Origin of the sequence: Collimonas humicola (assembly GCF_018304945.1) — a bacterium.
Classification (GTDB): Bacteria; Pseudomonadota; Gammaproteobacteria; order Burkholderiales; family Burkholderiaceae_D; genus Collimonas; species Collimonas humicola.
The window spans coordinates 1-57,435 of the sequence record NZ_JAGQEE010000009.1; the positions used below are offsets into that span (position 1 = coordinate 1).

Genomic DNA, 57,435 nt, shown 5'->3' on the forward strand with positions numbered 1-57,435 from the left:
AGCGAGTTGGTACCACCCCTTCCCATCCCGAACAGGACCGTGAAACGACTTTGCGCCGATGATAGTGCTGCAACCAGTGTGAAAGTAGGTCATCGTCAGGCTTTTATTAAAAAACCCTCTAAGCTTAGCGCTTAGAGGGTTTTTGCTTTGCGCAAAAATCCTGTGCTTCCCCTCATCTTCTGCAATTTCGGCATTCCCGCAAGAAAACTACTGTGTTTTTAACCAGTTGTCCTGTATGATTCATTGATTCACATTAAGGCCATACTGCGATGATAGGTCGTCTTTCAGGCATTCTGCTCGAGAAAAATCCACCCCAACTGCTGATCGACTGCAACGGCGTCGGTTACGAGGTCGGGGTGCCGATGAGCACTTTCTACAATCTGCCGGGACTCGGCGAAAAAATCGCTTTGCTGACGCATTTGGCAATACGCGAAGATGCTCACGTGCTGTACGGTTTTGGCACAGCCGAAGAACGGAATGTCTTCAAGCAGTTGATCAAGATCAGCGGCGTCGGTGCCCGTACAGCGCTTTCGATCTTGTCCGGCATGTCAGTGCAGGATCTTGCCCAGGCCGTCACCTTGCAGGAAGCCGGACGGCTGACCAAAGTGCCAGGTATCGGCAAGAAAACCGCGGAACGCCTGCTGCTGGAGTTGAAAGGCAAGCTGGGCGCGGATCTGGGGCCGGTTGGCAGCCCTCATGGCAGCGATGCCAGCGGCGATATTCTTAATGCCCTGATCGCGCTCGGCTATTCGGACAAGGAAGCCATGCTGGCGCTCAAGCAGCTGCCGCCTGATGCGACCGTGTCGGAAGGTATCAAACTGGCACTGAAAGCGCTCTCCAAGCTGTAGGGGGGCGGCACAATGCAGGATGATTTGTCTTTTATTGGCGTAGCGTGGTTTTTTTATATATTTAATCGCCGCACACTGGCTACAATCCGAACATGAGTATCCAAACCGACGATTTCACCGAACAGCGCATCATTTCCGCCACGCCGGCATCGCCGAACGAAGAGGCGATCGAACGCGCCTTGCGGCCGAAGCAGCTGGACGAGTACGTCGGCCAGGAAAAAATACGCGATCAGCTGCAGATATTCATCACCGCCGCGCGCCAAAGGCGCGAGGCGCTCGATCACACTTTGTTGTTTGGTCCTCCGGGTCTGGGCAAGACTACGCTGGCGCACATCATCGCGCGTGAAATGGGCGTCAATCTGCGCCAGACTTCCGGTCCGGTGCTGGAGCGCGCCGGCGACCTGGCGGCGCTGCTGACCAACCTGGAAGCCAATGACGTCTTGTTCATCGATGAGATTCATCGCTTGTCGCCGGTGGTGGAAGAAATCCTGTATCCGGCGCTGGAAGATTATCAGATAGATATCATGATCGGCGAAGGTCCCGCCGCACGCTCGGTACGCCTCGACCTGCAGCCTTTCACCCTGGTAGGCGCGACCACGCGGGCCGGGATGCTGACCAATCCCTTGCGCGACCGTTTCGGGATCGTCGCCCGTCTCGAATTCTATACGCCGCAGCAACTGGGCAAGATCGTTACCCGCAGCGCCTCTCTGCTGGGCGCGCCCATCATGGATGACGGCGCTTTCGAGATCGCCAAGCGCAGCCGCGGTACGCCGCGCATCGCCAACCGCCTGCTGCGCCGCGTGCGCGATTACGCGGAAGTCAAAGGCAACGGTGAAATCACCAAGGCGATGGCCGACGCCGCACTGGTGATGCTGGATGTCGATCCCGTCGGTTTCGATGTCATGGACAGGAAACTGCTGGAGGCAGTGCTGTTCAAATTCGGCGGCGGCCCGGTCGGCCTGGACAACCTGGCGGCGGCGATAGGCGAGGAACGCGACACGATTGAAGACGTGCTGGAACCGTATCTGATCCAGCAGGGTTATCTGCAACGGACGCCGCGCGGCCGCATTGCGACACCCGCGGCTTATGCGCATTTTGGCGTCAGCGCGCCGAGAACCGGGCCGAACGGCGAGCTGTGGGGGCAAAATTAACGTCTCCTCAGTCACCGATGGAGCAACGCCGGCGCCCGCCGCCATGCAGATCTGGGTTGACGGCGATGCTTGTCCGAACGTTATCAAGGAAATCCTGTATCGGGCAGCTGAGCGCCTGCAGATTACAGTGACGCTGGTGGCCAACAAATTATTGCGCGTGCCGCCTTCGCGCTTCATCAAGGCCGTGCAGGTGCCTGCCGGCTTTGATGTCGCCGACAATGAAATTGTTCGATTATTGCAGGCCGGAGACCTGGTCATCACTGCGGATATTCCGCTGGCCGCCGATGTCCTGGCAAAAGGCGGCAAAGCGCTGAATCCACGGGGCGAGTTTTACACCAAGGACAACATCCAGCAGCACCTGACGATGCGTAATTTCATGGAGGAGTTACGCGGCAGCGGCGTCGAAACCGGCGGTCCGACGACCTTCAGTCAAGGCGACCGCCATTTGTTCGCATCACAGCTTGATCAGTTTTTGCAGAAATCGCAAATTCGATGATCGCTGCTAATCGCGGCTGATAGCCGCATATGCGCGGGCATCGTGCCGTCCCGCGATGCAGGTGTCGAAATGCCAATATTTCGCTGCTTGTGTAAAAATTAAACGTCACAGACAATACGATAGTCTTCACTAATAGTGTGCAAGTCAACCATGCTTATGTCTACCAAAGCTAACCGTTATGCCCATCAGCTTTTGGACGCGCGAGCGCAAGCCAAACTGGTGCCCCTGTTGTCCCAAGCCGACGCCCTGTCAGTGATGGATGGCTATGAGATCGGCAAGCGGATCCTCGATGCCAGCATCGGCCAGGGTTCCAATCCGGTCGGACGCAAGCTCGGATTCTGCAACCGCAATATCTGGCAGAAATACGGCATTGCCGAATCGATCAGCGCACCGATCTGGGCGCATATATTCGACACCACGGTGCGCTACGCTGAAGACAATCGCGGCATCCAGAGCCTGGAAGGGGCGGTGCAGCCGCGCATTGAGCCGGAAGTGGTTTTCAGCCTCGGCAGGACGCCGGCGCCCGACGCCAGCCTGGAAGAAATTGCCGATTGCATCGAGTGGATGGCGCACGCCTTCGAAATCGTCGTCTGCCCATTCCCTGACTGGAAGTTTGAAGCGGTCGATGCCATTGCGGCATTCGGCCTGCATGGCACTCTGATCGTCGGCGAACCGCATGTATTGTCGAGCGCGACCCGGCGCAACCTGGCCAGCATGCTGGCCAACGCCAGCGTTTCGCTTTCTTGCTGTACGGAGGATTCGGTCACCCTGTGCGGCGCCGGGTTCGGCAGCGATGTGCTGGACAGCCCGGTGCACGCCTTGTGGCATCTGCACCAGGTGCTTAACGCCCATCCTGAATTCACGCCTTTGCATGCCGGCGAGATCATCACCACCGGCACCTGGACCGATGCTTATCCGGTACAGGCGGGCCAGACCTGGGTCACGGCGTTTTCCGGCATCGCCTTGCCGGGACTGACGGTGTCGTTCGTGTAGGCGACGCCGTCTGGATATTTGCATTGGCAGCGCTATCAGCCTGTCGACCTGTCAATATCCGTCAACGCCAGCAAATAAAAAATGCCGTTCAGCGTAAAGCTGGAACGGCATTTTTTTCAGCGTCGCGGGACGCAAAATGATGCGAACAGAACTTATTCCTGACGCAGCCAGGTTTGCGTACGGCCCAGCATCGGCACGCCGATATAGCCGCGTACGTCCAGTTTCGCGCCATTGTCCTGCAGCGTCATCTTGCTCTTGTAGACCTTGCCGTTGTCCGGATCGAGAATCTTGCCGCCGTTGTATTCGCCGCCATCCTTTTGCATGCCGGTGATGATGGTCATCCCGAGGATAGGTTGATCCTTCAGCTCGCCTTCGCATTTGACGCACTTCGGATTCTGGTCCTGGTCTGGATCGCGCAGCAGTTTTTCGATCTTCCCGCTGAGGACGCCGTTGGATTCGGTGATGCGTATCAGTGCCTTTGGCTTGCCGGTGTGGTCATCGATGTTCTTCCACAGGCCCACCGCCGAACTGGCGCCCTGGGCAAAGGCGCCTCCGGCCAGCAAGGCGCTGCCGGCGATTGCAGTCATTACAAGGCGCATCAAAAGTTTGTTCATGCATCGTCTCCTGGTATCTGTTGTCTGCGGCGCCGGCCGCAGTAGCGCCAGCCGGCGTCATCCTATTTTTAAGAAATCAAGATACTTTTAATTTTGCAAACTGTTCGCGCAATTTTTCGAGGGTCCCCGAAAAATTTACCAAGCGTTCCCGCATCTGTGCAACCACCTGTGCCGGTGCTCTTGCCACAAAGCTTTCATTGCCCAGCTGAGTCTCGGCTTTCGCCATCTCACCCTCGATACGAGTGATTTCCTTACCCAAACGTTCCCGTTCAGCTGCAACATCAATTTCTACTTTGAGCAGCAGCTTAGCATCGCCGACTATCGAGACCGGCGCGGGCGATTCGGGTAGAGTCTCTACTACTTGCACTTCTGATAATTTTGCCAGCGCCTGCAGATACGGTGCAAACGACAGCAAGGTTGCCTGCTGTTCAGCGGAGCCTGCAATGATCAGCGGCACTCGCAGCGCAGGAGACAATTGCATTTCGCCGCGCAGGTTGCGGCATGCGTCGGTCAGCGACTTCAGCTGGGTCATCCAGGCTTCCGCGCTTTCATCGATTTTTTCCAGGTTCGCTTCCGGATAAGGCTGGCGCATGATGGAATCGCCGGCCGGATCCAGCGTCTTGCCGGTCAGCGGCGCCACGCTTTGCCACAATGCCTCGGTGACGAACGGGATGATCGGATGCGCCAGGCGCAGCACTACTTCCAGCACGCGCAGCAAGGTGCGGCGGGTAGCGCGCTGCTGTGCTTCGTTGCCTTGCTGGATCTGCACCTTGGCCACTTCCAGGTACCAGTCGCAGTATTCATCCCAGACGAATTTATAGATGGCCGAAGCGATATTGTCGAAACGGTAGTCGGCAAAACCTTTGGCGACTTCGGCTTCGGTGCGCTGCAGGAGCGAAACGATCCAGCGGTCGGCTTGCGAGAATTGCAGGTTTTCCTTGTCGCACACGCCTGGCGTATGGCCTTCGAAACCGCAGTCCTTGCCCTCGGTATTCATCAGCACGAAGCGGGTGGCGTTCCATAGCTTGTTGCAGAAGTTGCGGTAGCCGTCGCAGCGGCCGAGATCGAAGTTGATGTTGCGGCCGAGCGTCGCCAGCGAAGCGAAGGTGAAGCGCAGCGCATCGGTGCCGAAGGCTGGAATGCCGTCTGCGAATTCCTTGCGGGTCGCCTTGGCGATGCTGTCCGCCTGCTTGGGATTCATCAGGCCGACGGTACGCTTGGCGACCAGGTCTTCGAGCGCGATGCCGTCGATCAGGTCGATAGGGTCGAGCGTATTGCCCTTGGACTTGGACATTTTCTGGCCGTTGCCGTCGCGCACGAGGCCGTGCACATAGACGGTCTTGAACGGCACCTTGCCGGTGAAGTGGGTGGTCATGATCACCATCCGCGCCACCCAGAAGAAAATGATGTCGAAACCCGTGACCAGCACCGACGACGGCAGGAACATCTTGTAGTCCGGCGTTTCCTCCGGCCAGCCCAGGGTCGAGAACGGCACCAGCGCCGATGAGAACCAGGTATCGAGCACGTCGTCGTCGCGCCTCAGCGCGCCGGTATAACCGGCAGCGGCGGCCTTGGCCTGCGCTTCCGCTTCATTGCGGGCGACATAGATCTTGCCGTCGTCGGCATACCAGGCCGGGATCTGATGGCCCCACCACAGCTGGCGCGAAATGCACCAGTCCTGAATATTGTTGAGCCACTGGTTGTAAGTGTTGTTCCAGTTCTCCGGAATCATCTGGATTTCGCCGTTGGCGACTTTTTCCAGCGCCACTTCGGTAATCGATTTGCCCGGGAAGTGCGTGCCTTCCGGCGCCGGCTTGCTCATCGCCACGAACCACTGGTCGGTCAGCATCGGTTCGATCACCACGCCGGTGCGATCGCCGCGCGGCACCATCAGCTTGTGCGGCTTGACCGATTCCAGCAAACCTTGGGCATCCAGGTCGGCAACCATCTGTTTGCGCGCCACGAAGCGATCCATGCCCTGGTATTGGACTGGCGCGTTTTCATTGATCTTGGCATCCAGCGACAGGATGGAGATTTGCGGCAGCTGGTGCCGCTGTCCCACCGCATAGTCGTTGAAGTCGTGCGCCGGCGTGATTTTTACGCAACCAGTGCCGAATTCCTTGTCGACATAGCTGTCGGCGATGACCGGAATTTCGCGGTCGGTCAGCGGCAGCTTGAGCATCTTGCCGACCAGGTGGATATAACGCTCGTCAGTCGGATCGACCGCCACGGCAACGTCGCCCAGCATGGTTTCCGGACGCGTGGTGGCAACCGTCAGATGGCCGCTGCCGTCGGCGAACGGATAACGGATGTGCCACATCGAACCGTCTTCTTCTTCCTGCGCCACTTCCAGTTCCGAAATGGCGGTGCCCAGCACCGGATCCCAGTTGACCAGGCGTTTGCCGCGATAGATCAGGCCTTGCTCGAACAGGCGCACAAACACTTCCACCACGGTGCCGGACAGCTTGTCGTCCATCGTGAAGTATTCGCGGCTCCAGTCGGTGGAAGCGCCCATGCGGCGCATCTGGCCGGTAATGGTGGAGCCGGATTTTTCCTTCCATTCCCAGACCTTTTCGACGAATTTCTCGCGGCCGAGGTCGTGGCGCGATACCTTCTGCGCATCGAGTTGTCGTTCGACCACGATTTGCGTGGCGATGCCGGCGTGATCGGTGCCGGGAATCCATGCCGTGTTATAGCCGCGCATCCGATGATAACGGGTCAGGCCATCCATGATGGTCTGGTTGAAGGCGTGCCCCATGTGTAGCGTGCCGGTCACGTTGGGCGGCGGCAACTGAATACTGAAGGATGGCTTGTCGGCGTCGGTGGTGGCGGTGTAGTACCCGCGCTTTTCCCATTCCGTACGCCAGAATTGTTCAATCTCGGCAGGGTCGAAAGACTTGGCTAATTCCATGATTTATTGGGGTTCTTTGCTAAAGCGATCTAAAACGATGATTATAAAGTACGCAGCCGGATGGCTCCTAACATTGACGGCCGGGAGGCATGGTTTTTTGACGTAGAGACAATTGTGTGGACGGATTTGCCACGGAAGCCGGTCCCTATACTTGATCCGGGATAGGGAAACCTGGATTTTCGATATACCGCGAGCCGCTTGCGGGTGTAAAATCCTTTCCGCTGTCCTTGGAATCAAACGCCGGGGCGGCACAACGCTAGGGGTCCTGATTGCTGAAATATCAATGCAATCGGGTGAGAAATACCCTCGAACCTGATCTGGGTAATGCCAGCGAAGGGAAGCTGTCGAGAATGTTGTCGGCCGATTTACCGCTTTTTGCTGTGATCCCACCGTCAGGCTCGAAAACTCCTTTGCTGGCTCCAAGCCATGAAATACAAGCAAAGGAGCCAATATGAACGCCAACCCAAAATTCCTGTCCGCCACTGCTACGGTGGATGAAGCTGCCATCCATCCTCTGCCGAATTCGCGCAAGATCTATATCACCGGCTCGCGTCCCGACATTCGCGTGCCGATGCGCCAGATCAGCCAGTCCGATACGCCGGCTTCATTCGGCGCAGAAAAGAATCCGCCGATCTACGTCTATGACACCTCGGGACCGTACAGCGATCCTGACGTCAAGATCGATATCCGCTCCGGCCTGGCGACTCCGCGGCTGCCATGGATCATGGAACGCGACGACACCGAAGAATTGCCGGGCCCTAGCTCGGAATACGGCATCGAACGCCTGAACGATCCGAAGCTGGCGGAACTGCGCTTCAACCTGCACCGCAAGCCGCGCCGCGCCAAGGCCGGCAAGAACGTCTCGCAGATGCATTATGCGCGCCAAGGCATCGTCACGCCGGAAATGGAATTCGTCGCGATCCGCGAAAACATGCGCCGCAAGGAATACCTGGAAGAGCTGAAAGCCTCCGGTCCGATGGGCAACAAGCTGGCCGACCTGATGGGACGCCAGCATCCGGGGCAGTCGTTCGGCGCCTCGCTGCCGGCGGAGATCACGCCGGAATTCGTGCGCGATGAAATCGCCCGCGGCCGCGCCATCATTCCCGCCAACATCAACCACCCGGAAATCGAACCGATGATCATCGGCCGCAATTTCCTGGTCAAGATCAACGCCAATATCGGCAATTCCGCGGTGACCTCGTCGATCGGCGAAGAAGTCGAAAAGATGACCTGGGCGATCCGCTGGGGCGGCGACAACGTCATGGACCTGTCGACCGGCAAGCACATCCACGAAACGCGCGAATGGATCATCCGCAATTCGCCGGTGCCGATCGGCACCGTGCCGATCTACCAGGCACTGGAAAAGGTCAACGGCAAGGCCGAAGACCTGACCTGGGAAATCTTCCGCGATACCTTGATTGAGCAAGCCGAGCAGGGCGTCGACTATTTCACCATCCACGCCGGCGTGCGCCTGCAATACGTGCCGATGACCGCCAAGCGCCTGACCGGCATCGTCAGCCGCGGCGGTTCCATCATGGCCAAATGGTGCCTGGCGCATCACCGTGAATCGTTCCTGTATGACCACTTCGAAGACATCTGCGAAATCATGAAAGCCTACGACGTCAGCTTCAGCCTCGGCGACGGCTTGCGTCCGGGTTCGATCTATGACGCCAACGACGAAGCGCAGCTGGGCGAACTGAAGACCCTGGGCGAACTGACCCAGATCGCCTGGAAGCACGATGTGCAAGTGATGATCGAAGGTCCGGGCCACGTGCCCATGCACCTGATCAAGGAAAACATGGACCTGCAGCTGGAACAGTGCCACGAAGCGCCGTTCTACACGCTCGGACCGCTGACCACCGACATCGCGCCGGGCTACGACCACATTACTTCCGGCATCGGCGCCGCTACCATCGGCTGGTACGGCACGGCCATGCTGTGCTACGTCACGCCAAAGGAGCATCTGGGCTTGCCGAACAAGGTCGATGTCAAGGACGGCATCATCACCTACAAGATCGCGGCGCACGCAGCCGATCTGGCCAAGGGGCATCCGGGTGCGCAGATCCGCGACAATGCATTGTCGAAAGCGCGCTTTGAATTCCGCTGGGAAGACCAGTTCAACATCGGTCTCGATCCGGACAAGGCGCGTGAATTCCATGACGAAACCTTGCCCAAGGATTCGGCCAAGGTGGCGCATTTCTGCTCGATGTGCGGCCCGCATTTCTGCTCGATGAAGATCACCCAGGAAGTGCGCGAATACGCTGCCGCGCAGGGCATTTCCGAGATCGCCGCGCTCAAGCAGGGGATGGAAGTGAAAGCCATCGAGTTCGTCAAGAACGGCGCGGAAATCTATAGCAAGCAGTGAGGCTGTGATGGAAATCGTACTCAACGGTGCGCCGCATCCGCTGACTGAGGGCGAGAGCCTGCAGCAGCTGATCGTGGCGCTGGAGCTGGCCGGCAAGGCGGTGGCGGTGGCGGTCAACCGGCAGGTGGTGCCGGCCCGCCTGTGGCCGCAGCGCATCTTGCAGCCTGAAGACAAGGTTGACGTCGTACGCGCTATCGGCGGAGGGTAATCCACCTCCATAAACCTGCTGCGCGACTCAATCTCTGGACTGCGAAGATCACCGTACTTTCGTACGGCTGCGCTTCTCGCCCAGACCTTGACCTGTCAGCGCAGCTGAGGCTACGGTTTCTGGAGGCGGCACAAAGCCATTTGGACGCGCACTTGAAATCATAGGAAATCTTTTAAAGGATTTGTCATGAATCTGAATTCTTCCCTCGAAACGGGACAAGCAGACACCGGCCTGACTATTGCCGGCAAGACCTACAGCTCGCGGCTGCTGGTCGGCAGCGGCAAGTACCGCGACCTGGAACAGACCCGCGCCGCCACCGAAGCCAGCGGCGCGGAAATCATCACGGTGGCGATCCGCCGCGTCAATATCGGACAGGATCCCAACGCGCCGAATTTACTGGATGTTGTGCCGCCGTCGCGCTACACGATATTGCCCAATACAGCGGGTTGCTATACGGCGGCTGACGCGGTTTATACGCTGCAGCTCGGGCGTGAACTGCTGAACGGTCACAAGCTGGCCAAGCTGGAAGTGCTGGGCGACGAGCGCACGCTGTTTCCGAACATGCCGGAAACGCTGAAAGCGGCGGAAGCGCTGGTCAAGGATGGTTTCGACGTCATGGTGTATTGTAGCGACGATCCGATCCAGGCCCGCATCCTGGAAGAGATCGGCTGTGTCGCGGTGATGCCGCTGGCGTCGCTGATCGGTTCCGGCATGGGCATCCTGAACCCCTGGAATCTGTCGCTGATCATCGAGCAAGCCAAGGTGCCGGTGCTGGTCGATGCCGGCGTCGGCACTGCATCGGATGCAGCGATTGCGATGGAACTGGGCTGCGACGGCGTGCTGATGAATACCGCGATTGCCGGCGCCCAGGATCCGATCCGTATGGCGCGCGCCATGCGGCTGGCGATCGAAGCCGGACGCGAAGCCTTCCTGGCAGGCAGGATTCCGAAGCGCTTCGCCGCCTCGCCGTCTTCACCAATGGCCGGACGAGTCAAGTGACTGTCGCTGGCGACATGGGCAGCGGCGCTGTGGCGCCGCCTTGCGTGCTGGTGTTTTCCGGCTCGGATCCGAGCGGCGGCGCCGGCATGCAAGCGGACATTACCGCGATCGCTGCGCTTGGCGCCCATCCGCTGTCGGTCGTCACGGTGCTGACGGTGCAGGACAATGAGCGCGTCTTCGGCGTTTATCCTGTCGCGGCGGAACTGGTGCGGCAGCAGGCGCAGGCGCTGGTCGAGCGCATCGATATTTCCGCGGTCAAGCTGGGCATTGTCGGCAATCGCGCCAATGCGGAAGCGATTGCCGCCATCATCCGCCTGCTGCGTGATCGGCAGCCGGACTTGCCGGTGGTGTTCGATCCGGTGCTGGCGAATGGCCATGGCGACAGCCTGGCCAGCGAGGATCCGATCGCCGCCGTTGCGCCCTTGTTTGAATTGGCCACGGTCATCACGCCGAACCGGCTTGAGGCCGACCGCTTGTGCGGCAGCGAAACCGATCCTGAGCAACAGGCGCGTCTGCTGCTGGAACGCGGCTGCCGGAACGTATTGCTGAAAGGCGGCCACGGTCCGGAGCAGGACCAGGTCTTGAACCGCTGGACCAGCCGGGATCAATCGCGCAGCTGGCGCTGGCCGCGCCTGCCTGGCGAATTCCACGGCAGCGGCTGCACCCTGGCGGCGGCGCTCTCAGCGCTGCTGGCGCAAGGACTCGGGATGGAAGCGGCGATCGCTGCCGCGCAAACCTATTGCCAGCGGACCCTGGCAGCATCGTATTCCATCGCCGCCGGCCAGCGCATACCGAGTCGTACGCTGCCGTTTCTGAACAGATAAAAGGATGAAGCCATGAAAGGTTTGTACATCGTCACGCCCGACTGGGATGACACCGCAAGGTTGCTGGAAGTCAGCGAGCAAGCCTTGCAAGGCGGCGCTGCCTTGCTGCAGTACCGCCACAAGACCGCCGATGCCGCATTGCGCCAGGAGCAGGCAGAAGCCCTGCTGGTGCTGTGCCGGCGCTACCAGCGTCCTTTCATCGTCAACGACTATGTCGAGCTGTGCCTGGCGCTGGATGCCGACGGCATCCACGTCGGCGGCACCGACGCCAGCGTGGCGGAAGTGCGGGCGCGGGTTGGCGCGGACAAGATCGTCGGCGCTTCCTGCTACGGCGATCTGCAACTGGCGCACGCAGCGCAGCGCGCCGGCGCCAGCTACGTCGCCTTCGGCGGCTTTTATCCCTCGCGCGTAAAGAAATATCCGGTGACCACGCCGGTCGACATCATCACCCGCTCGAATGCGGAAATCGCCTTGCCGAATGTGGTGATCGGCGGCATGACGCAAGAGAACGCGGTACCGCTGATCGCTGCCGGGGCCGACATGGTGGCGGCCATCAGCAGCGTTTATCTGGCTGCAGATCCGGTCGCCGCGGCGCGCAGTTTCGCGGCCTTGTTCAACCGCCGATAAGCCGTTTCAGGTTTCCAACAGGCTGCGCAGCATCCAGGCATTCTTTTCATGCAGTTGCATGCGTTGCGTCAGCAAGTCCGCGGTCGGTTCGTCGGCCGCGGCGTCTACCACCGGGAAGATCGACCGGGCCGTGCGCGTCACGGACTCTTGTCCTTGCACCAGCTGCTGGATCATGGCGGCCGCATTCGGCACGCCTTCTTCTTCCGAAATCGAGGTCAGCTTGGCGAACGCCTTGTAGGTGGCCGGCGCCGGATAGCCGAGGGCGCGTATCCGTTCCGCGATCTGGTCCACCGCCAGCCACAGTTCGTTGTACTGGGCCTCGAACATCAGGTGCAGCGTATTGAACATCGGCCCGGTCACGTTCCAGTGGAAATTATGGGTCTTCAGGTACAGGGTGTAGGTGTCGGCCAGCAGTTTGCTGAGGCCGTCGGCGATCTTCTTGCGATCCTTGTCGCTGATGCCGATATCGATGACTGCGACGTTCTTCTTTACCATGGTGCGGCTCCTTCTGACGATGACAGTTGAACGAGAAACTTGCGCCACGATTTTATGTCAATTCGACGCCGGCCAAGAAATCCGAGGATTTTCCGGCGCGGCAGTCTCATTCCCTAACGGGGCCTTAGCTGGCGGCGGCCTGTAAGCGGCGATACATGCCGACGGTCAGCGTGACCGCTGCGAGCGACGCTACGGCGGCAAACAGGAACACGTCGGGATAGCCGAATTTACTCACGATCAAGCCTGCCAGCGGTCCGGTGACGCCCAGCGCCAGGTCCAGGAACACCGAGTAGGCGCCGAGCGCGCTGCCGCGATTGTTGGCCGGCACCAGGTTCACCGCTTCGACGCCGAGCGCAGGAAATATCAGGGCGAAGCCGAAGCCGGTCAGGGCCGCGCCGGCCAGTGCAAAAAATGGCGAACCGGCTTGCCACAGCAGCAGCAGTCCGATCGCTTCTATCGAGAAGCAGACGATCGACACGCGAAAGCCGCCGAAGCGCGAGATGGTATGGGCAAACAGCAGCCGCGCGCCGACGAAGAAGGTGCCGAACAAGGTCAGCGCAAAAGCCGCGTTGGGCCATTGATGGCTGGCATAGAACAAGGTGATGAAGGTAGCGATGGAACCGAAGCCAATCGAACCGAGGGCCAGCCCCATGCCGTGCGGGAAAACCTTGCGCAATACGCGTCCGAACGGCAAATGCTCGCCGCGCACTACCGCCGTCGCCGTTTTCAGGCGCGCCAGCAGGAAGCCGGCGACCGACAGCACTGTCACCGTGGCGCCCACTGCCGCCAGGCCCCAGGCGTGAGAGATCAGCACGCCGAGCGGTGCGCCGATGGCCAGCGCGCCGTAGGTAGCGATACCATTCCAGGAAATCATGCGGGCCGTGTGCTGTGCGCCGACCCGTCCTATGCCCCAGGTAATGGCGCCGGTGCCGACCATGCTCTCGCCGCAGCCCAGCACGAGGCGGCCGGTCAGCAGTATCGCCAGGCTCAGCGCCGGCAGATGGGTGAAGAACGCCGCGATCAGCAGGAACGCGCCGCTGATGCTGCAGCCGATCAGGCCGCGCAGGACCGCGGTCTTGGGGCCGACCGAGTCGGCCATGCGGCCTGCCAGCGGCCGGCTCAGCAAGGTAGCCAGGTACTGCATGCTGATCGCCAGGCCCGCCAGCACCGAGCTGTAACCGAGATCGACGTGGACATAGCCGGGCAGCACCGCCAGCGGAATGCCTATTGCCAGGTAGCAAATAAATGTAAAGAAAGCTGTGGAGACAATGTGGAATGTTACTGCGCTCTCGGACAGCGGCAGGCTGGCGCGGCCGAGACGGACTTCTTCTGACATGATGGGACTTGGTTGGGGTGAGATGGGTACAGAGGCGTTGCTGATGATGCAATGCGGTATTTTACCCTTCCAGCCCGGATGCTGCTGGCACGGGCAATCCGGCCTAAGTTTCAGCCGATATCGCGAGCGATCCTCAGGCAGCCGCGCCCGCAGCTTATAATGTCGGGATGCAAAATCTTCTTCATAACCTCAATCCAGAACAGCTCGCGGCGGTCACCTTGCCTGCGCAGTCCGCACTCATCCTGGCCGGCGCCGGTTCCGGCAAGACGCGGGTGCTGACCACCCGCATCGCCTGGCTGATCCAGACCGGCCAGGTATCGCCGTCCGGCGTGCTGGCGGTGACCTTCACCAATAAAGCCTCGAAGGAAATGATGACGCGCCTGTCGGCGATGCTGCCGATCAATACGCGCGGCATGTGGATAGGGACTTTCCATGGCCTGTGCAACCGCCTGCTGCGCGCGCATTACCGCGACGCCGCCCTGCCGCAGACCTTCCAGATCCTGGATTCGCAAGACCAGCTGTCGGCCATCAAGCGCCTGCTGAAGGCGATGAATGTCGACGATGAGAAATATCCGCCGCGCAACCTGATGTACTTCATCAACGGCGCCAAGGACCAGGGTTTGCGCGCCAATGAAGTCGAAGCCAATGACGATTACAACCGCAAGTTCGTCGAGCTATACGACTTGTACGACCAGCAATGCCAGCGCGAAGGCGTGGTCGATTTTGCCGAGCTGCTGCTGCGCACCTATGAACTGCTGAGCCGCAACCAGCCGCTGCGCGAGCATTACCAGTCGCGTTTCCAGCACATCCTGGTCGACGAGTTCCAGGATACCAACGACTTGCAGTACAAATGGCTGAAGCTGATGGCCGGCCAGCGCGGCGCGGTATTCGCGGTGGGCGACGACGACCAGAGCATCTATGCTTTCCGCGGCGCCAATGTCGGCAACATGACCGCCTTCGAACACGAATTCCGGGTCGAGAACCTGATCAAGCTGGAGCAGAATTACCGTTCGCACGGCCACATCCTGGACAGCGCCAACACCCTGATCGCCAACAACAGCAAGCGTCTCGGCAAGAACCTGCGCACCGATGCCGGCCATGGCGAGCCGGTGCGCATCTACGAAGCCACCAGCGACCTGCAGGAAGCGCAGTGGATCATCGAAGAAACCAAGAGCCTGATCAACGACGGCGCCAGCCGCAGCGAAATCGCCGTGCTGTACCGCTCGAATGCGCAGTCGCGCGTGATCGAACATGCCTTGGTGGCGTCCGGCATCCCGTATCGGGTGTACGGCGGCCAGCGCTATTTCGAACGGGCCGAAGTCAAGCACGCGATCGCCTACCTGCAGCTGATGGATAATCCGCACAACGATTCGGCTTTCCTGCGCGTGGTGAATTTCCCGGCGCGCGGCATCGGCGCGCGCTCGCTGGAACAGTTGCAGGATGCGGCGAAACAATATGGCATTTCCTTGTACGCGGCTGTGCCGTATGTGGCCGGCAAGGCCGGCGCCACGCTCGGTTCCTTCCTCAAGCTGATCGAAGGCGGACGCTTTGAAACCCAGCACCTGCCGTTGCCGGAAATGGTGCAGGTAGTGCTCGACCTGAGCGGCCTGATGCAGCATTACCAGAATGAAAAAGAAGGCGCCGACCGCATCGAGAATCTGGAGCAGCTGGTGAACGCCGCGACCTTGTTTGTCTCGGAAGAAGGATTCGGCATCGATGCGCCGGCCTTGCTCGGCCCCAAGGCGCAAGCGGTATCGGGTGCGTCCATCACGACCGCCGACGGCATCGAGGTATTCGATGCCGATGCGCCGCTGGCCGCGGTGATGTCGCCCTTGTCGGCCTTCCTCTCGCACGCGTCGCTGGAGGCCGGCAACAACCAGGCCCAGGCCGGCGAGGAAGCCTTGCAGCTGATGACGGTGCACTCGGCCAAGGGCCTGGAGTTCGATGCGGTGTTCATCACCGGCCTGGAGGAGGGTTTGTTCCCGCACGAGAATTCGCAGAAGGAAGATGCCGGCGTGGAAGAAGAGCGGCGCTTGATGTATGTCGCTATCACGCGCGCCAAGAAGCGCCTGTACATGAGCTTTTCGCAGACCCGCATGCTGCACGGCCAGACCCGCTACAACATGCGTTCGCGCTTCTTTGACGAGTTGCCGGAAGACGCGCTGAAGTGGCTGTCGCCAAAGGTGCAGCAGCACAGCTGGTTCGCCAATACCAAGTCAGCCTGGGATGAAGCGCCCGAGAAAGCTGCCAACAATATCTCGAAGAATTTCGGCCGGCGCGATATCGGCTGGCGCATCGGCGAGAACGTCGCTCACCTGAAGTTTGGCGAAGGCGTGATCGTCAATATCGAAGGCAGCGGCGGCAATGCGCGCGCCCACATCAACTTCGGCAAGCATGGCATGAAACTGCTGGATTTGAGCGTGGCGAAGCTGGAGAAGGTGGCCTAGGGAAAATCGGGCGGGCTGCTTGCCCGCCCGCTGCTTACTCTTTGACTTCAGCGTCCTGAGGCGGCAAATCTTCTACCGGTTTGCCGAAGACATGGGTATAGGTCGGGTAGAAAGAGCAGTACATCACTACCGTCAGCACTATCGATAGCGGTAACAGGATCATGATTGTCACCGATTGATTGCCAACCACTGCCGCAATCAGTACGCTAACGATGGCAGGCAGCACCACGCCGATGGCGGCCCATGCCAGCCCATATGCGGCGAATGCCTTCATTTCCCGCGAAACCGCAAAGAAGCTGTAGAAAATAGCTTTCATCACCCCCATTCTTTGCCACATGATCAACGGCGCTGCATACCAGAACGCCATCGCCGCCGGAATGTAGACGGCTGCGGCAAACATCATCGCCAGCGATATGTTGGAATCTTGTATTTCCTTCGGCTCGAGCGTGCCCTGGCCGGTGACAGCTTGCCAGAACAGGCCGCCATCCACCAAGCTCGATGCGGCGATGGCGATGATCGCCGCTATCACGTAAAGCACGCCCAGTAACAGCAGGTTCTTCAGGGCCGGCGAGCGGAAGCCGACCAGCAGCAGGTTAGGGTAGACGCGCTTGCCTTGCTCGATATTCACGCAAGCCTGCATGAAAGCCATGGCGAACACCGGCACCAGGACTACCGGCAATATTTGGCCCAGCACCGGGATCTGGAGCAGGTTCAACGCCAGCATCAAGAACATATAGGCCAGGAATAAGGTGGAGAGCTCGGCCGGCTGCTTGCGGAACAGCGCAAACCCCTCCTTGATCCATATCCATCCGGTTTTGGCAGGCAGTTTTTCCATTATTTATTTAATCAGTACAGGTTCGGTGCCGGGTGGGCGACGCGCTGCCGCAGGATCCGCTCGAAGTGGCCGGGATCGTGCGGCGTGAGCATTTCCGCAGCACGCGGCAAGTAAAAGTCATACAGCCGCGACAGCCAGAAGCGCAAGGCGCCGGCGCGCAGCATCGGCTGCCAGGCAGCTTGCTCCGCCGCGCTGAAGGGCCGCACTGCATGGTATGCATCCAGCATGGCGCGTACTCTGGCAATGTCAAGCTGTCCGGTCGCCAGGTCGATGCACCAGTCGTTGACGGTGACGGCCAGGTCGAACAGCCAGGTGTCGCAGCCGGCAAAGTAGAAGTCGAAAAATCCGCTCAGCTGGTCGCCGTTGAACATCACATTGTTGCGGAACAGGTCGGCATGCACCGGGCCGTTGGGCAGCTGGCGATAGGTTTCCGAGGCGGCAAACGCCTCCTGGAACGCCATTTCGTCGCGCAGCAGCTGTTGTCCGTCCGGCGGCAGGTAGGGCAGCACCACCGGCGCGGTTTCGCGCCACCATGGCAGGCCGCGCAGATTCGGTTGCCGGATTGGAAAGTCTTGCGCCGCCAGATGCATTTTCGCCAGCATCGCGCCTACCGCTGCGCAATGGACTGGCGCCGGGGCCATCTGGCAAGCGCCTTCCAGCTTGGTGACGATCGCCGCCGGCTTGCCGTGCAGCGGATTGATGATCTGGTCCTGCTGATTGGCGATCGGCGCCGGCACCAGCACTCCGCGGCGCGCCAGGTGGCGCATCAGTTCCAGGTAAAACGGCAGCTGTTCAAAACTGAGATTCTCGAAGATCGTCAGCACATATTCGCCGCGCTCGGTGTCGATGAAGAAGTTACTGTTTTCGATACCGGATGAAATACCCCTGATGGCGAGTGCCTTGCCTAAGGAAAACGGGGGGATCCACTGGGTGAGATCGTCTAGCGTGACGGGGGTAAATACTGCCATGAGAAAAAACCGGGGAAGACAATGTTCGTCGGAATAAATATGCGGCTAATACACGGCGGTTCCGCGCATTGGCCGCATGGCTGCTTAAGGGAGTGCCGGACTAGTTCTTGGTCGCGGGCAGCGCCGGTGGCGGCAATCCTGCATCGCTGTCGGACTGCACTGCTTCACCCGGCTTGCGGGCTTTCTGGCCCAGGTCGAACTCCTTGACCTGCCATTGCGCGCCACGCGGCGGCGCATCGGTCGGCCCCAAAGTACCGGCCTGCGATGGCGTCTTCACGTAGTAGGTACTGCCGCCGCTCGTGACCTTGACTTCATCAACCCGGCCCTGCTTGCGCGTTTGCGTGATGTTGCCGTTATCTTCACCCGGTTTGCGGATGGTGACAGGCGGCGCTTCGCCTTCTTCCAGTTTTTGCAGCTCCGGCGGCGGCGGGGCAGTGGTCTTGGCGGGCGGCGTCGCTTGCTGGGCGCTTGCCAACAAGGGTGTTGCGAGAGAGGCAAGACAAATTGCCAGCAATGGCCAGACTTTGGATTTATTCATGTGAATTTGGCTACCTTGAGTGGGACAAGACTATGCCTGCATTGTAACAAACCGCTCGGAGCCTGTTGGACTTAAGGGGGGTGAAGCGAAAAAAAAGCTGAGCGAGGACAGATTTTGCCGGCTTCTTGGTCAATAGCGAGCTATTGACCAAGAAGCCGGTGAAATATGACCCGGTCCGGAGGGACCGCTCAGCTATTTTTGCAGCCGATCCCCTTAAGTCTGACAGGCTCCGAGCCCCCATAGGCGATAAGGGGCCGGCAAGCGCGGTGTTTACAGCAAAACGCCGGTATGGCGGTCGGACTCGGCCATGACGGTTTCGCCGGTCTCGTAGAATTCCACCACGGCGGCAAGAATCTCGGCTGGATCGTCCAGCACCTGGATCAGGTCCATGTCCTTGGCGGCAATCATGCCGTCGCCCACCAGCTGGGTGCGGAACCAGTCCAGTAAACCGCTCCAGAATTTGCTGCCGACCAGGATGATCGGGATATGGCGGCATTTGCCGGTCTGGATCAGGGTCAGGACCTCGGTCAGCTCGTCCATGGTGCCGAAACCGCCCGGCAGCACGATGTAAGCGTCGGCATAGCGCACGAAAGCGACCTTGCGGGCAAAGAAATGGCGGAAGCTGAGGGAAATATCCTGCCATTTGTTACCGCTTTGTTCATGCGGCAATTCAATGTTCAGGCCGACCGAAGGCGACTTGCCTTCGAAAGCGCCCTTGTTGGCGGCTTCCATCAAGCCCGGTCCGCCGCCTGAAATCACGGCAAAACCTTCATCGGAAAAGCGCCGTGCAATGTCCTTGCAAAGGGGATAATACGGATTGTCTTCCTTGATCCGCGCCGAGCCGAAGATCGATACCGCTGGATGCAACTCGGAAAGGCGTTCGGTCGACTCGATAAATTCTGCCATAATCGTGAACATATGCCACGATTCGCGCGCCTTTTTCGATGTTGCGCGTTCGATATCCGTCACTTGCCGCAAACGCGGCACATTTTTTCCGTTCAATTCCATATGCAAAAAACCCTGCTGTTAGTTGATGGTTCGAGTTATCTGTATCGCGCCTTCCATGCCTTGCCCGATATGCGCAACGCCGCCAATGAGCCGACCGGCGCCTTGTACGGCATCATCAATATGCTGCGTCGTTTACGCATTGATTACCCCGCAGCTTACCTTGCCTGTGTGTTCGATGCAAAAGGTAAAACTTTCCGCGACGATATGTACGCCGACTACAAGGCCACCCGCGCCTCCATGCCGGAGGACCTGGTTAAACAGATTACGCCTATTCACGCCGCCGTGCGCGCCATGGGCTGGCCGATCCTGATGGTGGAGGGCGTGGAGGCCGACGACGTGATCGGCACGCTGACCGTGCAGGCGGTGCAGCACGGCATGCAGGCAGTGGTCTCGACCGGCGACAAGGACCTGGCGCAGCTGGTCAACGACGACGTCACGCTGATCAACACCATGAACAACGAGACCCTCGACCGCGCCGGCGTGATCGCCAAATTCGGCGTGCCGCCGGAGCGCATCGTCGACTACCTGACCCTGATCGGCGACACCGTCGACAACATCCCCGGCGTCTCCAAGGTCGGCCCTAAAACCGCGGTCAAATGGCTGGCGCAGTACGACACGGTCGACAACGTGATCGCCAACGCCGCCAGCATCGGCGGCGCGGTCGGCGAGAACCTGCGGCAGGTGCTGGACTGGCTGCCGAAGGCCAAGGAGCTGGTGACGGTGAAGACCGATTGCGACCTCAGCGCGCATATGGTGTCGATCCCGGAATCGCTGATTGCGCCGGAGCAGGACAAGGACACGCTGATCGAACTGTTCACGCGCTACAACTTCAAGACCTGGCTGCGCGAATTGAGCGCGCCTGCCGCTGCTGCCGGTTCCGCCGCGGCTTCCCCTGACGGCGCGACCGCGGCTGTTGCCGGCGCAGGCCCGGCGGCGGAGGCTCCGGCGCAAAGCAGCCTGTTCGACGCCGTCGAGCGGCACTATGAAACCGTGCTGACGGAAGCCCAGCTCGATGCCTGGTTGCAGCGTATCGACAAGGCGGTCCTGACCGCGGTCGATACCGAAACCACCTCGCTGGAGCCGATGACCGCGCAGCTGGTGGGCATCTCGCTGTGCTGCGAAGTCGGCACGGCGGCTTATATTCCGGTAGCCCATCGCTACCAGGACGCGCCGGCGCAGCTGCCGCGCGAACTGGTGCTGCAAAAGATGAAGCCGTGGCTGGAAGACGACAGCAAGCCGAAGGTCGGCCAGAACCTCAAATACGATAGCCACATTTTCGCCAACCAGGGCGTGGACCTGCGCGGCATTGTCCACGACACCTTGCTGGAGTCGTATGTGTTCGAATCGCACCGCAGCCATGACATGGACAGCCTGGCGCTGCGCCATCTGAACCATCAGACCATCACCTTCCAGGAAGTGTGCGGCAAGGGCGCATCGCAGATCGGCTTCGATGAAGTCGAGATCGGCCGCGCCACCGAATATGCGGCGGAAGATGCCGACATCACCTTGCAGCTGCACCTGACCATGTGGCCGCATATCGTCGACGACGCCAAGCTGCGTTTCATCTACGAAAAAATCGAAGTGCCGACCTCGGTGGTGCTGCAAAAGATCGAACGCAACGGCGTGCTGATCGACGCCAGCCTGCTGGCGACGCAATCGAACGAGCTGGGCAAGCGCATGCTGGAAATCGAGCAGCAAGCCTATGACCTGGCCGGCCAGCCGTTCAACCTGAGTTCGCCCAAGCAGCTGGGCGAGATCCTGTTTGAAAAACTCAAGCTGCCGGTGGTCAAGAAGACCCCGTCCGGCTCGCCTTCCACCGACGAAGAAGTGCTGCAGAAGCTGGCGGAAGACTATCCCTTGCCGAAGGTGCTGCTCGACTACCGCAGCCTGTCCAAGCTGAAATCCACCTACACTGACAAGCTGCCGAAGATGGTCAATGCGGACACCGGCCGCGTACACACCAATTATGCGCAGGCGGTGGCGGTCACCGGCCGCCTGGCGTCGAACGATCCGAACCTGCAGAACATCCCGATCCGCACCGCCGAAGGCCGCCGTATCCGCGAAGCATTCGTGGCGCCGGCCGGCAGCGTGATCGTCTCGGCCGACTATTCGCAAATCGAATTGCGCATCATGGCCCACATCTCGGGCGATGAAAACATGCTGCGCGCGTTTGCCGAAGGCGTCGACATCCACCGCGCCACCGCCGCTGAAATCTTCGGCGCCGCCGCGGCGGAAGTCACCAGCGAGCAGCGCCGCTACGCCAAGGTCATCAACTTCGGCCTGATCTACGGCATGAGCGCATTCGGCCTGGCCGGCAACCTCGGCATCGAGCGCGCCGCGGCGCAAATGTATATCGAAAAATATTTCATGCGCTTCGCCGGCGTCAAGCAGTTCATGGACATGACCCGGGTGCAGGCCAAGTCGCAAGGCTACGTCGAGACGGTGTTCGGACGCCGTTTGTGGCTGCCGGAAATCAATTCACCCAACGGCCAGCGCCGCCAGGGCGCCGAGCGGGCGGCGATCAATGCGCCTATGCAAGGCACGGCTGCCGACCTGATCAAGCTGTCGATGATCGCTGTGCAAAACTGGATTGAAACAGAACAGTTAAAATCCAAGATGGTCATGCAGGTGCACGATGAACTGGTGCTGGAAGTGCCGCAGGACGAGCTGGCCCTGGTGCGGGAAAAGCTGCCGCAGCTGATGGCTGGAGTGGCTGAACTGAAGGTGCCGCTGATTGCCGAAGTCGGCGTCGGCAACAACTGGGACGAGGCGCATTGATGAACTGATGCGCGATGGCAGATGGTTAACGATAAAGGAGAGTCTTGATGGCGAATTTGAAAGAGGATTTCGATAGCCTGGTGGCAAAAACCAGTTTGTCCGACAATGTCGACCGCCGTACTTTTTTGAAGACCACGCTGGGCACCGGTTTCGCCGCGGCAGTGCTGCCGGTATGCGCGCAGACCGTGATCAAGACCGATGCCGCCGGCCTCACCGCCGGCGCCCTGGAAATCCAGATCAACGGCTTGAGCGTGCCGATTTACCGCGCTCAGCCTGAGGGCAAGACCAATCTGCCGGTGGTGCTGGTGATCTCGGAAATTTTCGGCGTGCATGAGCACATCGCCGACATCGCGCGCCGCTTCGCCAAGCTGGGCTACCTGGCGATCGCGCCGGATCTGTTCAAGCGCCAGGGCGACCCGGCTGCCTTCGCCACCATTCCAGAGCTGTACAAGAACGTGATTTCCAAAGTGCCGGACGACCAGGTGCTGGGCGATGTCGATGCCTGCGTGGCCTGGGCCAAGGAAAACAACGGCAATATCGACAAGCTGGCGATCACCGGCTTCTGCTGGGGCGGCCGCGTCACCTGGCTGTATGCCGCCCATAATCCCAAGGTAAAGGCCGCTGCCGCCTGGTATGGCAGCCTGGTCGGCGAAAAGAACGAATTGATGCCGAAGCAGCCGGTGGATATCGCGCCGACCCTGAAAGTGCCGGTGCTGGGTTTGTACGGCGCCAAGGACCAGGGCATTACGCAGGATCATGTGGCGCAGATGAAGGCGGCGCTGGCCAAGGGCGGCAGCAGGTCGGAAATCGTGGTCTACCCGAATTCCGGCCACGCCTTCAATGCCGACTATCGTCCCAGCTATGTCGAGGCCGACGCCAAGGACGGCTGGAAGCGCACCCTGGCGTGGTTCAAGGAGCATGGCGTGAGCTGAACCGGGCCATGTATCTTTGCCGTTTGTATCCGGATGCGGCCATCCGGATACAAAATTCCCACCCCTCAAACGGGATAAATGACAGTTAAATTTGCCGAAATGCAGCAGCTGTGCTTTAATTTGCAACATTGTTGCATTTAACGTTTGTTAGCTGGGGCCAAAAATTAATTCCACTCTCGTTTCAATTCTCCTGGCGACTACTATCGCCGGCGTTTTCAGCATTACTGCCGCTGCCATTTTTTCCTTCGCGCTGCTGTCCAAGATGGTCGAGCGCATGGTCAGCCTGTCAGTCGGCATCATGCTGGCCACGTCCTTGCTGCACGCGCTGCCGGAAGCTTTCGAATCGCAGGCCGACAGCCATACGCTGTTCGCCGTCCTGCTGGGCGGCTTGCTGGCCTTTTTCGTCCTGGAAAAATTTGCCATCCTGCGTCACTCGCACCATCACGAGGATGACGGTCACGGCCATCATCATGGCCATGATAAGAAAGAGGCGGGCAAGGCCGGCTGGATGATCCTGGTCGGCGACGGCTTGCACAACTTTACCGACGGCATCCTGATTGCCGCCGCCTTCCTGGCCGATCCGCACCTTGGCCTGATCACCGGCCTGGCCATCATCGTGCATGAGATTCCGCAGGAAATCGGCGATTTCATCGTGCTGCTCAATGCCGGTTTTTCGCGCACCCGCGCCTATGTGTATAACCTGATCTGCAGCCTGATGGCGGTCCTGGGGGGCTTGCTCGGCTACTTCACGCTGGAGCGCGGCATGGAATGGATTCCTTACGTGCTGGTGTTTGCCTCGTCCGGATTCATCTATATCGCCGTCAGCGACCTGATGCCGCAGATGCAGCGCCGCGCCACCTTGCGCGAAACCATTCCGCAGATCCTGCTGATCGGCGCCGGCGTCGCCATTGTCTTGTTCCTGACGCGGCACGCTCATCAGCACTAAGGAAAGATCGGATAGAAAAAACGGGGGAGTGCGCAGCAGCGCAGCTCCCCCGTTTCGATTCCTGGGCGGCGGGTTCCTTATGCGCCCCTGGCTACCGGCCGCGAGGCGTCGGCGCACCATTCGCTCCACGATCCCGGATACAGCGCGGCGCCATGCAGGCCGGCGATTTCCAGCGCCAGCAGGTTATGGCAGGCGGTCACGCCGGATCCGCACTGCATGACAGCGGTTTGCGGTTCGCTGATCAGCGCGCCGAACTCTTCGTGCAGCTGATGGCCCGGCTTGAAGCGGCCGTCGGCTTGCAGGTTGTCCTTGAAGAAGCGGTTCTTGGCGCCGGGAATATGGCCGCCGACCGGGTCGATGGTTTCATTTTCGCCGCGGAAGCGATCCGGCGCGCGCGCATCGACGATGGTGCGGCGCAGGTTGGTCAGGTTGCTCAGGATGTCATGCGCATTGACGCTGGCGGTCAGCGGCGGCTTGGCGCTGATGCTGCCGGGCGCCGGCGCCGGTTCTGCCGTCGTCAATCCTTGTCCAGCCGCCTGCCAGGCCGCCAGGCCGCCATCCAGCACCGCCACCGAGGCGTGGCCGATCGAGCGCAGCAGCCACCACAGGCGCGCGGCATACATGCCGCCCTGGGCGTCGTAGGCAACTACCTGGGTGTCGTCGCTGATGCCCCAGCGGCGCAATGTGGCGATCAGCGCATCCTGCGCCGGCAGCGGATGACGGCCCTTGAAACTGCCGTCCGCCGCCTGCTTGGCGCCGGACAGGTCTTGATCCAGGTTGGCGAAGCGTGCCCCGGCGATATGGCCGGCGTCGTAAGCGCTTCTTCCCGCCGCCGGGTCCATCAGGTCATGGCGGCAGTCGATGATGACCCAGCCCGGGTTTTGCGCATTCTGCTGCAGGTTCGCCGCAGAAATCAGCGTGGTGTAGGGATGTGCTTGAGACATGGCATTCCTTCTGGGTAAGTTGATCAGGACACTACAGGAAACGATTTCAGGCAGTGTCGTCAGCCAGCGATTTTTCTATCTGCAGCGCTGTCAGCGGACGCGCCTTTCTTTGATTATAAAACGTTGCCAGCAAACCGCCGATAAGGATGACCGTTGTCCCCAGCCAGCCGCGCCAGCCGAGCTGGTCTTGCCAGATCAGAATGCCGAGGATGCTGGAAAAGACGATGCCGGTGTATTGCAGGTTGGCGGTAAGCAACGGATTGCCGAGGCGGTAGGCGCGGGTCATCGCGATCTGGCCGATGGTCGCCGTGATGCTGAGCGCAATCAGCAAACCGAATCCCGTCAGATTGTGGCTGTGCATGAAAGGAATGCCGCCGCCCGGCAAGCCCAGGCAGCCGGCCAGGCCGGCAAGGGCGCTGATGGCGGAAAAATAAAACACCACCCGGTATTCCGGCTCGCCCAGCTGGCCCAGGCGTCGCACCTGCAGGTAGGCGATGGCGGAAATCAGCCCGGAGCCGAGGGCGATCAGCGCCGCCGTGGTCTGTTCAGGCGCGAACGACGGCCGCAACAGCAGCATGACGCCGGCGAAGCTGAGCAGGATGGTGGCTGCCATGCCCCATTCAAAGCGCGCATTGCTGCGCCACCATGCCACGCCGAACAGGATGGCCGCCAGCCATATCGATGAGGTGTAGTTGAGGGTAGTGGCGGTGGCTACCGGCAGCAGGCTGAACGAATAGAACCACATGGCCAGGGAAATTACGCCGATCACGCCGCGCCGCATGTGCTCGCGCGGCAACGGGGTTTTCAGCGTGCCGCCCTTGAGGACGACCAGGGCGACGATGAACAGCATGCCGATCACACCGCGGCTGAACAGGATTTCAGAAGTTGAGTAGTGTTCTGAAGCAAGCTTGACGCAGACCCCCATGAGGGAAAACATGAGGCTGGCAAAGAGCATCCAGAGTGATTGCATGGGAAAAATCCAGCAAGGAGCGACGTTGCAGTCATTTTGACTGATTCCGGCGCCGTTACGCGTGTCCGCAAAAAATAAAGGGCCGGAGCTGATCCGCTGCCAGCAGCGAACCGGCTCCGGCCCGGATAGGATTTGGCGGGACCTAGGCCAGACCGGCCTGGCTGCGGTACCACTCATGGAAATGCTGCATGCCATCCTCCATCGGCGACTGGTAAGGTCCGACTTCGCTGACGCCGCGCTCCATCAGGATGCGCCGGCCGGCATCCATGCGCAGGGCGATTTCATCGTCCTCGACGCAGGTTTCCATATAGGCGGCGCGTTCCGCTTCGACCATTTCGCGCTCAAACAGGGCGATTTCTTCCGGATAGTAGAATTCCACCACGTTGGTGGTCTTCTGCGGGCCGCGCGGCCACAGCGTCGACACCACCAGCACATGCGGATACCACTCCACCATGATGTTCGGGTACAGCGTCAGCCAGATCGCGCCGAACTTGGGCGCCTGGCCGTTGTTGAACTTGAGGACCTGTTCCTGCCACTTCTTGTAGGCCGGCGAACCGGATTTCGCCAGGCCGTGGTTGACGCCCACGGTCTGTACGCTGTAATCCTTGCCAAATTGCCATTCCAGGTCGTCGCAGCTGACAAAGCTGCCGAGGCCGGGATGGAAGGGCTCGACGTGGTAATCCTCCAGGTAAACCTCGATGAAGGTTTTCCAGTTGTAGTCGCATTCGTGCACTTCGACGTGATCGAACAGGTAGCCGCTGAAATCGAGATCCTTGGCCACGCCCAGCTGCGCCAGCTTTTCGCCCACGTGGAAAGCATTCTGCTCGAACAGCAGGCCGTTCCAGTTTTGCAAAGGCGTCTTGGACAGGTTCATGCAAGGCGTCTCGCCGAAATGCGGCGCGCCTATCAGTTCGCCCTTGAGATCGTAAGTCCAGCGGTGCAGCGGACAGACGATATTGCGGGCATTGCCGCGGCCGTCGAACATCTTCGCCTGGCGATGGCGGCAGACGTTGGAAATGAGCTCGACGCCCTGCGGATTGCGCACCAGCATGCGGCCCTCGTTTTCAGAAGCCAGCGTGGCGTAATCGCCGACGTTGGGCACCATCAGCTCATGGCCGACGTAGCGCGGGCCATTCTGAAAGAGTTGCTGGATTTCGCGCTTTAACAGCGCTTCGTCAAAGTAGACGTTGACCGGAAGTTGCGCATCGGAGCGCGCGAGCTTGGTAATAGAAGCCAGATCGGACATCCCTCCACCCCCAAATGTGTTGTATCAACCTAAGAGAGAAAGAATCCGCAAAAACCTGTGTTCAAATAATATGAAACGGAAATTTTGGACAGAACCAAGGATTATCCCACAAAAATGCCGGATTTGGCGTCGTTTCAAGCATTTTATCGAGCCAAAGCTTCAAAACTGCTGTCTAAATTCAACGGCTTACAGAGGTTTGCTCTAAAATAGCGGTCTAATCACATTACACCTACTATGCCAAAGAATCCGATTTCCGCCAGCAGCCCGGCCTCGTTTGAACAAGCCATGGCCGAACTGGAGCAACTGGTAGCCCAAATGGAAGCCGGCGAATTGCCGCTGGAAGCATCGGTTGCCGCCTATAAGCGAGGATCCGAGCTGGTCAAATTTTGCGCCGCGCAACTGGAAAAGGTCGATAGCCAGGTCAAGGTGCTGGAAGGCGATATGCTCAAGCCCTTCGCCGGCGAAGCCTTGAACGATCACAGCGGAGCCGGCGAATGACGGCAGCCGCTCAGTTAGCAGCCGCGACGCCAGCTGCAGAACAGTCGTTCGGCGAATGGATGCGCCAGGTGCAGTCCGAGATGGAGGCTGCGCTTGGTAAATTCCTGCCGTCAGAAAATCTTATACCGGCCAGGCTGCATCAGGCCATGCGCTACGCGGTGCTGGACGGCGGCAAGCGGGTGCGGCCCTTGCTGGCATTTGCTGCCGGAGAACTATTTTCCGCGCCGGTGCCGGTTGTGCAGCGGGCGGCGGCGGCAGTCGAAATGATCCACGCCTATTCGCTGGTGCACGACGACATGCCCTGCATGGACGACGACGCCTTGCGCCGCGGCAAGCCTACCGTGCACGTGCAGTATGATGAAGCCACCGCCTTGCTGGTCGGCGACGCCTTGCAGGCGCAGGCTTTCGTGGTGCTGGCCGAGACCGATGCCGCTGGCTTCGATGCGGCGCGGCAGATTGTCATGCTGCGTTTGCTGGCCCAGGCTTCCGGTTCGCTCGGCATGTGCGGCGGCCAGGCCATCGACCTGGCCAGCGTCGGCCTGAGCCTGTCGCTGGCCGAGCTGGAACAGATGCATAAGCTGAAGACCGGCGCCTTGCTGCGCGCTTCGGTGTTGCTGGGCGCATGGGGCGGCAAAGCCCTGGCGCAGGACGAGATCGATGCGCTGGAAGCGTACGGGACGGCGATCGGGCTGGCGTTCCAGGTGGTCGACGATATCCTCGACGCCACCGCCGATTCCGCCACGCTGGGCAAGACAGCGGGAAAGGACGCCGCCGACAACAAGCCGACCTACGTCTCGATTCTGGGTTTGCCGGAATCGCAGGCGCTGGCAGAAAAATTACGCAACGATGCCCACCGGGCGCTTGCGATGTTTGGGAATAAGGCACGTCGCCTGCGCGAGCTGGCGGATTTGATCGTGCAACGGAAAGCTTAGGGTTCAGGGCATATGGAAATACTCAACACAATCGACAGCCCGGCAGACCTGCGCAAGTTGTCGCGGGCGCAACTCAAACCGCTGGCTGACGAGCTGCGCGAATTTGTCATCGAATCGGTGTCGCAGACAGGCGGCCATCTGTCGTCCAACCTGGGCACGGTGGAATTGACGATTGCCTTGCATTATGTCTTCAATACGCCAGAGGACCGCGTGGTGTGGGACGTCGGCCATCAAACCTATCCGCACAAGATCCTCACCGGCCGGCGCGAGCGCATGAACACGCTGCGCCAGCTGAACGGCATCTCGGGTTTCCCGCGCCGCTGCGAAAGCGAGTACGACACCTTCGGCACCGCGCATTCCTCGACGTCGATTTCCGCCGCGCTGGGCATGGCGCTGGCCGCCAAGACCAAGGGCGAGACCGAGCGCCACGCGATTGCCGTGATCGGCGACGGCGCCATGACCGCCGGCATGGTGTTCGAGGCCATGAACAACGCCGGCGTGTACGACGACATCAACATGCTGGTGATCCTCAACGACAACGACATGTCGATCTCGCCGCCGGTAGGCGCCTTGAATCGCTACCTGGCGCGCCTGATGTCGGGCCAGTTCTATGCCCAGGCCAAGAATGTCGGCAAGTCGATCCTGCCGGCGCCGATGCGGCAGCTGGCCAAGCGCTTTGAAGAACATGCCAAGGGCATGGTGGTGCCGGCCACCATGTTCGAGGAATTCGGTTTCAACTATATAGGCCCGATCGACGGCCATGACCTGGAATCGCTGATCCCGACCTTGCAGAACCTGAAGAACCTGAAGGGTCCGCAGTTCCTGCACGTAGTGACCAAGAAGGGCCAGGGTTACAAGCTGGCGGAAGCCGATCCGGTGCTGTACCACGGCCCGGGCAAGTTCAATCCGGCCGAAGGCATCAAGCCGGCTGCGGTCAGCAAGATGACCTACACCCAGGTGTTCGGCGACTGGCTGTGCGACACCGCGGCGCAAGACGACAAGCTGATCGGCATCACGCCGGCGATGTCAGGCGGCTCTGGCCTGGATACCTTCGCCAAGCGCTTTCCGCAGCGCTTCTATGACGTCGGCATCGCCGAGCAGCATGCCGTCACTTTCGCCGCCGGCATGGCGTGCGAAGGCTTGAAGCCGGTGGTGGCGATCTATTCGACTTTCCTGCAGCGCGCCTACGACCAGCTGATCCATGACGTCGCCCTGCAAAACCTCGACGTCACTTTCGCGCTGGACCGCTCCGGCCTGGTCGGCGCCGATGGCGCCACGCACGCCGGCAACTACGATATGGCCTACCTGCGCTGCATTCCGAACATGGTGGTGATGGCGGCCTCCGACGAAAACGAATGCCGCCAGATGCTGACCACCGCTTATCAATACAACGGTCCGGCCGCGGTGCGCTATCCGCGTGGCGCCGGCACCGGTGCTGCTATCGATCCGGCGCTGACGGTTCTGCCGCTGGGTAAAGGCGAGATCAAGCGCAAAGGCCATAATGTCGCGATCCTGGCCTTCGGCTCATTGCTGGCGCCTAGCGTCGCCGCCGGCGAATTGCTGGACGCCACGGTGGTCAACATGCGCTTCATCAAGCCGCTGGACGTGGAGCTGGTGCTGGAATTGGCCAATACCCACGACGCGCTGGTCACGGTGGAAGAGGGCTGCATCATGGGCGGCGCCGGCGCCGCGGTGGCGGAGGCGCTGGCTGCTGCAGGATGCGTCAAGCCGCTCCTGAATCTGGGCTTGCCGGACCGATTTATCGATCATGGCGACGCCACCCAGCTGCTGGCGCAGTGCGGCCTGAATGCCGAAGGCATCGCCGCTTCGATACGCCAGCGCTTTGGCAAGGATCAGCCGCGCCTGGTCGTCAATCAAAACTAACAGAGCAGGGCGGGCATGCCATGCCCGCGCAAGGGCCGCGCAGTCCGCATCCGCGCGGGCACGCTGTGCCCGCTCTACGTTCATTCGTTCATTCAAAGGTAAGCAGCTATGAATACCCGTGACAACAACCTGACTATTCCAGACGTGCAAAGCAGCGTCGACACTCGCCGCCTGGCGATCCAGCGCGTCGGCGTCAAAGGCGTGCGTTATCCGCTGACCGTGCGTACCGCGGCGACGGCGCAAGCCACGGTCGGCAGCTGGAATATGTATGTGCACCTGCCGGAACAGCAGAAGGGCACCCACATGTCGCGTTTCATCGCCTTGCTGGAAGGCCTGGATGGGCCGCTGGATGTGGCTTCCTTCGGCGCGCTGATGCGCAAGATGGTGACCCTGCTGGACGCCGAGCGCGGCCGCATCGAACTGAGCTTCCCCTATTTCATCAACAAGACCGCGCCGGTTTCCGGCGTCCAGAGCCTGATGGATTATGAGGTCGGCCTGACCGGCGAGATCAATCGCGGCGAACTGGAAATCACCCTGAAAGTCATGGTGCCGGTGACCAGCCTGTGCCCATGCTCGAAGCAGATTTCAGCCTACGGCGCGCATAACCAGCGCTCGCACATCACCGTCAATGCGGTGCTGGACGGCGAGCTCCAGGTGGATGAGTTGATCGCCCGCATCGAAGCCCAGGCTTCCTGCGAACTGTTCGGCCTGCTCAAGCGTCCGGATGAAAAATACGTGACCGAGCGCGCCTACGAGAATCCGAAATTTGTCGAAGACCTGGTGCGCGACGTGGCGGTAGCCCTGAACCAGGAGCCGCGCGTGCTGGCCTATGTGCTGGAAGCGGAGAACTTCGAATCCATCCACAACCACTCGGCGTATGCCTTGATCGAGCACGACAAGCGCAGCAAGTAAGATTGCAGCTTTACCGAAAAAAGGGCGTGGCGCCGAAAGCGCCGCGCCCCTTTTTCATGTGTCGCGCACTCGGTCCTTCTGCCACAGCACGTCGCTGCCGCCATCCATGCGGTTGAGCACCCGCGACAGTACGAACAGCAGGTCCGACAGGCGGTTCACATACTGCCGCACCGGCTCGCTGACCGCCTCGCTCTTGCCCAGGCTGACGATACTGCGTTCGGCGCGCCGGCACACCGTGCGGCAAACGTGCGCCAGTGCCGCGGCGTGGCTGCCGCCGGGCAGGATGAAATCCTTCAAGGGCGGCAGGCCGGCATTGTATTTTTCCAGCAGTTCGTCAAGCCGCGCTACCTGGGCATCGCTGACCAGCGTGTAACCGGGAATGCACAGTTCGCCGCCTAGGTCGAACAGGTCGTGCTGTATCGACAGCAAGACCTCGCGCAGCGCCGGATCCAATGGATCGCATAGCAACAAGCCGAGCTGCGAGTTCAGTTCGTCGACGTCGCCGATGGCTTGTATGCGCAGGCTGTCTTTGTCGACCCGGCTGCCGTCGCCGAGGCCGGTGCTGCCTTTGTCGCCGGTGCGCGTGGCGATCTTGGAAAGTCGGTTGCCCATGGGATTGAATATGCTCAAGGTGGAATGGCGATGCTGCTACTGTACACCAGCGCATAGCGCTACGTATCGGCACGACTGCCTGCCGCAGAGTAAAATCCAGGGAAAAGGAGAGCTTCCCATGAATCACATCACCGATCTCGCGGCATTGAAGAAAGCGCTGCCGGAAATCCTGCTGGCGTCTCTCAAAACCTTGTTTGGCGAGCGTTTCTCGACTACCCAGGCGATGCGCGAACAGCATGGCCGCGATGAATCCTCTTACGATCCGATGCCGCCTGACGCCGTTGTCTTCGCTGAAAGCACCGAAGAAGTCGCGGCGCTGGTCAAGCTGTGCAATGAACACCAGATACCGCTGATCCCTTTCGGCAGCGGCACCTCGCTGGAGGGCCATGTGCTGGCGCTGCAAGGCGGGATTTCGGTCGATCTGTCGCGCATGAACCGCTTGCTGGCGATCCATGCCGAAGATCTGACGGCGACGGTGCAGGCCGGCGTCACCCGCAAGCAGCTGAATCATGAGATCAAGGATAGCGGCCTGTTTTTCCCGATCGACCCCGGCGCCGATGCGTCGATCGGCGGCATGGCGGCCACCCGCGCCTCCGGCACCAATGCGGTGCGCTACGGCAGCATGCGCGAGAATACGCTGGCCCTGACCGTGGTGACGGCCGACGGCCGCATCATCAAGACCGGCACCCGCGCCAGGAAATCGGCGGCCGGCTACGATCTCACCAGGATTTTTGTCGGCAGCGAAGGCACGCTTGGCGTGATCACCGAAATCACGGTCAAGCTCTATCCGCAGCCGGAAGCGATTTCCGCCGCGGTATGTTCGTTTGAAAATATCGCCGACGCCGTCAATGCCGTGATCCAGACCATACAACTGGGCGTGCCGGTCGCGCGGGTCGAGCTGCTGGATGAAAACGGCGTGCGCGCCATCAACGCGCACGCGAAACTGGCGTTGCCGGAGCAGCCGCTGCTGCTGTTTGAATTCCATGGCAGCGAGAACGGCGTCAAGGAACAGGCCGAAGTAGTGCAGGCGCTGGTGGCCGACCATCATGCCACCGGCTTCGAATGGGCGACGCGGCCGGAAGACCGTTCACGTCTGTGGGCCGCGCGCCACAACGCCTATTTTGCCTTGCTGCAGCTGCGTCCAGGCAGCCGGGCGATTTCCACCGATTGCTGCGTGCCGATCTCTCGCCTGGCGGAATGCATACTCGACACCAAGGCCGACTGCGAAGCCAATGGCCTGGTGTATTCGATCATCGGCCATGTCGGCGACGGCAATTTTCATACGCAGATGCTGGTCGACCCTGGCAATGCCGCCGACATCGCACGCGCCGAAGGCGTCAATGCGCGCATGGTCAGCCGCGCCATCGCCATGGACGGCACCTGCACCGGCGAGCATGGCGTCGGCCTGCACAAGATGAATTTCCTGATCGAAGAACATGGCGTCGAAGCGATTGCCACCATGCGCGCGTTGAAGCATGCTTTTGATCCTCGCAACATCATGAATCCCGGCAAGATCATCCGGTGGTGAATTGCGCAACCATTCATGGACAGAGTCATCTGGGGTCGGAGTCGACTTTCGCGGCGCTTTATCGCGAAAGTCGACTCTGACCCCACATGACGGATGCGGAGAAAGACAGAACGTGCTACGTGATTTTTTCAGCGGCGCAGCATGTACTCCGTAGTCCGCTAAGTGGGGTCAGAGTGAATTTTCTGCAAAAGGCGCGCAGAAAGTTCACTCCGACCCCAGTTAGCTAAGCATGTTGAACGCGACGAAAAAATCGGTTTCCGGTTTTATCGTGTTTAATAAAATTCTTAATAAGTCAGCCATGTCGAATAAAGCCCCCCTGGTCAATCGCCTGCCGCCGGTGCATGCCTTGTCCGCATTTGAAGCCGCGGCGCGCCACCATTCCTTCGCCATGGCGGCGGAAGAGCTGTGCATCACGCCGTCGGCGCTGTCGCACCGCATCCGCCTGCTGGAAGATTTTGTCGGCGAGCGCCTGTTCTCGCGCGAAGGCCGTACCGTGGCCCTGTCGGAGTTCGGCCACCGCTACCTGGAAGTGGTGCGCAGCGCCTTGCGCACCTTGACCGAATTCCCGCTGCCGCAGCGCCACGCCCAGGTGCAGCCGCGCGTCAAGATCACCGCGCCGCCGACGTTTGCGCGGCAATTGCTGATCCCGCATCTGCAGGATTTTGTCAGCCGGCATCCCGAGATCGTGGTGGAAATATTCCTGTCGGTGCCGCTGTACGACCTGAGCCTGACCGAGAGCGACCTGGAAGTCCGTTTCGGCGCCGGCAAGTATCCCAACACTACTACCGAGAAGCTGTTCGAGGAGCCTACCTTTGCCGTCGCCAGCCCGGAATACCTGAAGAAAATCGGCCCGCTCAACAAGCCGGCCGACCTGCGCAAGGCGAGCCTGCTGCGTTCGGCGCTGGAGCCGTGGCAACCCTGGTTCCAGGCGGCCGGCCTTGACTGGCCTGAACCTTCCTCGGGTTTGCGCGCCGACGACCTGGGCTTGCTGCTGGAACTGGTGCGGCACGGCCATGGCGTCGGCTTGACCCGCAAGCATTTTGCGCGCGAGCTGATCGAGCAAGGCAAGCTGGTGCAGCTGTTCGATATCAGCCTGACCTCGCCGCCGCATGCCTACTATCTGGTGTACCAGCAAAAGCCGCAGGAGCGGCCGGAAGTGATCACCTTCATCGATTGGATGAAAGCCACCTTCAGCAGCATCTGAGGAAGTCGGCCGGCCTGTGCGGCCTACGCGGCCCGGCCCGACCTGCGCGGCCCGACCCGACCTGAAAACATTTCATCGCCGGCGTGCAAGCTTTTCAGCAGGAATTGGCAGGAAAGCATTTTGCCGGCCCGGCAATGGCCTTATACTCGGTGAAACACTTGTTAATCTCCGAACCACAGCCGGAAAGCCAGCATGACGTTTTCAGACCCAGTGCCAGCCACGGCGCCAGTCACAGGCGCCGCTGAATCGACCTTTAACCCAGCCCGCCAGCAGCAAGTGGTGGCAGCGCTGCGCGCATTGTTGCCGGCGCATGCCTTGCTGTTCAGCGACGAAGATACCCGCCCCTACGAATGCGATGGCCTGGCGGCTTACCGCCAGAGTCCGATGGTGGTGGCCTTGCCGGAAAGCGAGGCGCAGGTGGTGGCCATACTCAAGACCTGCCGCGACTTGAAAGTCCCCATCGTGCCGCGCGGCGCCGGTACCGGCCTGTCCGGCGGCGCCTTGCCGATCGCTGACGGCGTGGTGCTGTCCACCGCCAAATTCACCCGCATCGTCAAGCTCGATCCCTATGCGCGGACGGCGGTGGTGCAGCCCGGGGTGCGCAACCTGGCGATTTCCGAGGCGGCGGCGCCGCACAACTTGTATTACGCACCGGATCCGTCTTCGCAGATCGCCTGCACCATAGGCGGCAACGTTGCCGAAAATTCCGGCGGCGTCCATTGCCTCAAATACGGCCTGACGGTGCATAACGTATTGCGGGTGCGGATGGTGACCATCGACGGCGAGATCGTCGAACTCGGCGGCGGTGCGCTGGATGCGCCTGGCCTTGATCTGCTGGCGGTCTTCATCGGCTCGGAAGGCATGCTTGGCGTGGTGACCGAGGTCACGGTCAAGCTGATCCCGAAGCCGCAGGCCGCGCGCGTCATCATGGCCTCCTTCGACGATGTGGTTACCAGCGGCAATGCGGTCGCCAACGTGATCGCCGCCGGCATCATCCCGGCCGGGCTGGAAATGATGGACCGCACCAGCTCGCGCATGGTGGAGCCCTTCGTCAAGGCAGGCTACGACACCGATGCCGCCGCCATCCTGCTGTGCGAATCGGACGGCACCACCGAGGAAGTGGAAGAAGAAATCGAGCGCATGAGCGCGGTGCTGAGCGCCAGCGGCGCCACCCGCATCGAAGTCTCGACTTCGGAAGCAGAGCGCCTGCGCTTCTGGTCGGGCCGCAAGAATGCCTTCCCGGCCGCCGGCCGCATTTCGCCAGACTACTACTGCATGGACGGCACCATCCCGCGCAAGAACCTGGCGCAGGTGCTGCTCGGCATAGCGCAGATGGAAAGCAAGTACGGCTTGCGTTGCGCCAATGTGTTTCATGCCGGCGACGGTAATCTGCATCCGCTGATCCTGTTCGACGCCAATGTTCCCGGTGAATTCCATCGCGCCGAAGAGTTCGGCGCTGAAATCCTGGAACTGTGCGTGGCGGTCGGCGGCACCATCACCGGCGAGCATGGCGTCGGCATCGAAAAGATCAATTCGATGTGCGTGCAGTTTTCGCCGCTGGAGCGCGAGGCCTTCTTCAGCGTCAAGCGCGCCTTCGACACCGCATTCCTGCTGAATCCGGACAAGGCGATTCCGACTTTGCAGCGCTGCGCCGAGTACGGAAAGATGCACATACAGCGCGGCGTCATGAAGTTTCCCGATCTACCCCGGTTTTGAGACCTGACACGACGCTAAACATGGACCCACAAGATTTCAAAGAGCAGGCAAGGGCGCAGATCCTCGGCGCGGCGGCAGAGCATCGCGCGCTGGAGATTCGCGGCAGCGGCAGCAAGCGCTGGTACGGCCAGGAAGTGCAGGGCGAACTGCTGGATACGCGCGGCTACAGCGGCGTGATCGACTACGAGCCGACCGAGCTGGTGATCACCGCCCGCTGCGGCACGCCGCTGGCGGAAATTGAAGCACTGCTGGCGCGGCACCAGCAAATGCTGGCTTTCGAACCTCCCCATTTCGGCAGCGGCGCTACCTTGGGCGGGATGGTCGCCGGCGGCCTGTCGGGACCGTCGCGGCAGGCCGTCGGCGCCTTGCGCGATTTTGTCCTGGGCACCGTGCTGATGGATGGCAAGGGCGAGGTGCTGCACTTCGGCGGCCAGGTCATGAAGAATGTGGCGGGATACGATGTGTCGCGTTTGCTGGCGGGCTCGCTTGGCACGCTGGGCTTGATATTGGAGGCGTCGGTCAAGGTGCTGCCGCGCCCGGTTGCCGTCGGCAGCCGGCGTTTTGCGATGAACCAGGCCGAGGCGATCCGCAGCCTGAACCAATGGGGCGGCCAGCCATTGCCGCTTTCCGGCAGTTGCTGGCACGATGGCATGCTGACGATAAGGCTGGCTGGGGCGGAGGCAGCGGTACGTGCGGCGGAACACAAGCTGGGTGGCGAAGCCGTACCGGATGCCGAACAATTCTGGCAGGCGCTGCGCGAACAAACCCATTCCTTCTTTTCCGGCATTGCTGCCGGCAAGGCGTTGTGGCGCTTGTCGCTGCCCTCGGTTGCGGAGCCGCTGGGGCTGGCAGGAGAGACCCTGGTCGAATGGGGCGGGGCGCAGCGCTGGCTGCTGGCCGATGAAAATGCGGCCATGGATGCCAGCACAATCCGGGTAGCGGCGAGCGCCGCCGGCGGTCACGCCACCTTGTTCCGAGGCGGCGATAAAAGCATTGGCGTGTTCCAGCCGCTGGCGCCTGCCGTCGCGCAAATCCATCGTCATTTGAAGGCCGGTGTTGATCCTGCGGGCATTTTCAATCGCGGCCGTATGTATCCGGATTTCTAGCACCAGAAAAATACGCATCCATGCAAACCAATCTAGCCGATTTCATCAAGAACACGCGCGACGGCAAGGAAGCCGACGCCATCTTACGCGCCTGCGTGCATTGCGGATTCTGCACCGCTACCTGTCCTACTTACCAGCTGCTGGGCGACGAGCTGGACGGGCCGCGCGGACGCATCTACCTGATCAAGCAAGTACTGGAAGGGAAGCCGGCCAGCGTCAAGACGCAATTGCACCTGGACCGCTGCCTTACCTGCCGCAATTGCGAATCGACTTGCCCATCCGGCGTGGAATATGGGCGCTTGCTCGATATCGGCCGCAAGGTAGTGGAGCGCCAGGTCGGCCGCCCATCCGGCGAGAAACTGGCGCGCACAGTGCTGAAAGAATTCCTGCCGCGGCCATGGCTGTTCAAGCCGGCCATGGCCGCCGGACAATTGCTGCGGCCGCTGTTGCCGCGCAAGCTGAAGAACAAGGTTCCCGCCAGGCAGGATGCCGGAACCAGGCCGCAGCGCCAGCATGCGCGCAAGATGCTGTTGCTGGAGGGTTGCGTGCAGCCGGCCATGTCGCCCAACATCAACAGCGCCACCGCGCGGGTGCTGGATGCGCTGGAAGTGCAGCTGCTGGTGGCGCCGAAAGCCGGCTGCTGCGGCGCGATCCGCTACCACCTCAACGACCAGGGCGGCGGCCTGGACGACATGCGGCGCAATATCGATGCCTGGTGGCCGTATGTGATCGGCAGCAATGGCCAGGGCGTGGAAGCCATCGTGATGACGGCTTCTGGCTGTGGCGTGACGGTCAAGGAGTATGGCCACCTGCTGGCAGGCGATCCCCAGTATGCTGTCAAAGCAAAAGCCATCTCGGCCTTGACCAAGGATTTGTGCGAAATCCTGCCCGAGTTTGAAATCGAGCTGCAGCAAAAGCTGAGCGGGAAATTTCCTCAGCGCGTGGCCTATCATCCGCCCTGCACCCTGCAGCATGGCCAGCAGATCCGCGGCAAGGTGGAAGGCTTGCTGCGCGGCGTCGGCGTCGATGTGCAGCTGTGCGCCGACAGCCACCTGTGCTGCGGCTCGGCTGGTACTTACTCGGTCCTGCAGCCGGAGCTGTCGTACCGCCTGCGCGACAACAAGCTGGAGAACCTGCAGGCATGCAGGCCGGACATGATCGTCTCGGCCAATATCGGCTGCCTGACGCATCTGCAGTCCGGCACCGAGACGCCCGTCAGGCATTGGATAGAACTGCTGGACCAGGCGCTGTCATCCTGACCAGCCGCCCGACCCCGCCTTCAGCTAAAACTGATGGCGGATCCCGACCACTGCGACAAATTGCTTGCCGTTGGAAGACGGCGAGCCGTTTTGCGAATCGCCGACCACTGCGACCGCGTTGACCGGCGTCACCCCGTTCGCTCCCAGGGTCTGGCCGCTGGCCTTCTGATAGGCTTCCAGAAAATAAATTGCCGTCCGCTTGGAAAAATCATAAGTCTGCTCGAACGACAGTTGCTGGTAATGCGCTGGATCGCTGATGCCGTTTGCTGCCGATTCGCGTGTATAGCTATAGCCGGCCGCGAGGGTGATCGCGTTGGTCAGCTTGTAGGTGGAAATCAGGCCGGCGGTATTGAAGGTGGCCTGATGGGCGAACAGCGAAGCCGCTCCCGGCGCCATCTGCACATTGGAAAAATTCAAGCCCAGCATCAGACTGTCCGACACGTTATAGCGCGCCGCGGCGGCAATCATCTGTACTGACCTGGCTGAAGCATAGCCGGCATTCACCGGCGACTGGGCGTAGCTGCCCGAGGTGACGTTCGGATCCCACTGCGCAAAGCCTTTGAGATTGTTGTTGTTCAGTTTCAGGTAACCGAGCGCCACGCTCAGGGCGTTGTAGTCATAGCGCAGCGCTGTGCTGAAAGAATTGCCGGCGCTGATGGCGCCGGCGTTTTCGCCGAAGCCGTACAAGGCGCCGGCCTGGAAGCCGGCAATCACCGGTGATGAATATACCAGTGAGTTGTTGATCCGAATGGTGGTGTCGAGGCCGTCGAGATCGCCTGGATGGGCGCCGGTGGCGCCGGTCAGCACTCCCGTCGGTCCGAGTCCGCCGACGTAGCGCCAGTACGGCGTGTACTGGCGGCCGAGGGTGAAGCTGCCGTAGCGGGCATCGCTCAGGCCGACAAAGGCCTGGCGGTTGAAGGCTTTGCTGGCATCGCTCTGGACGCCGTTGTTGATGCTGAAGCCTTGCTCCAGCGTGAAAATCGCCTTGCCGCCGCCGCTCAGGTCTTCGCTGCCGCTGAAGCCCAGCTTGCTGGCATTCAGGTTGCCGCTGTTCATATAGGTGTTTGGATTGCCGCGCTGATTGCTGGAATGCACGATCGCGGCATCGGCTGTGCCGTAGATCGTGACGCTGGTTTGCGCCTGCGTGTAGGCAGCGCCGGTGAGCGATGTCGTTGCAAGAACTAATTTTAGCGTTGTGTTTTTCATGTCTCCCCCTTGGGTTTTATTTATTGAATCGTTTGAGAATGCTGACGATCTTGTGCTTGATGGATAGCTTGGGATCGGATTGCGGCCTGATTTTCAACTGGATCTCACGCCGTTGATTGACGATGGCGTCGCCCAGGATGGCGGCGGCGCTCAGTACTGCCGGGCGTGTTTCATGCTGGGGCAGCAGCAGGGTGACCAGTTCGGATGCCGGCTGGACGCCTGTGCATTCAAGATCGATGTCCAACGTCTCCGCATCGCTTTGCACGCGGATTTTCCACAGGCTGCTTGTGCCGTCCAGGTAGGCATTGCTGGCGCCGTCATCGTCAAAGAATTCTGTTTCGAAAGCACCGTCTTGCTGATGTGGAAAGACCATGAAGCCTTGCTGGTGCGCGGGCCGGTTGAAGTGCTGCTCGGCCACGTTGATGGCGATGGCGCTGCCGGCACGCGCCAGCAGCGGCGGCTGTTCGCCCGCCGCCGGCAATACGATCTCCTGGCCGCCCTGGTGAAGGGCGCCGCTCCAGAAGTCGTACCAGCCGGCGCCGGCGGGAAGGTAGACGCGGCGGCTGCGCTGGCCTGGCTCGACCACCGCGGCCAGCAACAGGCTGGGGCCGACCAGCATGTCGTCGTTTTCGGCAAAGCACTTCGGATCATCAGGAAAAGCCAGGAACGTCGGCCTGATCATCGGTTCGTAGTGCTGGTGATAGCGCCACAGCAGGTCGTAGAAATACGGCGTCAGGCAGGCGCGCAGCTTGAGCAGGTTACGGATCGCGCCGGTGATTTCCGGATACATCCAGGCCTCGTTGACGGTCTTGTCGTCGTTCCAGGAATGGATCGAAAAGCGCGGCATGAAAATGCCGAACTGGACCCAGCGCAACAGCAGCTCCGGACTCGGCGCCGGGCCGCTGAAACCGCCGACGTCATGGCCGGTGTTGGAGATGCCGGACATGGCCAGGCCCAGTCCCATCTTGATGTTGTACTTGAGCGTCTGCCACGAAGTGTAGTTGTCGCCCGACCAGGTCTGCACATAGCGCTGCATGCCGGCGGCGCCCGAGCGCGACACCAGGTAGGGCCGCTTGTCCGGCGCGAATTCGGTCTGCGCTTGCTGCGACGCGGCCATCATCAGCAGCGTTTGCAGGCCCTTGGCTTCGACCGCCTTGAAACGCTCGCCGAAGCCGTTGGCGGTGGCTTGCGGATTCAGGACCTGGAATTCGTTGTTGTCGTTCCAGGTGCTGGTGATGCCGTATTCGAGCAGGGACTTGGTCACCGCCCGTTTCCACCAGGCGATGGTGTCCGGATTGGTGAAATCCAGGTAGGCGCCGACTTCGTCCCAGAATTGCACCATTTCCGGCTTGCCGTCCTGGTTCTTGATGAACAGGTTGAGGTTCTCGGCTTCGCTGAAGCGCGGATGATCCTGCAGCAGGCAAGGCTTGATGTTGGCGCACAGGCGCACGCCATGTTGCAGGTAGTGTTCGGCAAAGGCTTTGGGATCGGGAAATTTCTCGCGGTTCCAGTTGAAGACATAGCGCTTGTTGCCGATAGAGGTATAGCCGGACGACAGGTGGAATGATTCGCACAGCATGTCGTGCTGCTCGCAGCCGGCCAGGAATTCATTCATCTTTTCCTGTGCGTCCGGTTCGTCGGTATATGTCATGGTGGAACCGGAATAGCCTAGTCCCCATTTTGGCGTGAACGCCGGCTTGCCGGTCATCCATGTGTAGCGCCGCACCACCTGCTCCATGCTGTCGCCGGCGATGAAGTAGTAATCCAGGTCGCCATGGTCGGCGACGAAGTAGCGGTAGTGGCCGTGATAATTATCCAGCTCGCAGCCCATGTCGAGCTTGCCTTCGGACAGGGTGTCGTAGAACAGGCCGAAGGCGGCATGCTGGCGCTTGTTCCAGGTGATATAGAAGGGAATGTGCTTGTACAGGGCGTCGGTGCTGCTGGCGTTGTAGCCCATGGCGTCGATGGTCTTGAGCGAAAAGCTGCGGCCATGGCGGTTGGTGTCGCCGCTGCGTTCGCCGAGGCCGAAGTACATCTCGTCCTGGGCGTCGCGTTTCAGGTAGTGATAGACCTTGTCGTCCCAGTAGCCGAAATTGACGGCTTGCGTGCCGCGGTCCCGCGCCATTTCCGTCCATTCGCCGGCGGGACGGGTTTCCCAGCTGCAGGACAAGCCTTTCAGCTGCACCGTCAGCCGGATCTTCTCGGTTTGTATCTGCAAGGCGCCGGGCAGGTTCCCGAGGGTGTAACCGGGCAGGGAAAAGCCTGCCAGCGAGAGGCGCTCGCGTCCCTCCAGCGGGATCTCCCGGGCGCCTGGCGCAATCGCCCAGGTGCGCGGAAAATGGAGCTGCGCGTCCGGCAGCACTATGACGCGGATGATGTCTTGCTCCAGCACGAAGATATGGGCGACATGGCCATCGGTGCTTTTCAGCATCAGCGCCGCGCCGTTCTTTTCTGCCAGATGGAATTGAGGAATATGGTTAACCGACATGCAAATCTCCAAGGTGCTTGGTTCAGGTTCTGGCCGCTGCGGCGCTGTTGTCCTGGTAGCCGCGATACAGCAGGAACAGGATGGTGACGCCCACCACGTCGAACATGCCCAGGGCCGCAAACAACGGGGTATAGCCGACCGATTCGGCTAGCTGTCCGATCAGCAGCGAAAACGAGAGGCCGCCTATCCAGCTGATCATGCCGGTCAGGCCGTTGGCGGTGCCGACCTCTCGGGTGTTGAAGACATCGGCGGTCATGGTGTTGACCAGGCCGGAAATCATCTGGTGAGCGAAGCCGCCGATGCAGAACAGGGCGATCGCTGTATAAGGACTCTCAACGTAGCCGACGAAGCCGACGCTGGTCATCAGCAGCGCGCCGGTGGCGATGCCGGCGATGCGCGAGTGGACCAGCCGGAACTTGAAATGCTTCATCAGGAACGGCGACAGGTAGCCGCCCAGGATGCCGCCCATGTCGGCGGCGAAGAAGGGCATCCAGCCGAAGATGGCGAACTCCTTCAGGTTCATGCCGCGCGCGGACATGAAGTACAGCGGAATCCAGAAATTGAAGGTTTGCCAGGCCGGTTCGGCCAGGAAACGGGTGATCGCAATCCCCCAGAAGCGGCGGGTGCCGACGATGGCTTTGACGGATGGCTTGGCATGCGACTGGCTTTCGGCGATGCTTTCCTGGCCGGACAGAATGTAGGCGCGTTCCGTATCGGACAAGCTCGGGTGGTCCTTAGGGGCGCGGTAGAAGAAAAACCACAGGCCGGCAAAGATGAAACCCATTGCGCCGGTGACAATGAAGGCGGCTTGCCAGCTGTGCTTGTACAGCAGCCAGGCCACCAGCACCGGCGCGATCACCGCGCCCATGGAAGTGCCGGCGTTGAAATAGCCCACCGCCACCGAACGTTCCTGTTTGGGAAACCATTCCGACACCGCCTTGATGCCTGCCGGTATCGCCGCCGCTTCGGTCAGGCCGAGCAGGCTGCGGAAGAACGCCAGCGAGATCCAGCCGGTGGCGAAGCCGTGCAGCATGCCCACCGCCGACCAGGCCGCGGCGAACAAGGCAAAGCCGACTTTCAGGCCGAGAAAGTCGATGATATAGCCGCATACCGGCTGCATGATGGTGTAGGCGACCTGGAAGGCGGCCACCACGTATGAATATTCCTTGGTGCTGAAAGCCAGGTCGTGTTTCAGCGTGTCCGCCAGTACGCCCAGCGAATTGCGCGAGATGTAGTTCAGGATGGTGCCAAAACAGACGAGGGCGATAATCCACCAGCGCAGTCCCTTTATGCGTTTCATATGTGTTGTCTCGGTTAGTTTTTATAAATGACCGCCTTGGTGGCGTCTTGGTGATTCCGGAACGGTTGCTCCATTTGATGTTGAAAATACGGGCTGTGACGGTCCTCGGGAGACGGCCGGCTTGCGCCGGCGGCCATCTGCGCCTAGATTCTGGAGGCGCAAGCCGTAACGATGGCATCCATCAGCCGAACTCCGCGACAGGCGTACCGGCTACCGGCATGCTCACTGCGAACAGTGCGCCGGCCAGCGGCTCGCGCGCCAGTTCATCGGCGCTCATGTTTTCGGTGAGCGAAGTGACGTACAGCGTTTTCAGGTCGGCGCCGCCGAAGGCGCACATGGTGGGACGCGACACCGGCAGCGGCAGGTATCCCAGCAGCTGCCCTTGCGGCGAGAACTTGTTGATGCGCCCGGCAGTGATGCCGCAACCCCAGTAGCAGCCATCGGCGTCGACTGCGCTGCCGTCGGGACGCCCCCATTCCGGCTGCATCTGCACGAACACCTGGCGCGGACCGAGGGTGCCGCCGGCGAGGTCGAAATCATAGCGGTAGATCACCGCGCGGCGCGAATCGGAGTGGTACATGGTGCGGCCGTCAGGACTCCATGCCAGGCCGTTCGAGACCACCAGGCCGTTGCCGTGGGCGCTGACGCTGCCGTCCGGCGCCAGCCGGTACAGCGAGGCGCAGGCTTGCTTGTCGGCGCGGTCGTCCATGGTGCCGGCCCAGAAGGCGCCGTCCGGTCCGGTCTTGCCGTCGTTGAGGCGGTTGTGCGGAATAAGCGGTTCAGGATGCGCGATCAAGGTCCAGCTGGCGTCGGCCGGATCAAACCAGTGGAAGCCATTGCGCAGGGCGGCGACGATCTTGCCGTTCTTCGCCAGACTGACCGAGCCGATGGCGGCAGGAGCCGGCCAGCTGCGCTGTTGTCCCGAAGCGGGATCAAAGCGGTGCAGTGCGGGCTTGAGGATATCCACCCAGTACAAAACCTGCTCGCGCTGCGACCACACCGGCGACTCGCCGACGATGGCGTTCTCGGCACGGATCACGCGGACGGGATAATCAAATTGCTGGATCATGTTGCTACCTCATTGCTGGTGGTGCGATGGATGGGCATACAGATTTGCATGATGCGGCTGTTACGGAATGATTGTCGCCGCCGGCTGCCGCAGTTGCCGCCGCTAACGCAGCAGGCAAGGTTTCTTGTTGTCGAATTTCCAGCCAGGGATCAGGTATTGCATGGCGACGGCATCGTCGCGCGCGCCGAGTCCCATGTTGCGATATAGCTGATGCGCGGCTTCCAGCTGCGCCAGGTCGAGCTCGATGCCGAGGCCCGGCTTTTTCGGCACCTTGACCATGCCGCCGGCGATCTGCAAGGGCTCTTGGGTCAGGCGCTGGCCGTCCTGCCAGATCCAATGGGTATCGATGGCGGTGATGTTGCCGGGCGCGGCTGCCGCCACATGCGTGAACATCGCCAGCGAGATATCGAAGTGATTGTTGGAATGCGAACCCCAGGTCAGGCCCCATTCATGGCACATCTGCGCCACCCGCACAGAACCTTGCATGGTCCAGAAGTGCGGATCGGCCAGCGGAATGTCGACCGATTGCAGCTGGATCGCGTGCCCCAATTCGCGCCAGTCGGTGGCGATCATGTTGGTCGCGGTCTGCAAGCCGGTGGCGCGGCGGAATTCGGCCATGACTTCGCGTCCGGAAAAGCCGTTCTCGGCGCCGCAGGGGTCTTCAGCATAGGCCAGCACCGCATGCTGGTCGCGGCACAGGCGGATGGCATCCTTGAGCAGCCAGCCGCCGTTCGGATCGAGCGTGATGCGTGCTTCCGGAAAGCGTTCCGCCAGCGCCGTCACGGCTTCCATTTCATCTTCGCCGCGCAGCACGCCGCCCTTCAGCTTGAAATCGTTGAAGCCGTAACGCTGATAGGCCGCTTGCGCCAGCGCCACCACTGCTTGCGCGTCGAGCGCCGGCTGATGGCGCAGCCGCAGCCAGTCGTCGCCGGCATCCGGCTCGCTGGCGTAGGGCAGGTCGGTGGCGGTACTGTCGCCGATGTAGAACAGATAGCCCAGCATCTTTACCGCCTCGCGCTGCTGGCCTTCGCCTAGCAGGGCCGCCACCGGCACGCCGAGGAATTTTCCCAGCAGGTCGAGCAGGGCGGCTTCCAGCGCCGTCACGGCATGGATCGCGATGCGCAGGTCGAAAGTCTGCAAGCCGCGGCCGCCGGCGTCGCGTTCGTTGAATGCGCTGCGGGCGCTGTTGAGGATGGCCTGGTAGTGGCCGATCGCTTTGCCCAGCAGCAGCGGGCGCGCATCTTCCAGCGTTTGCCGGATGCGTTCGCCGCCCGGCACTTCGCCGACGCCGGTATTGCCGGCGCTGTCGGTGAGGATCACGATGTTGCGGGTGAAATAGGGGCCGTGCGCGCCGCTCAGGTTGAGCAGCATGCTGTCGCGGCCGGCGACCGGCACTACGCGCATGTCGACGATGAGGGGACTGCCCGGGACCTGCGTGCTCGATGATGTCATGTGTGGCTGCCTGTGGCTGAATGAATGTTGAATCGGCTGATGCCGCCCGCGTCGGCGTCGTGTTCCAGTGTATGTACTGTGCTGCCTTCAATCCGGTGTTTTTTGCAAAATGGGACCGCTACCAATTCAAATGGTAGCGGTCCCATTTTTGACTGTCAATGCTTATTTTTGTAAAAAAACTTAAACGCTGGCGCGCTCTATGATGGTGAAGCCGATGTCGCAGACCGGTTCTGCAACAGTTTTGCCTTCGGAACGGGCGATGATGAAGCGCGCGGCGGTGCTGCCGATGACCGTGCCGTCGATGCGCACGGTGGTTAGCGGCGGCTGCAGGTCGCGTGAAAATGCAAGGTCGCCCAGACCGATCACCGCCAGCTGCTGCGGGATGGAGATGTTGCTGGCTTGCGCCTCGATCATGACGCCCAGCGCCAGCATGTCGGAGCTGCAGAACACGGCGTCGATATCGGGGGCGCGCGCCAGCAGTTGCGCCAGTCCGCTGCGGCCGTTGCCGAGCGTGGTGGGAGCGGCGACTTCACAGGAAGGAATGTTGCCGGCCTGCGCCGGGGCCATGCCGAGCCGCACCGCTTCCTGCGCAAAAGCGTTGACGCGGCGGCGGCTGCGGTCGTCGCTGGCGCCGATGGCGGCAACCCGGCGGCGGCCGGCGGCGTGCAGGTATTGGGCCACTGCGATGCCGATTTTTTCATGGGAAAAGCCGACCAGCATGTCGACCGGCGTCGGCGTCAGGTCCCAGGTTTCGACGACTGGAATGCCGCTCGCCAGCAAACGCCGGCGTGCCTGTGCGGAGCGGTTGATGCCGGTCAGCACGATGCCGTCGGGACGGCGGCCGATGATAGCGTCCAGCAAGGCATCCTCGCGTGAATTTTCATAGCCGCTCTGGCCCAGCATGACCTGGTAGCCGGCCGCGGCCAGGGTGTCGGTCAGCGACTCGACGGTTTCCAGGAACATCGGGCCGGACAGGGTCGGCACCACGGCCGCCACCAGGCGGCTTTTCTGCGACGCCAGTGCGCCGGCCAGCAGGTTCGGCACGTAGCCGGTTTGCTGTACGGCGGCCTGGACTTTTTGCAGCACCTTGGCGGAAACCGCATCCGGCGTGTTCAATGCGCGCGAAGCGGTGATCGGCGCCACGCCGGCCAGCTTGGCGACGTCGCGCAAGGTAAAGCCGCCGGTCTTGCGGCCGCCTTTGCGGCGCGCGGTGACGTCGGCAACGATTGCATCCATCAGGTTTTCTTTTTCCATGGCGAAATTCTAACATCAATGAAAATGATACCGTTACCATTGTGCCGGTTATCATGTAAATCAGGACGCCGGGGCGGATTAGTCCGCTACAATCCAGGCTGGATTTCCCCGCGCAGGGGAATTCCAATCATAATAAAAATCTTTGAAAAACCCCACGGGACAGGTTTCATGCCAGAAATATCCACGCTAAAGCTGAATGGCCGTCAGCAAGAATTGTTGAGCTATGTGCAGCGCGACGGTTTCGTGACGGTGGAGCACTTGGCTACGCGTTTCCAGATTACCCAGCAAACCATCCGCCGCGACATCAACCTGCTGGCGGAGATGAACCTGCTGCAGCGCTATCACGGCGGCGTCGGCCTGCCGTCCAGCGCCGAGAACATCGCTTACGGTGCGCGCCAGGGTTTGTATTCGGAAGAGAAGCGCCGCATCGCCGCGCTGGTGGTCGAGCATATTCCCGACCAGGCTACGCTGTTCATCAATCTCGGCACCACCAATGAAGAAGTGGCGAAGGCGCTCAGCCGGCGCCGCAACCTGCGCGTCATCACCAACAACCTGAACGTGGCGGCGATCATGAGCGGCTATCCGGGTTGCGAGGTGATCATCACCGGCGGCGTGGTGCGCGCGCGCGACCTTGGCATCACCGGCGAAGAAACCATCGATTTCATCCGCCGCTTCAAGGTCGATTTCGGCATCATCGGCATTTCCAGCATCGAAGCCGACGGCACCCTGCGCGATTTCGACTATCGCGAAGTGCGGGTATCGGAAGCCATCATCGAACATTCGCGCACCGTTTTCCTGGTCGCCGACCATTCCAAGTTCCGCCGGCCGGCGCTGGTGCGGCTGGGAGATATATCGAAGGTCAACGCCCTGTTTACCGACCAGCCGGTGCCGGAGGAAATGGGCAGCATCTTTGCCGATGCGAAAATCGATGTATTCGTGGCAGGCAGCAACGCCTCCTAGCTGACCTGGTCAAACGCCCTGGCGGCAAGCCTGCTCATCGCCCATGCCGTTGCGTGGCGGCGACACCCTGACTTCCCTTTATTTCCATTCTCGATGCAGCGGGCCAGCCGGTCTGGATCCGCTTGCCCTTGCTCCGCGGTTTGACATCTCTGCGCGTCGGCAGCGCCGTAGGCGAGATTGAAATTATCTATCCTTGTTTAAGTTTATCTCTATCAAAAAATTACTTTTGATAAATATAAATGATTATCTATGTTCGAATTCGAACAATATACTTTCGAATATAAATATTCTATGATGTGCGGTGACATTGCAAACATGCTGACTTTGCCAATTGGCAATAAAGTGTTTGTCCGATGAGTGCGTTACCGACACAAGGAGATAGCTGTGGCATCAGGTGAAATTGTAGATTTGCTGGTAGTGGGCGGCGGCGTTAACGGCGCCGGGATTGCGCGCGATGCGGTCGGCCGCGGCCTCAGCGTGTTGCTTTGCGAACAGGACGACCTGGCTTCGCACACTTCTTCCGCCAGCTCCAAGCTGATCCACGGCGGCCTGCGTTACCTTGAACAATACGAATTCAGCCTGGTGCGCAAGGCTCTGCAGGAACGCGAGCAGCTGCTGCGCATGGCGCCGCATATCATCGGGCCGCTGCGCTTCGTCATGCCGCATGTGCCGAGCTTGCGGCCGGCCTGGATGATACGCGCCGGCCTGTTCTTATACGACAACCTCAGCAAGCGTGAATTGCTGGAGGGCTCACGCACTATCGATTTCCGCAAGCACGTGGCCGGTGCGCCGCTCAAGAAATCCCTGACCAAGGGCTTCGTCTATTCCGACGCCTGGGTGCAGGACGCGCGCCTAGTGGTGCTTAACGCCATGGACGCCAAGGAGCGCGGCGCCACCATCCTCACCCGGACCCGCATGATCCAGGCACGGCAAGGCAGCCAGTACTGGGACGCCACCCTGTTGTCGACCGAGACCGGCGAGACCAGCGAGGTGCGGGCGCGCTGCATCGTCAACGCCGCCGGTCCATGGGTAGGCAGCCTTTTGAACGGCGCCCTGAATACGCCTGCGCAGCATCACGTCCGCCTGGTCAAGGGCAGCCACATCGTCACCAAGCGCTTGTTCGATCATGACCACGCCTACATTTTGCAGAATCCGGACAAGCGCATCGTCTTTGCGATTCCCTACGAAAACGACTTTACGCTGATCGGCACCACCGACGTGGAATACAGCGGCGATCCGAGCCAGGTCGGGATTTCAGAGGAAGAAACCGCCTATCTGTGCGAATCCGTGAACCGCTATTTCGAAATGACGGTGACGCCGCAGCAAGTAGTGTGGTCGTACGCGGGCGTGCGTCCTCTGCTGGAAGAAGAAGTCGCCAATCCGTCCGCCGTCACTCGCGACTACAAGCTGGAACTGAGAAACGAACCCGGCCTGGCGCCGGTGCTGTCGGTATTCGGCGGCAAGATCACCACTTACCGCCGTCTGGCGGAAGAAGCGATGGAACATCTGCAGCCGCTGTTCGGCTATATGAAATCGCACTGGACCGCGCACGAACCGCTGCCGGGCGGCGATATCGCCAACGCCGACTTTGCAGAGTTCCTGCGGATTTTCCTGCAGCGCCATGCCTGGCTCCCAGCCTCGCTGGCGACCCGCTATGCGCGCGCCTACGGCACCCGCGCGGCGCGCCTGCTGGACGGCATCCACGACGTCGCCGCGCTGGGCGAACTGTTCGGCGGCGATCTGTATGAAGCGGAAGTGCGCTACCTGATGCGCAATGAATGGGCTTTGACGGTGGAAGATATTCTGTGGCGTCGTTCCAAGCTGGGATTGCGCCTTGATGCTGTAGCTGTAGGCAGGCTGCGTACGTGGCTGCAGGAGCAGGCGCAAATGCAGGCGCCGGTTGTCGCGATGCGAGCCTGACGATTCACCCCGGTATTGCCCCGGCGCTGCAGGCAGCAGTACTGCTTGCGCAGCCGGCATATAAAACAGACGGATCCGGCGGCTTTGCCGGATCAAAGTCGCCCGATCCGCATACGCGGATTTCCCAACCTTGGAGTAGACAAGTTGAAAGATAAATACATTTTAGCCCTGGATCAAGGGACTACCAGCTCGCGCGCCATCCTGTTCGATCGCCAGGGCAATATCGTTTCTTCCGCCCAGAAAGAATTCCGCCAGATTTATCCGCAGCCGGGCTGGGTAGAGCATGATCCGCAGGAGATCTGGTCGACTCAGGCCGGCGTCGCCGCCGAAGCGTTGACCAAGGTCGGTTTGAACGGCACCTCGGTTGCGGCTATCGGCATTACCAACCAGCGTGAAACCACCATCGTCTGGGACCGTGAAAGCGGCAAGGCGATCTACAACGCCATCGTCTGGCAGGACCGTCGCACCGCTGCATTCTGCGATGAGCTTAAAACACGCGGCCTGGCGGAGACCATCCGTCAAAAGACCGGCCTGCTGGTGGATTCGTATTTTTCCGCCACCAAGATCCGCTGGATACTGGAAAACGTCGAAGGCGCGCGCCAGCTTGCCAATCAGGGACGCCTTGCCTTCGGTACCGTGGATACCTGGCTGGTGTGGAACATGACGCGCGGCAAGCGTTATGTGACCGATGTCTCGAATGCGTCGCGCACCATGCTGTTCAATATCCATACGATGCAATGGGATGACGAACTGCTCGATATCATGGGTGTCCCGCGCAGCATGCTGCCGGAAGTATGCTCCTCGAGCGAGACCTACGGCCATACAGAAATTTCCGGTTTCGGTTCGGAAATTCCCATTGCCGGGATCGCCGGCGACCAGCAGGCGGCGCTGTTCGGGCAGATGTGCACACAACCGGGCATGGTCAAGAATACCTATGGCACCGGCTGTTTCATGATGATGAATACCGGCGCCAAGCCGATCATCTCGAAGAATAATCTGCTGACCACGGTGGCCTGGAAGATCGGCGGCGAGGTCAGCTACGCGCTGGAAGGCAGCATCTTCATCGGCGGCGCGGTGGTGCAATGGCTGCGCGACGGCCTCGGCATCATCAAGACTTCCAACGAAGTCGAAGCGCTGGCGCGCAGCGTCCAGAACACCGACGGCGTATATCTGGTCCCTGCGTTTGCCGGTCTCGGCGCGCCGCACTGGAATCCGCATGCGCGCGGCACGGTCTTCGGCGTCACCCGCGGCACCACTGCCGCGCACTACGCGCGTGCAGCGCTCGACAGCATCGCCTACCAGACCATGGATGTGCTGAAGGCGATGGAAGCCGATGCCGGTATCGTGATTCCGGAACTGCGCGTCGATGGCGGCGCCACGGCGAATAACCTGCTGATGCAATTCCAGTCGGACATGCTCGGCGTCGACGTGGTCCGTCCAAAGGTCACGGAAACGACCGCACTCGGCGCAGCCTACCTGGCCGGCCTGGCAGTCGGATACTGGAGCAGCACCGACGACGTGCAAGGACAGTGGCAGCTCGACCAGCGCTTCAAGCCGGCCATGCCGGCCGCCGAAGTGCAGGCCAACATCAAGGGCTGGCAGCGGGCGATTGCCGCCGCCACGGTGTGGGCGAACTCCTGATCTGACCCAGAGCCGATGCATGGGAAGCGGATCGGCATCTGCTTCCCGGTTCTTCCTATATCCTATTTCCGAAAGAGTTTGTCATGACTCCTTATTTGGCTGAATTCGTGGGCACCGCCCTGATTGTCCTGCTTGGCAACGGTGTGGTTGCCAATGTTCTCTTGAGTAAAACCCACGGCCACGGCAGCGGCCTGATCGTGATCACCGTCGGCTGGGCGATGGCGGTGTTTGTCGGCGTGTTCGTCGCGGCTTCGTCCAGCGGCGCCCACCTGAATCCGGCGGTGACGCTGGCGCTGGCGGTGGCCGGCAAGTTTGCCTGGGGCAGCGTGCCTGCCTATATCGCATCGCAAATGCTGGGCGGCATGATGGGCGCCTTCCTGGTGTGGCTGGTGTATCGCAATCACTTCGCCGAAACCACTGACGGCAATCTCAAGCTGGCGGCATTCTGCACGGCGCCGGCGATCCGCAATAAATTCGGCAATGTCGTCTCGGAAGTGGTCGGTACCTTCGTGCTGGTGTACTGCGTGTTGAATATCGCGTCGCCGAAGATGGGCCTGGGCGCGCTGGATGCGCTGCCGGTGGCCTTGCTGGTGATGAGCATCGGCGTATCGCTGGGCGGCACTACCGGCTATGCGATCAATCCTGCCCGCGATCTGGGGCCGCGCCTGATGCATGCGCTGCTGCCGATTCCAGGCAAGCGCGACAGCGACTGGGGTTATGCCCTGGTGCCGGTGGTCGGTTCGATTTGCGGCGGGGTGCTGGCGGCGCTGGTGTACGGCCTGCAGATGGCGCACTAAGAGGAAGCACGGATGCGGTAAAAAAACAGCCTGGGCCAGATAATTCTGGCCCAGGCTGTTTTTTTTTATCCCAGCAGTTTTTCTATATCGGCTGCCAGCGATTCCGGTTTGGTTTGCGGCGCAAAGCGGTCGACGATCGCGCCGTCCTTGTCCACCAGGAACTTGGTGAAATTCCACTTGATGCCTTCGCTGCCCAGCAAGCCGGGCGCAGCGCTTTTCAGATGCTGATAGAGCGGCGCGGCGTGGTCGCCGTTGACGTCGATTTTCTCGAACAAGGGAAAAGTGACGCCGTAGTTCTTCTCGCAAAAAGCGCCGATCTCTTCGGCAGTCCCAGGTTCCTGTGCGCCAAACTGATTGCAGGGAAATCCCAGCACTTCAAAACCTTGCGCATGGTATTTCTGGTAAACCTCTTCCAGGCCCTTGTACTGCGGCGTGAAGCCGCAGTTGCTGGCGGTGTTCACGATCAGCAGCACCTTGCCGCGGTAAGCCTCCAGCGAGCTGGGCTTGCCGTCCAGCTGATTGACGGTAAAGTCGTAGATCTTCGTGCCGCTAGTGTCCTTGCTCATACTATCCCCAGATGTTCAGTGCCGGCAGAGAGGTCGCGGTCTTTTGCGTCCTTGCCGCGCAGTTTGATGGAAAGCCGCAGGTCGTTGACCGAATCGGCATTGCGCAAAGCATCTTCATAGCTGATTTTATCGTCTTCGTACAAATCGAACAGGGCCTGGTCGAAAGTCTGCATGCCGAGCTCGCGCGACTTCTTCATGATTTCCTTGATTTCATGGACGTCGCCCTTGAAGATCAAGTCGGAAATCAGCGGCGAATTCAGCATGATCTCAACCGCAACCGCGCGTCCCTTCACCGTTTTCAATGGTACCAGGCGCTGCGAGACGATGCCTTTCAGGTTGAGCGACAAGTCCATCAGCAGCTGCGGCCGGCGTTCTTCCGGGAAGAAGTTGATGATGCGGTCGAGCGCCTGGTTGGAGCTGTTGGCATGCAGCGTAGCCAGGCACAGGTGGCCGGTTTCGGCGAAGGCGATGGCGTAGTCCATGGTTTCGCGGTCGCGGATTTCGCCGATCAGGATCACGTCCGGCGCCTGGCGCAAGGTGTTCTTCAGGGCCACGCCCCAGTTTTCCGTATCGACGCCGACTTCGCGCTGGGTCACGATGCAGTTCTTGTGGGGGTGGATGTATTCCACCGGATCTTCAATCGTGATGATGTGGCCGTAGCTGTTTTCATTGCGGTAGCCGATCATCGCCGCCAGCGTGGTCGATTTGCCGGAGCCGGTAGCGCCGACCATGATCACCAGGCCGCGCTTGGTCATGGCCACTTCCTTGAGCGTAGGAGGCAGGCCCAGGTCTTCGAATTTCGGGATGTCGGTGGTGATGGTCCGCAATACCATGCCGACCCGGCCCTGCTGGATGAAGGCGGAAGCGCGGAAACGCCCGAGGCCGCCCGGGCTGATGGCGAAATTGCATTCCTTGGTTTCTTCGAAATCCGCCGCCTGTTTGTCGCTCATGATGGCGCGCGCCAGTTCCAGCGTGTGGACAGCAGTCAGCGCCTGGTTCGAGACCGGCGTGATCTTGCCGTCGATCTTGAAGGCCGGCGGGAAGTCTGCGGTGATGAACAGATCGGAGCCGCGCTTGCTGACCATCAGGCGCAACAGGTCGTGCATGAATTTGGTTGCTTGATCTCGTTCCATGTCTATCCTAGTAAAACAATAACAGTATTAGGGCGGCGGGTGGATGGGCGCGTACTGCATGACACATCATCCGCCTTTTTCAGTTACATTGCGCGGCGGCTGCAACGGACGGCCAGCGCCGCTTGCCGCTGCTTTTTTTTAGCCCGGGAAATTATCGGGCGACTTGGCCGCGGCGCGCGCTGTCGCCAGCGAAATCACGTTGCGCTTGACCAGATCGGTCAGGTTGCTGTCCAGGGTTTGCATGCCCATGTTGCTGCCGGTCTGGATCGCCGAATACATCTGGGCGATCTTGCTTTCGCGGATCAGGTTGCGGATCGCCGGCGTGCCCAGCATGATTTCGTGGGCGGCGACGCGGCCGGAGCCATCCTTGGTTTTCAGCAGGCTTTGCGAAATCACCGCCTGCAGCGATTCCGACAGCATGGCGCGCACCATTTCTTTTTCTTCCGCCGGGAAGACGTCGACGATACGGTCGATGGTTTTGGCGGCGGACGAAGTGTGCAAGGTGCCGAACACCAGGTGACCGGTTTCAGCGGCAGTCATGGCCAGGCGGATGGTCTCCAGGTCGCGCAGCTCGCCGACCAGGATCACGTCCGGATCTTCCCGCAAGGCGGAGCGCAGCGCATTGCTGAACGAATGGGTATGCGGACCGACTTCGCGCTGGTTGATCAGGCACTTGTTGGACTGATGGACGAATTCGATCGGATCTTCGATGGTCAGGATATGGGCGTATTCGTTTTCATTGACGTGGTTCACCATCGCCGCCAGCGTGGTCGATTTGCCGGAGCCGGTCGGGCCGGTGACCAGCACCAGGCCGCGCGGCTTGAGTGCAAGTTCGGCGAAGATGCGCGGCGCGTTGAGCTGTTCCAGCGTCAGCACGGTGGACGGAATGGTCCGCAATACGGCGGCGGCGCCGCGGTCCTGGTTGAAGGCGTTGACGCGGAAGCGCGCCAGGCCCGGGATTTCGAACGAGAAATCGCATTCCAGGTGTTCTTCATAAGCCTTGCGCTGGCCGTCGTTCATGATGTCATAGATCATCGAGTGCACGTCTTTGTGCTCGAGCGGCGGCAGGTTGATGCGGCGCACATCTCCATGAACCCGGATCATCGGCGGCAAGCCTGCGGATAGATGCAAATCGGATGCCTTATTCTTCACCGAAAATGCCAGAAGTTCGGAAATGTCCATTTATAATCCCTGTGCTGAATTTTGTTTGTTGAAAGGCATCTTTGGAGCCGCATGCTACCTTGTAGCGCTTTCTTCCCGATCTCGCCAGCGGCAAAATCCTGAAAAAAGTTTCCAAACATGCCAACTGCCAGCGTTTGGTGGTACAACTTAGTAGTTCTTTGCGGCAATTTCCAAAGTCTCCGATTATGTCCTTAATGTCCCAGAAGTTGCAAGCCGTCCATGCCAGTATTCAGGCTGCCGCCGCTGCGGTGTCGCGCCGGCCTGACAGTGTCGCCTTGCTGGCGGTGTCCAAGACCTTTGGCGCCGACATGGTGCTGGAGGCAATCGCTGCCGGCCAGCGCGCCTTTGGCGAAAACTATCTGCAGGAAGCCGTGGCCAAGATGGCGGCAGTCGATCTCGCGCTGCAGGCTGAGCGCGGTTCCGCGGCCGAGACCTTGCTGGAATGGCACTTCATCGGTCCGATCCAAAGCAACAAGACGCGCCCGATCGCGGAAAATTTTGCCTGGGTCCATACCGTCGAGCGCGAAAAAATCGCCCAGCGCCTGTCCGAGCAGCGGCCGCCGCACCTGCCGCCGCTGAATATCTGCCTGCAGGTGAATATCAGCGGGGAAGCCAGCAAGAGCGGCATGGCGCCGGACCAGGTGCTGGACGCGGCGCGCGCTATCATCGGATTGCCGCGGCTGGTATTGCGCGGCCTGATGGCCATTCCCGAGCCAACCGAGGACCTGCAGAGACAGCATGCGGCATTCCGCCGGACGCGCGAATTGCTGCTGCAATTGCAAGCCGGGCTGCCAGAGCATGCCGCGCAGCTGGATACTTTATCGATGGGCATGTCGGCCGACATGGCGGTGGCGATCGAAGAAGGCGCCACCATCGTGCGCGTCGGCAGTGCAATTTTTGGACAACGTGAGCGGACCATTCAATCATGAACATGAAAAAACAGTTGAACATCAGTTTCATCGGCGGCGGCAATATGGCCGCCGCACTGATCGGCGGCCTGGCAGGCAAGGTCACCGACGGCGGCAATATCCATGTCATCGATCCCAACCTGGAGGCCTTGCAGGGTTTGACGCAGCGCTTCGGCGTCACGCCGGCCAGCGAGATTGACGCCATGGTCAGCGTCAGCGACGTCATTGTGCTGGCGGTCAAGCCGCAGCAGATGAAACAGGTGATCGGCCAGCTGCGGCCCTATCTCACTACGCAAATGGTGCTGTCGATCGCCGCCGGCATCCGCGCTGCCGACATGTCGCGCTGGCTGGGCGGCCATGACGTCATCGTGCGCTGCATGCCGAATACGCCGGCGCTGATCGGCAAGGGCATTACCGGCATGGTCGCCG

49 protein-coding genes, 1 rRNA gene and 1 riboswitch (1 of these 51 only partly in view) are annotated in these 57,435 nt (G+C 60.7%); of the genes, 29 read left to right on the forward strand and 21 right to left on the reverse strand.

What is annotated here, in order from left to right; translation table 11 throughout:
• The 5 genes from rrf to KHU30_RS22065 form a co-directional block, all read left to right on the forward strand.
• Positions 1-101, forward strand: a 5S ribosomal RNA gene (rrf, locus tag KHU30_RS22045); the annotation flags it as partial.
• A gap of 168 nt (positions 102-269) precedes the next feature.
• Complete coding sequence (gene ruvA, locus KHU30_RS22050) at positions 270-848, forward strand: Holliday junction branch migration protein RuvA (RefSeq protein ID WP_211444763.1); 579 nt, start codon at positions 270-272, stop codon at positions 846-848.
• A gap of 92 nt (positions 849-940) precedes the next feature.
• Entirely contained in the window at positions 941-1,999 is a 1,059-nt protein-coding gene (gene ruvB, locus KHU30_RS22055) for a Holliday junction branch migration DNA helicase RuvB (protein ID WP_211444764.1), read from the forward strand.
• A gap of 43 nt (positions 2,000-2,042) precedes the next feature.
• Positions 2,043-2,495 carry a YaiI/YqxD family protein gene (locus KHU30_RS22060; RefSeq protein WP_211444887.1) on the forward strand — a complete coding sequence of 151 codons (453 nt, stop codon included), beginning with the start codon at positions 2,043-2,045 and terminating at the stop codon, positions 2,493-2,495.
• 150 nt (positions 2,496-2,645) lie between these two features.
• Entirely contained in the window at positions 2,646-3,488 is an 843-nt protein-coding gene (locus KHU30_RS22065) for a 2-keto-4-pentenoate hydratase (RefSeq protein ID WP_211444765.1), read from the forward strand.
• Positions 3,489-3,640: 152 nt separating this feature from the next.
• Here KHU30_RS22065 and KHU30_RS22070 read toward each other — a convergent pair whose 3' ends face one another.
• On the reverse strand, positions 3,641-4,075 hold the full coding sequence (locus tag KHU30_RS22070) for a DUF2147 domain-containing protein (RefSeq protein ID WP_230427538.1): 435 nt from the start codon (positions 4,073-4,075) through the stop codon (positions 3,641-3,643).
• Positions 4,076-4,178: 103 nt separating this feature from the next.
• Positions 4,179-7,013 carry a valine--tRNA ligase gene (locus KHU30_RS22075; RefSeq protein ID WP_211444767.1) on the reverse strand — a complete coding sequence of 945 codons (2,835 nt, stop codon included), beginning with the start codon at positions 7,011-7,013 and terminating at the stop codon, positions 4,179-4,181.
• 248 nt (positions 7,014-7,261) lie between these two features.
• Positions 7,262-7,369: riboswitch (TPP riboswitch) on the forward strand.
• 95 nt (positions 7,370-7,464) lie between these two features.
• On the opposite strand from KHU30_RS22075, the gene thiC reads away from it, so the two are divergent.
• The 5 genes from thiC to thiE all read left to right on the forward strand — a co-directional run bounded on the left by thiC (position 7,465) and on the right by thiE (position 12,036).
• A complete protein-coding gene (thiC, locus tag KHU30_RS22080; protein ID WP_211444768.1) occupies positions 7,465-9,378 on the forward strand; it encodes a phosphomethylpyrimidine synthase ThiC in 1,914 nt (637 codons plus the stop codon).
• 7 nt (positions 9,379-9,385) lie between these two features.
• Positions 9,386-9,586, forward strand: coding sequence for a sulfur carrier protein ThiS (gene thiS / locus KHU30_RS22085; protein ID WP_211444769.1), 201 nt, complete (start codon positions 9,386-9,388; stop codon positions 9,584-9,586).
• Between the two features lie 186 nt (positions 9,587-9,772).
• On the forward strand, positions 9,773-10,585 hold the full coding sequence (locus KHU30_RS22090) for a thiazole synthase (protein WP_211444770.1): 813 nt from the start codon (positions 9,773-9,775) through the stop codon (positions 10,583-10,585).
• A 14-nt stretch (positions 10,586-10,599) separates the two neighbouring features.
• A complete protein-coding gene (thiD, locus tag KHU30_RS22095) occupies positions 10,600-11,409 on the forward strand; it encodes a bifunctional hydroxymethylpyrimidine kinase/phosphomethylpyrimidine kinase (RefSeq protein ID WP_211444888.1) in 810 nt (269 codons plus the stop codon).
• A 12-nt stretch (positions 11,410-11,421) separates the two neighbouring features.
• A complete protein-coding gene (gene thiE, locus KHU30_RS22100) occupies positions 11,422-12,036 on the forward strand; it encodes a thiamine phosphate synthase (RefSeq protein WP_211444771.1) in 615 nt (204 codons plus the stop codon).
• Positions 12,037-12,042: 6 nt separating this feature from the next.
• Here the strand turns inward: thiE and KHU30_RS22105 are convergent, their stop codons facing one another.
• The gene (locus KHU30_RS22105; RefSeq protein ID WP_211444772.1) at positions 12,043-12,531 is read right to left on the reverse strand and encodes a Dps family protein; all 489 of its coding nucleotides are present in this window, start codon (positions 12,529-12,531) and stop codon (positions 12,043-12,045) included.
• A gap of 124 nt (positions 12,532-12,655) precedes the next feature.
• Positions 12,656-13,867, reverse strand: a complete 1,212-nt coding sequence (locus KHU30_RS22110; protein WP_211444773.1) for an MFS transporter — start codon at positions 13,865-13,867, stop codon at positions 12,656-12,658.
• A 167-nt stretch (positions 13,868-14,034) separates the two neighbouring features.
• Between KHU30_RS22110 and KHU30_RS22115 the strand changes: the two genes are divergently transcribed.
• Positions 14,035-16,314 carry a UvrD-helicase domain-containing protein gene (locus KHU30_RS22115; RefSeq protein WP_211444774.1) on the forward strand — a complete coding sequence of 760 codons (2,280 nt, stop codon included), beginning with the start codon at positions 14,035-14,037 and terminating at the stop codon, positions 16,312-16,314.
• Positions 16,315-16,348: 34 nt separating this feature from the next.
• Here KHU30_RS22115 and KHU30_RS22120 read toward each other — a convergent pair whose 3' ends face one another.
• The 4 genes from KHU30_RS22120 to KHU30_RS22135 all read right to left on the reverse strand — a co-directional run bounded on the left by KHU30_RS22120 (position 16,349) and on the right by KHU30_RS22135 (position 19,663).
• Complete coding sequence (locus KHU30_RS22120) at positions 16,349-17,149, reverse strand: BPSS1780 family membrane protein (protein ID WP_211444775.1); 801 nt, start codon at positions 17,147-17,149, stop codon at positions 16,349-16,351.
• 11 nt (positions 17,150-17,160) lie between these two features.
• Complete coding sequence (locus KHU30_RS22125; RefSeq protein WP_211444776.1) at positions 17,161-18,117, reverse strand: homoserine kinase; 957 nt, start codon at positions 18,115-18,117, stop codon at positions 17,161-17,163.
• Positions 18,118-18,217: 100 nt separating this feature from the next.
• Positions 18,218-18,655, reverse strand: coding sequence for a hypothetical protein (locus KHU30_RS22130; protein WP_211444777.1), 438 nt, complete (start codon positions 18,653-18,655; stop codon positions 18,218-18,220).
• A gap of 270 nt (positions 18,656-18,925) precedes the next feature.
• On the reverse strand, positions 18,926-19,663 hold the full coding sequence (locus tag KHU30_RS22135; RefSeq protein ID WP_211444778.1) for an LOG family protein: 738 nt from the start codon (positions 19,661-19,663) through the stop codon (positions 18,926-18,928).
• On the opposite strand from KHU30_RS22135, the gene polA reads away from it, so the two are divergent.
• From polA to KHU30_RS22150, 3 genes are all read left to right on the forward strand, one after another.
• Positions 19,664-22,441 (forward strand): DNA polymerase I, encoded by a 2,778-nt coding sequence (gene polA, locus KHU30_RS22140; protein WP_211444779.1) that lies wholly within the window; start codon positions 19,664-19,666, stop codon positions 22,439-22,441.
• Between the two features lie 47 nt (positions 22,442-22,488).
• Positions 22,489-23,373 carry a dienelactone hydrolase family protein gene (locus KHU30_RS22145; protein WP_211444780.1) on the forward strand — a complete coding sequence of 295 codons (885 nt, stop codon included), beginning with the start codon at positions 22,489-22,491 and terminating at the stop codon, positions 23,371-23,373.
• Positions 23,374-23,524: 151 nt separating this feature from the next.
• On the forward strand, positions 23,525-24,319 hold the full coding sequence (locus KHU30_RS22150; protein ID WP_211444889.1) for a ZIP family metal transporter: 795 nt from the start codon (positions 23,525-23,527) through the stop codon (positions 24,317-24,319).
• A gap of 77 nt (positions 24,320-24,396) precedes the next feature.
• On the opposite strand, the gene KHU30_RS22155 is transcribed toward KHU30_RS22150, so the two are convergent.
• From KHU30_RS22155 to KHU30_RS22165, 3 genes are all read right to left on the reverse strand, one after another.
• The gene (locus KHU30_RS22155; RefSeq protein WP_211444781.1) at positions 24,397-25,263 is read right to left on the reverse strand and encodes a sulfurtransferase; all 867 of its coding nucleotides are present in this window, start codon (positions 25,261-25,263) and stop codon (positions 24,397-24,399) included.
• A gap of 46 nt (positions 25,264-25,309) precedes the next feature.
• The gene (locus tag KHU30_RS22160; RefSeq protein WP_211444782.1) at positions 25,310-26,233 is read right to left on the reverse strand and encodes a DMT family transporter; all 924 of its coding nucleotides are present in this window, start codon (positions 26,231-26,233) and stop codon (positions 25,310-25,312) included.
• 142 nt (positions 26,234-26,375) lie between these two features.
• Entirely contained in the window at positions 26,376-27,479 is a 1,104-nt protein-coding gene (locus KHU30_RS22165; protein ID WP_211444783.1) for an aromatic ring-hydroxylating oxygenase subunit alpha, read from the reverse strand.
• 234 nt (positions 27,480-27,713) lie between these two features.
• Between KHU30_RS22165 and KHU30_RS22170 the strand changes: the two genes are divergently transcribed.
• The 4 genes from KHU30_RS22170 to folE2 all read left to right on the forward strand — a co-directional run bounded on the left by KHU30_RS22170 (position 27,714) and on the right by folE2 (position 31,705).
• Positions 27,714-27,977 carry an exodeoxyribonuclease VII small subunit gene (locus tag KHU30_RS22170; RefSeq protein ID WP_211444784.1) on the forward strand — a complete coding sequence of 88 codons (264 nt, stop codon included), beginning with the start codon at positions 27,714-27,716 and terminating at the stop codon, positions 27,975-27,977.
• A complete protein-coding gene (locus KHU30_RS22175; RefSeq protein ID WP_211444785.1) occupies positions 27,974-28,909 on the forward strand; it encodes a polyprenyl synthetase family protein in 936 nt (311 codons plus the stop codon). Before KHU30_RS22170 ends, KHU30_RS22175 begins: the two co-directional genes overlap by 4 nt.
• A 12-nt stretch (positions 28,910-28,921) precedes the next feature.
• Complete coding sequence (gene dxs / locus KHU30_RS22180; protein ID WP_211444786.1) at positions 28,922-30,793, forward strand: 1-deoxy-D-xylulose-5-phosphate synthase; 1,872 nt, start codon at positions 28,922-28,924, stop codon at positions 30,791-30,793.
• A 108-nt stretch (positions 30,794-30,901) separates the two neighbouring features.
• Entirely contained in the window at positions 30,902-31,705 is an 804-nt protein-coding gene (gene folE2 / locus KHU30_RS22185) for a GTP cyclohydrolase FolE2 (protein WP_211444787.1), read from the forward strand.
• Between the two features lie 54 nt (positions 31,706-31,759).
• Here the strand turns inward: folE2 and KHU30_RS22190 are convergent, their stop codons facing one another.
• Positions 31,760-32,317, reverse strand: coding sequence for a cob(I)yrinic acid a,c-diamide adenosyltransferase (locus tag KHU30_RS22190; RefSeq protein WP_211444788.1), 558 nt, complete (start codon positions 32,315-32,317; stop codon positions 31,760-31,762).
• A gap of 118 nt (positions 32,318-32,435) precedes the next feature.
• On the opposite strand from KHU30_RS22190, the gene KHU30_RS22195 reads away from it, so the two are divergent.
• The 5 genes from KHU30_RS22195 to glcF all read left to right on the forward strand — a co-directional run bounded on the left by KHU30_RS22195 (position 32,436) and on the right by glcF (position 39,130).
• Positions 32,436-33,845: an FAD-binding oxidoreductase gene (locus tag KHU30_RS22195; protein ID WP_211444789.1), complete on the forward strand. Its 1,410-nt coding sequence runs from the start codon at positions 32,436-32,438 to the stop codon at positions 33,843-33,845.
• Positions 33,846-34,161: 316 nt separating this feature from the next.
• Complete coding sequence (locus tag KHU30_RS22200; protein WP_211444890.1) at positions 34,162-35,049, forward strand: LysR substrate-binding domain-containing protein; 888 nt, start codon at positions 34,162-34,164, stop codon at positions 35,047-35,049.
• A 192-nt stretch (positions 35,050-35,241) separates the two neighbouring features.
• Positions 35,242-36,765 carry an FAD-linked oxidase C-terminal domain-containing protein gene (locus KHU30_RS22205; RefSeq protein ID WP_211444790.1) on the forward strand — a complete coding sequence of 508 codons (1,524 nt, stop codon included), beginning with the start codon at positions 35,242-35,244 and terminating at the stop codon, positions 36,763-36,765.
• A gap of 20 nt (positions 36,766-36,785) precedes the next feature.
• A complete protein-coding gene (gene glcE / locus KHU30_RS22210; protein ID WP_211444791.1) occupies positions 36,786-37,871 on the forward strand; it encodes a glycolate oxidase subunit GlcE in 1,086 nt (361 codons plus the stop codon).
• A 20-nt stretch (positions 37,872-37,891) separates the two neighbouring features.
• A complete protein-coding gene (glcF, locus tag KHU30_RS22215) occupies positions 37,892-39,130 on the forward strand; it encodes a glycolate oxidase subunit GlcF (RefSeq protein ID WP_211444792.1) in 1,239 nt (412 codons plus the stop codon).
• A 24-nt stretch (positions 39,131-39,154) separates the two neighbouring features.
• On the opposite strand, the gene KHU30_RS22220 is transcribed toward glcF, so the two are convergent.
• The 6 genes from KHU30_RS22220 to KHU30_RS22245 form a co-directional block, all read right to left on the reverse strand.
• Positions 39,155-40,336, reverse strand: a complete 1,182-nt coding sequence (locus KHU30_RS22220; protein WP_211444793.1) for a porin — start codon at positions 40,334-40,336, stop codon at positions 39,155-39,157.
• 16 nt (positions 40,337-40,352) lie between these two features.
• Positions 40,353-42,824, reverse strand: coding sequence for a glycoside hydrolase family 31 protein (locus tag KHU30_RS22225; protein WP_211444794.1), 2,472 nt, complete (start codon positions 42,822-42,824; stop codon positions 40,353-40,355).
• Positions 42,825-42,846: 22 nt separating this feature from the next.
• A complete protein-coding gene (locus tag KHU30_RS22230; protein ID WP_211444795.1) occupies positions 42,847-44,124 on the reverse strand; it encodes an MFS transporter in 1,278 nt (425 codons plus the stop codon).
• A gap of 181 nt (positions 44,125-44,305) precedes the next feature.
• Positions 44,306-45,193, reverse strand: coding sequence for an SMP-30/gluconolactonase/LRE family protein (locus KHU30_RS22235; RefSeq protein ID WP_211444796.1), 888 nt, complete (start codon positions 45,191-45,193; stop codon positions 44,306-44,308).
• A 102-nt stretch (positions 45,194-45,295) separates the two neighbouring features.
• The gene (gene gudD / locus KHU30_RS22240; protein ID WP_211444797.1) at positions 45,296-46,645 is read right to left on the reverse strand and encodes a glucarate dehydratase; all 1,350 of its coding nucleotides are present in this window, start codon (positions 46,643-46,645) and stop codon (positions 45,296-45,298) included.
• Positions 46,646-46,825: 180 nt separating this feature from the next.
• Complete coding sequence (locus tag KHU30_RS22245; protein WP_211444798.1) at positions 46,826-47,899, reverse strand: LacI family DNA-binding transcriptional regulator; 1,074 nt, start codon at positions 47,897-47,899, stop codon at positions 46,826-46,828.
• A 168-nt stretch (positions 47,900-48,067) separates the two neighbouring features.
• Between KHU30_RS22245 and KHU30_RS22250 the strand changes: the two genes are divergently transcribed.
• From KHU30_RS22250 to KHU30_RS22265, 4 genes are all read left to right on the forward strand, one after another.
• Positions 48,068-48,859 (forward strand): DeoR/GlpR family DNA-binding transcription regulator, encoded by a 792-nt coding sequence (locus KHU30_RS22250; RefSeq protein WP_211444799.1) that lies wholly within the window; start codon positions 48,068-48,070, stop codon positions 48,857-48,859.
• 384 nt (positions 48,860-49,243) lie between these two features.
• A complete protein-coding gene (glpD, locus tag KHU30_RS22255) occupies positions 49,244-50,779 on the forward strand; it encodes a glycerol-3-phosphate dehydrogenase (RefSeq protein WP_329956709.1) in 1,536 nt (511 codons plus the stop codon).
• Between the two features lie 144 nt (positions 50,780-50,923).
• Entirely contained in the window at positions 50,924-52,420 is a 1,497-nt protein-coding gene (gene glpK, locus KHU30_RS22260) for a glycerol kinase GlpK (protein ID WP_211444800.1), read from the forward strand.
• Between the two features lie 83 nt (positions 52,421-52,503).
• Positions 52,504-53,217 carry an MIP/aquaporin family protein gene (locus tag KHU30_RS22265; RefSeq protein WP_211444801.1) on the forward strand — a complete coding sequence of 238 codons (714 nt, stop codon included), beginning with the start codon at positions 52,504-52,506 and terminating at the stop codon, positions 53,215-53,217.
• Between the two features lie 65 nt (positions 53,218-53,282).
• Here the strand turns inward: KHU30_RS22265 and KHU30_RS22270 are convergent, their stop codons facing one another.
• The 3 genes from KHU30_RS22270 to KHU30_RS22280 all read right to left on the reverse strand — a co-directional run bounded on the left by KHU30_RS22270 (position 53,283) and on the right by KHU30_RS22280 (position 56,098).
• Positions 53,283-53,783 carry a glutathione peroxidase gene (locus tag KHU30_RS22270; protein WP_211444802.1) on the reverse strand — a complete coding sequence of 167 codons (501 nt, stop codon included), beginning with the start codon at positions 53,781-53,783 and terminating at the stop codon, positions 53,283-53,285.
• A complete protein-coding gene (locus KHU30_RS22275) occupies positions 53,780-54,916 on the reverse strand; it encodes a PilT/PilU family type 4a pilus ATPase (RefSeq protein ID WP_211444803.1) in 1,137 nt (378 codons plus the stop codon). Before KHU30_RS22275 ends, KHU30_RS22270 begins: the two co-directional genes overlap by 4 nt.
• Before the next feature lie 138 nt (positions 54,917-55,054).
• Entirely contained in the window at positions 55,055-56,098 is a 1,044-nt protein-coding gene (locus tag KHU30_RS22280; RefSeq protein ID WP_211444804.1) for a type IV pilus twitching motility protein PilT, read from the reverse strand.
• Between the two features lie 185 nt (positions 56,099-56,283).
• On the opposite strand from KHU30_RS22280, the gene KHU30_RS22285 reads away from it, so the two are divergent.
• Both KHU30_RS22285 and proC read left to right on the forward strand, forming a co-directional pair.
• The gene (locus KHU30_RS22285) at positions 56,284-57,027 is read left to right on the forward strand and encodes a YggS family pyridoxal phosphate-dependent enzyme (protein WP_211444805.1); all 744 of its coding nucleotides are present in this window, start codon (positions 56,284-56,286) and stop codon (positions 57,025-57,027) included.
• 2 nt (positions 57,028-57,029) lie between these two features.
• Positions 57,030-57,435, forward strand: the beginning of a protein-coding gene (proC, locus tag KHU30_RS22290; protein WP_211444892.1) for a pyrroline-5-carboxylate reductase. 419 nt of this gene lie beyond the right edge of the window; 406 of the gene's 825 nt are visible here — the first part of the coding sequence; the start codon lies at positions 57,030-57,032; the stop codon falls past the right edge of the window.

What these genes read in the sequence shown, in the direction of transcription:
- ruvA (WP_211444763.1), top strand. Translation starts at nt 270, where the DNA reads ATGATAGGTCGTCTTTCAGGCATTCTGCTCGAGAAAAATCCACCCCAA.
- ruvB (WP_211444764.1), top strand. Translation starts at nt 941, where the DNA reads ATGAGTATCCAAACCGACGATTTCACCGAACAGCGCATCATTTCCGCC.
- KHU30_RS22060 (WP_211444887.1), top strand. Translation starts at nt 2,043, where the DNA reads ATGCAGATCTGGGTTGACGGCGATGCTTGTCCGAACGTTATCAAGGAA.
- KHU30_RS22065 (WP_211444765.1), top strand. Translation starts at nt 2,646, where the DNA reads ATGCTTATGTCTACCAAAGCTAACCGTTATGCCCATCAGCTTTTGGAC.
- KHU30_RS22070 (WP_230427538.1), bottom strand. Translation starts at nt 4,075, where the DNA reads ATGACTGCAATCGCCGGCAGCGCCTTGCTGGCCGGAGGCGCCTTTGCC.
- KHU30_RS22075 (WP_211444767.1), bottom strand. Translation starts at nt 7,013, where the DNA reads ATGGAATTAGCCAAGTCTTTCGACCCTGCCGAGATTGAACAATTCTGG.
- thiC (WP_211444768.1), top strand. Translation starts at nt 7,465, where the DNA reads ATGAACGCCAACCCAAAATTCCTGTCCGCCACTGCTACGGTGGATGAA.
- thiS (WP_211444769.1), top strand. Translation starts at nt 9,386, where the DNA reads ATGGAAATCGTACTCAACGGTGCGCCGCATCCGCTGACTGAGGGCGAG.
- KHU30_RS22090 (WP_211444770.1), top strand. Translation starts at nt 9,773, where the DNA reads ATGAATCTGAATTCTTCCCTCGAAACGGGACAAGCAGACACCGGCCTG.
- thiD (WP_211444888.1), top strand. Translation starts at nt 10,600, where the DNA reads ATGGGCAGCGGCGCTGTGGCGCCGCCTTGCGTGCTGGTGTTTTCCGGC.
- thiE (WP_211444771.1), top strand. Translation starts at nt 11,422, where the DNA reads ATGAAAGGTTTGTACATCGTCACGCCCGACTGGGATGACACCGCAAGG.
- KHU30_RS22105 (WP_211444772.1), bottom strand. Translation starts at nt 12,531, where the DNA reads ATGGTAAAGAAGAACGTCGCAGTCATCGATATCGGCATCAGCGACAAG.
- KHU30_RS22110 (WP_211444773.1), bottom strand. Translation starts at nt 13,867, where the DNA reads ATGTCAGAAGAAGTCCGTCTCGGCCGCGCCAGCCTGCCGCTGTCCGAG.
- KHU30_RS22115 (WP_211444774.1), top strand. Translation starts at nt 14,035, where the DNA reads ATGCAAAATCTTCTTCATAACCTCAATCCAGAACAGCTCGCGGCGGTC.
- KHU30_RS22120 (WP_211444775.1), bottom strand. Translation starts at nt 17,149, where the DNA reads ATGGAAAAACTGCCTGCCAAAACCGGATGGATATGGATCAAGGAGGGG.
- KHU30_RS22125 (WP_211444776.1), bottom strand. Translation starts at nt 18,117, where the DNA reads ATGGCAGTATTTACCCCCGTCACGCTAGACGATCTCACCCAGTGGATC.
- KHU30_RS22130 (WP_211444777.1), bottom strand. Translation starts at nt 18,655, where the DNA reads ATGAATAAATCCAAAGTCTGGCCATTGCTGGCAATTTGTCTTGCCTCT.
- KHU30_RS22135 (WP_211444778.1), bottom strand. Translation starts at nt 19,663, where the DNA reads ATGGAATTGAACGGAAAAAATGTGCCGCGTTTGCGGCAAGTGACGGAT.
- polA (WP_211444779.1), top strand. Translation starts at nt 19,664, where the DNA reads ATGCAAAAAACCCTGCTGTTAGTTGATGGTTCGAGTTATCTGTATCGC.
- KHU30_RS22145 (WP_211444780.1), top strand. Translation starts at nt 22,489, where the DNA reads ATGGCGAATTTGAAAGAGGATTTCGATAGCCTGGTGGCAAAAACCAGT.
- KHU30_RS22155 (WP_211444781.1), bottom strand. Translation starts at nt 25,263, where the DNA reads ATGTCTCAAGCACATCCCTACACCACGCTGATTTCTGCGGCGAACCTG.
- KHU30_RS22160 (WP_211444782.1), bottom strand. Translation starts at nt 26,233, where the DNA reads ATGCAATCACTCTGGATGCTCTTTGCCAGCCTCATGTTTTCCCTCATG.
- KHU30_RS22165 (WP_211444783.1), bottom strand. Translation starts at nt 27,479, where the DNA reads ATGTCCGATCTGGCTTCTATTACCAAGCTCGCGCGCTCCGATGCGCAA.
- KHU30_RS22170 (WP_211444784.1), top strand. Translation starts at nt 27,714, where the DNA reads ATGCCAAAGAATCCGATTTCCGCCAGCAGCCCGGCCTCGTTTGAACAA.
- KHU30_RS22175 (WP_211444785.1), top strand. Translation starts at nt 27,974, where the DNA reads ATGACGGCAGCCGCTCAGTTAGCAGCCGCGACGCCAGCTGCAGAACAG.
- dxs (WP_211444786.1), top strand. Translation starts at nt 28,922, where the DNA reads ATGGAAATACTCAACACAATCGACAGCCCGGCAGACCTGCGCAAGTTG.
- folE2 (WP_211444787.1), top strand. Translation starts at nt 30,902, where the DNA reads ATGAATACCCGTGACAACAACCTGACTATTCCAGACGTGCAAAGCAGC.
- KHU30_RS22190 (WP_211444788.1), bottom strand. Translation starts at nt 32,317, where the DNA reads ATGGGCAACCGACTTTCCAAGATCGCCACGCGCACCGGCGACAAAGGC.
- KHU30_RS22195 (WP_211444789.1), top strand. Translation starts at nt 32,436, where the DNA reads ATGAATCACATCACCGATCTCGCGGCATTGAAGAAAGCGCTGCCGGAA.
- KHU30_RS22205 (WP_211444790.1), top strand. Translation starts at nt 35,242, where the DNA reads ATGACGTTTTCAGACCCAGTGCCAGCCACGGCGCCAGTCACAGGCGCC.
- glcE (WP_211444791.1), top strand. Translation starts at nt 36,786, where the DNA reads ATGGACCCACAAGATTTCAAAGAGCAGGCAAGGGCGCAGATCCTCGGC.
- glcF (WP_211444792.1), top strand. Translation starts at nt 37,892, where the DNA reads ATGCAAACCAATCTAGCCGATTTCATCAAGAACACGCGCGACGGCAAG.
- KHU30_RS22220 (WP_211444793.1), bottom strand. Translation starts at nt 40,336, where the DNA reads ATGAAAAACACAACGCTAAAATTAGTTCTTGCAACGACATCGCTCACC.
- KHU30_RS22225 (WP_211444794.1), bottom strand. Translation starts at nt 42,824, where the DNA reads ATGTCGGTTAACCATATTCCTCAATTCCATCTGGCAGAAAAGAACGGC.
- KHU30_RS22230 (WP_211444795.1), bottom strand. Translation starts at nt 44,124, where the DNA reads ATGAAACGCATAAAGGGACTGCGCTGGTGGATTATCGCCCTCGTCTGT.
- KHU30_RS22235 (WP_211444796.1), bottom strand. Translation starts at nt 45,193, where the DNA reads ATGATCCAGCAATTTGATTATCCCGTCCGCGTGATCCGTGCCGAGAAC.
- gudD (WP_211444797.1), bottom strand. Translation starts at nt 46,645, where the DNA reads ATGACATCATCGAGCACGCAGGTCCCGGGCAGTCCCCTCATCGTCGAC.
- KHU30_RS22245 (WP_211444798.1), bottom strand. Translation starts at nt 47,899, where the DNA reads ATGGAAAAAGAAAACCTGATGGATGCAATCGTTGCCGACGTCACCGCG.
- KHU30_RS22250 (WP_211444799.1), top strand. Translation starts at nt 48,068, where the DNA reads ATGCCAGAAATATCCACGCTAAAGCTGAATGGCCGTCAGCAAGAATTG.
- KHU30_RS22265 (WP_211444801.1), top strand. Translation starts at nt 52,504, where the DNA reads ATGACTCCTTATTTGGCTGAATTCGTGGGCACCGCCCTGATTGTCCTG.
- KHU30_RS22270 (WP_211444802.1), bottom strand. Translation starts at nt 53,783, where the DNA reads ATGAGCAAGGACACTAGCGGCACGAAGATCTACGACTTTACCGTCAAT.
- KHU30_RS22275 (WP_211444803.1), bottom strand. Translation starts at nt 54,916, where the DNA reads ATGGAACGAGATCAAGCAACCAAATTCATGCACGACCTGTTGCGCCTG.
- KHU30_RS22280 (WP_211444804.1), bottom strand. Translation starts at nt 56,098, where the DNA reads ATGGACATTTCCGAACTTCTGGCATTTTCGGTGAAGAATAAGGCATCC.
- KHU30_RS22285 (WP_211444805.1), top strand. Translation starts at nt 56,284, where the DNA reads ATGTCCTTAATGTCCCAGAAGTTGCAAGCCGTCCATGCCAGTATTCAG.